Source organism: Rathayibacter tanaceti (genome assembly GCF_009834165.1).
Taxonomy (GTDB): domain Bacteria; phylum Actinomycetota; class Actinomycetes; order Actinomycetales; family Microbacteriaceae; genus Rathayibacter; species Rathayibacter tanaceti.
This window is the reverse complement of the sequence record NZ_CP047186.1, coordinates 732,347-788,149: the sequence shown is the minus strand read 5'-3', so window position 1 is coordinate 788,149 and position 55,803 is coordinate 732,347. Positions and strand designations below refer to the sequence as shown.

Sequence of the window (55,803 nt, the reverse complement as noted above, 5' to 3'; positions counted from 1 at the left end):
GGCCGTCGTCGCCCCGGACGCGACACGGTCGCGGACAGTGCGGGCGCGCATCGCGTCGATCCCCACATCACGGCCGGTCGCCAGCGCCGCCACCACCGCTCCGTCGCAGTGGGCGATGCTGATCCGCATCCGCTCGAGCGCCGGGTGCTCGCCCCCGAGCACGGGCCGACCGTGCGGCCCGGCGCACCGCTCACAGCGCGCGTCCACCGAGATCTCGAGCGGGTCGAGGCCCAGCGTCTCGGCCGCGAGCTCGCGCACCAGGACCCGGCCCAGGAGGAAACTGTCGCGCGCCTCGCGCCGCCCGGTGGCCTCGTAGCGGAGGCGCTCGGTGAGGGTCAGCAGGCGGAGCATCCGGTGCCGAGAGGAGTCGAGCACCTCGGGCCGCGCCCAGCGCAGCTGCACGACGTCGGTGGCGAGAAGAGGGAGTCCGGTCATGCCCCGGACGCTACGGCGCGCAGGCGACATCGGCGTGACGAGAGGGTGGCCGGAGGACGACGGGGAGCGCTCGACGGGACGGGACGCAGACCGCACCTCCCCTCCGCGGTTCAGCGACGAGAAGGTCCGCCGCCGGACGCTCGTGAGCCCGCCCTTCCTCCGTGCCGCCGGGGAGACGGAGGCCATCACGATCGCGGCCACCACCAGGTTGGCGGGCGGGATGCCGGTGACGGTGAGGACACCGAGCGCGGACGAGAGCCGGCCTGTCGGCGGAGCCGATACGACGGTCGAGCGGAGGCAGCGGAGGCTCCGGACGGGCCCACGTCGGGACGTTCCGGACGCCGGTCGTCGGCGGTCGCCTCGCTCGAGCCCGGGTCCGCAGGAGGGCTATCCCTGCCGACACCTGAGGAGAACCGCGATGATCGGAGGGCCATCAGGTGCCTTTCAGGACCCTGGCCGGGCCTTCGCCTTCAGGGGGACTCGGGTTAGTCTGTCGACGTTGACCTGGCGCAGAATGCGCGCAGGGCGGCGGCTCCGGCCGTCGCAGCGTCCCGGGGGAATCCCGAAGGAGAAGGTTTGGCGTCCGACAGAAGGACCACCGGTGGCGTGGTCAAGGCGATCGTGGGCTTCCTGGGCATGAGCGTCGTGGCCGGGCTCCTCGTGACCGCCACCGTGACCCCCGCAGTGGCCCTCGCGGGCGTCGCCGCGAACCAGTCCATCGGCGTATTCGATGGGCTCCCCGAGTACCTCGAGGTGGACAAGCTGTCCGAGAAGAGCAACATCTTCGCGACCGGCTCCGACGGATCACCGCAGCTGCTCGCCTCCTTCTACGTCGAGAACCGCGTCGAGGTGCCGCTCGACCAGATCGCGCAATCGGCCAAGGACGCTGCCGTCTCGGGTGAGGACCCGCGCTTCTACGACCACGGCGGAGTCGACCTCCCCGGCACGCTCCGCGCCGTCGCGCAGACCTACGTGCTCGGCAACGACGTGCAGGGCGGCTCCTCGATCACGCAGCAGTACGTCAAGAACGTGCTGGTCGAGAAGGCCGTGCGCAACATCTCGGACGAGAACGAGCGGGCCGCCGCCATCGAAGCGGCCACCCGCACCTCCCCCGAGCGCAAGCTCCGCGAGATGAAGTTCGCGATCGGCATCGAGAAGGAGTACACGAAAGACCAGATCCTCCAGGGCTACCTGAACATCGCGTTCTTCGGAGGCACCACCTACGGCATCGAGACCGCCGCGAACTACTACTACGGCACCAGCGCGGCGAACCTCACCATCGCCCAGGCGGCGAGCCTCGTGGCGATCGTCAACAACCCGTCCGCTCTGCGCATCGACCAGCCGGACGACCCCGACAACGGTGCCGCGAACGGCTACGCCCGCAACAAGGAGCGCCGCGACTACATCATCGGCAAGATGCTCGAGGAGGGGAAGATCTCGCAGGAGGACCACGACGCCTCTGTCGCGACTCCGATCGAGCCGCGGATCACCCAGCCCAGCACCGGCTGCTCGACCGCGGGCAACGCCGGCTTCTTCTGCGACTACGTCACCAACGTGCTCAAGAACAACGAGATCTTCGGCGCCGACGAGGACACCCGCTGGAGCAGCTTCCGCCGGGGCGGCCTCGACGTGTACACGACTCTCGACGTCGGCCTGCAGAACGCGGCGCAGAAGAACCTCGACGCGCAGGTGCCGCGCACCATGGCGAACTTCGACGTCGGAGGCGTCGTCGTCAGCGTCCAGCCCGGCTCCGGACGCGTGCTGTCGATGGCCCAGAACAAGACGTACTCGCAGGACCCGGACGTGCAGAAGTCCGACCCGACGGCGACGGGCATCAACTACAACACCGACCTGGACTACGGCGGCTCGTCCGGCTTCCAACCCGGATCGACGTACAAGATCTTCACCCTGATGGAGTGGCTCAAGGAGGGGCACAGCCTCAACGAGACCGTGGACGCGAGGGTCCGCTCCGACTGGGGCACCTTCAAGGACAGCTGCACCGCGGGCGGAACCTGGTCGCAGGCCGGCTGGTCGCCGAAGAACGACGAGGGCGGGAACGGTGGGAGCTGGACCGCGGCGTACAGCACCAAGCAGTCCGAGAACACCGGATTCGTTGCGATGGCGAAGAAGCTCGACCTCTGCGAGATCAAGGGCACGGCGGAGTCGTTCGGCGTGCACCGCGCGAACGGCGCGGAGCTCGGCGAGAACGGCTCGGCGGTCCTCGGGACCGAGGAGATCGCTCCGCTCAGCATGGCGACGGCCTTCGCCGGCATCGCCGCGGGCGGCACCGTCTGCGATCCGATCGCGATCGACAAGATCGTGGACTCCAGCGACGCATCACTGCCCGTCCCCGGAGCGGACTGCCGGCAGGCCATCGACCGCAACGTCGCCGCGACGGCAGCGGTCGCCCTCCAGTCGACGTTCGACGGCGGCACCACCTCGAAGAGCGCCACCGGCGACGGCACCCCGCTGATCGGCAAGACCGGCACGACCGATGACGCGATCGCTACGTGGATGAGCGGCGCCAGCACCAAGGTCGCGACCGTGGTCGGCATCGTCAACGTGAAGGGACACGTCAACCAGCGGCAGGTCTCGTTCCCGTCCGGCGACGTCGCGACCGCTCGGCACCGCATCTGGAAGCCCTACATGCAGGTGGCGAACGCGAAGTACGGCGGGGAGGCATTCCCCCAGGCCGACGATTCGCTGCAGGTCGTGCCCAAGACGACCATTCCGGACCTGAGGGGTCTCAGCATCGCGGACGCCAAGGGGAAGCTGGACGCGGCGGGGTTCGGCTTCGCACAGGGCGGCGCCGAGGCGGGAGACTCTCCGGCCGGCACCGTCACCCGCGTCGAGCCGTCCGGCTCCGCTGCGCCCGGTACAACGATCACCGTGTTCACCAGCTCCGGCAACCAGAAGACCGTCCCGACGGTGACCGGTCAGGGTCTCGACGCCGCGAAGAACGCCCTCGGTTCGGCGGGCTTCACGAAGATCGCGCTCTCGTGCGCGGAGGACCCGCGGGCTCCCGACGCCGGACAGGTGACGGCCCAGGAGCCGGCTGGCGGCTCCTCCGTCGCTCCCGATGCCACGCTCAGGGTGTCGATCGCCGCCAAGAAGTGCCCCTGATCCTCGGATCGCGAGAACGCGTCCGGCTCGTTCGAGCCGGACGCGTTCCTGGGCGGTCCGGTCTGGTGCGCCTGCCCCGCGTGCCGGAGCCGGCCTCGTGGCTCTCGACTACTGGCCCCTGCCGCGGATGGCCCCGACGATCGCGACCGTCGCGAAGTAGACGATGAGTGCGAGGACCCCGAACGAGGCGAGCGCCCCGCTCGCCTCGGCGTAGGGTCGGCGCTCGTCGGTCATGGTGCCGGGCATCACGATGTCCAGAGCGAACATCCCGACGGCCAACCCGAAGCAGACGAGACTCAGCACGAGCAGCGCCCGCACCGCCTTGCCCACCGGGTCGTAGTAGCGCGGGTTCGACATCGGGCCTCCGGTTCTCGTGCCTCGTGTCTATCCCGCCCGGGTCGCGGTGGCAACCCGCCCGCACGCCGAAACCCCCGGCTCCCCTCAGCGAGAGGCCGCTTCGACGCACTCCGGGGAGGAGCGTCGTCGGCGGGATCGCGCAGGGAGGGGAGCCGGGAGCCGGAGGGGGCTACGCCGCGAGCGGGAGCGGGGCGGCCGACGTCACCAGCAGTTCGCCGCCGACGGCGTCGACCCGCACGGCTCCTCCGTCGGCGACCTCGCCGCTGACGACGAGGTCGGCGATCCGGTCGTCGATCGAGCGCTGCACGAGCCGGCGGAGCGGCCGGGCACCGTACTGCGGCTCGTAGCCGTTCTCGGCGAGCCAGTCGACGGCCGCCTCCGTGACGTCGAGGGTGACCTCGCGGGGGGCGAGGCGGGTACGCGTGGCGTCGAGGACGATGCCGACGATCTCGCGCAGCTGCTCGCGACCGAGGCGACGGAACAGCACGATCTCGTCGATCCGGTTGAGGAACTCCGGACGCATCGCCTCACGGAGCCGGCCCATCACGCGATCGCGCAGGTCCTTCTCCGAGGCGAAGCCCTCGGCCGACGCGTCGCTCTGGGCGACGAAGCCGAGCGCACCCGACCGCGAGGCCAGGAACTCCGAGCCCAGATTCGAGGTCATGATGACGACCGTGTTGCGGAAGTCGACCGTGCGGCCCTGGCCGTCGGTGAGGCGGCCGTCGTCGAGCACCTGGAGCAGCAGAGTGAACACGTCCGGGTGCGCCTTCTCGATCTCGTCGAAGAGGATCACCGAGTAGGGGTTCCGGCGCACGCGCTCGGTCAGCTGCCCGGCCTCGTCGTAGCCGACGTACCCGGGAGGGGCGCCGACCAGACGCGAGACGGTGTGCCGCTCGCCGAACTCGCTCATGTCGAAGCGGATCATCGCCTGCTCGTCGGCGAAGAGCGAGCCTGCGAGAGTGCGCGCGAGTTCGGTCTTGCCCACACCGGTGGGGCCGAGGAACAGGAATGAGCCGACGGGCCGGGAGGCGTCGCCGAGGCCGGTGCGGCTGCGGCGGACGGCGCGAGCGACGGCGGTGACGGCATCCTCCTGGCCGATGACCCGCTGGTGCAGTTCCGACTCGAGGTGCGCGAGGCGCTCTCGCTCCCCCTCCGTCAGCCGCGACACCGGGATGCCGGTGGCCCTGGCGACGACGGCCGCGATCTCGGTCTCGCCGACGACCGCCTCCGCGGGGGCACTGCTGCCGGTCGCCGCCTCGAGCTCGGTCTGCACGAGGGAGATCTCGTCGCGGATGCGCGAGGCCTCCTCGTAGTGCTCGGCCGAGACAGCCGCGTTCTTGTCGGCCTCCAGCGTCGCGAGGCGTTCGAGCAGCGCTCCGGCGTCGACGCCCGCACCCAGCTTCAGCCGCAGGCGCGCGCCCGCCTGGTCGATCAGGTCGATCGCCTTGTCCGGCAGCACGCGGTCGGTGAGGTACCGGGCCGAGAGCTCGACGGAGGCACGCAGGGCCGCGTCCGTGAAGTGCACGCGGTGGTGCTCCTCGTAGGCGGGGCGGAGGCCGTGCAGGATCGCGACCGCGTCCTCGATGCCGGGCTCGCCGACGCGCACCGGCTGGAAGCGGCGTTCGAGGGCCGGGTCCTTCTCGATGGTCCGGTACTCCTTGAGCGTGGTCGCGCCGACGAGGTGCAGCTCGCCGCGGGCCAGCCGGGGCTTGAGGATGTTGCCCGCATCCATGCCGCCCTCGCCGCCTCCGCCCGCACCGACGACGGTGTGGACCTCGTCGATGAAGACGATCAGCTCGCCGGCGTGCGCCGCGATCTCGTCCATGGTGCCGGTCAGGCGCTCCTCGAAGTCGCCGCGGTAGCGGGTGCCGGCCAGCATGCCGGGCAGGTCGAGCGAGACCACGCGCTTGCCGCGCAGCTGCTCGGGGACCTCCTCCGCCACGATCGCGCGGGCCAGGCCTTCGACGATCGCGGTCTTGCCGACTCCGGCCTCGCCGACCAGCACGGGGTTGTTCTTGGTGCGACGGCTGAGGATCTCGACGGTCTGCTCGATCTCGTCGGCGCGCCCGATCACCGGGTCGAGCCGGCCCTCGCGCGCGAGCGCGGTGAGATCGGTGCCGAACCTGTCGAGCATCGGGGTCTCGGAGGCGGGCTGTCCCGCCTCCTGCTGCTGCGGGGCCTCGGCCTCGCGGATGCCCTGGGTGAGGGCTTCGGCGGTGACACCGGCGCGGGCGAGGACCTGCCCGGCGGGGGCGTCCTGGCCGAGCACGAGCGCGAAGAAGAGGTGCTCGGGGTCGATGTAGGTCGAGCCGCTGGAACGGGCGACCTGGTAGGCGTGGAACAGCGCGCGCTGAGCGCTGGGGGTGATGGTCGCCGCATTCGGCGAGGCGTGCGTCTCGGCGGCCTGCGGGAGGCGCGCCTCCGTGGCGGTCGCGATGGCGCCCGGGTCGACGCCGATGCGGTGCACGGCCTGCGAGACGGCCTCGTCGTCGACGAGGACCCGCAACACATGCAGGGCGTCGAGTTCGGTCTGACCGCGCTCGAGGGCGAAACGCCCTGCGGACTGCAGGATGCTCTGGGTACGGGCGGTGAGGAAACGGCTGAGGTCGATCGACCGCGCCGCGCGGGCGCGCTCACCGTCGAGGTAGCGGGCGAGGAAGTCGTCGAACGAGCTCGCTCCGGCCTCGTTGAAATTGTCGGGCACCAGTCCTCCTGAGGAAGTTGAGTCGGTTACGCTCAAGTTCAACGCCGGGGTGCGTCTCCTATTCCCGCCCCTCCCCCGCGAGATGCCACTTGGGTACGCGACACGCCGCCGCGGGTGTACCGAAGTGGCATCTCGCGAGAAAGGGAAGAGGCACGGACCCGGGGTCCGTGCCTCTCTGCGCCGACGCGCATTCCTCCGGGGTGGGAGCTTCTAGGGGACGAGGTAGCCGGCCGCGCGGAACAGCTCATACCACTCCGGCCGGGTCAGCGGCAGGTCGGAGCCGAGGGCCGCGTCGCGCACGCGCTGCTCGTTCGTGGTGCCGAGCACGACCTGCATACCCGCCGGGTGGCGGGTGATCCAGGCGGTGGCCACGGCGATCGCGGGGACGTCGTACTGCACTGCGAGCCGGTCGATCACAGCGTTCAACCCGGGGTAGGCCGGGTTGCCGAGGAAGACGCCGGTGAAGAAGCCGGCCTGGAACGGCGACCACGCCTGCACGGTGATGTCGTTCAGGCGGCAGTAGTCGAGGATGCCGGCGTCGCGCATCACCGACTGGTCCTCGCCGACCATGTTGGACGCGACTCCCTGCGCGATCAGCGGCGCGTGCGTAATCGAGAGCTGCAGCTGGTTGGCCACGATCGGCTGGTTCAGCGACTTCTTCAACAGCTCGATCTGGTACGGCGTCTGGTTCGAGACTCCGAAGTGCTTCACCTTGCCGGCCGCGTGCAGCTCGTCGAAGGCGCGGGCGACCTCGTCCGGCTCGACGAGGGCGTCGGGCCGGTGCAGGAGGAGCACGTCGATGTAGTCGGTGCGCAGTGCCGTCAGCGAGCCCTCGACCGACGCGATCAGGTGCTCGTACGAGAAGTCGAAGTAGGGGCCGTCGGGGACGATGCCCGCCTTGGTCTGCAGGACGACCTGCTCGCGCTCGGACGAGGTGAGCGCCATCGCCTCGGCGAAGCGCTCCTCGCAGCGGTGCAGTTCGCCACCGTAGACATCGGCGTGGTCGAAGAAGTCGATGCCGGAGTCGCGCGCGGCGCCGACGAGGCTGCGGATCGCCTCGTCGCTCATCTCGGGGATGCGCATGAGGCCGAGGACGACGTTCGGGGCGTGGACACCGGAGGTGCCGAGAGTGACGTGCTTCACAGGAGTGCTCCTTCGTTGGATACCTCGTCCACGGTAGGCGGGGCGCCTGTGCCCCGTCCACCAGCGGGTGCGGGTGCGATTCATGCGGCGGAGTGGTCACTCGGGCGGTGTCGTCGACCAGCGACGGCGGTCACCGCCACACAGTCCTCATAACGAAGGCTGAGAGATGAGATCCGGCGAATTCCGAGGCTTCACTCCCTCTCAGCCTTGGTTGTGAGGACCTTGCCGCGCAGACAGGTCGGTGGAAGGCTGCCCGCATGACGATCGAGGTGCGGCCCGCCACCGACTTCGACGACCTGGCGACGATGAACGGCCCGAAGCGCCCCGACGCCAACTCGTGCTGGTGCCTCAGCTACCGCCTGCTCTCGTCGACCGAGAACAACGCACTCCGGGGGCCGGCCCGCGGCGAGCGGATGCGTGAACTCGTCACCGAGGACCCGCCTCCCGGCGTGCTCGCCTACGACGGTGACGACGTGGCCGGCTGGGCGGCCGTGCACCCCCGGGCCGACACGAGCTACGCGAAGAACCGGCGGATCCCGCACGTCGATGACCTGGACGTCTGGAGCGTCTGGTGCATCCGCGTCCGGCCCGGCTTCCGTAGGCGCGGTATCTCGCACGCCCTGCTCGCCGGCGCCGTCGACGTCGCGCGCGCCCACGGCGCCCCGGCGATCGAGGGCTACCCGGTCGACAACGGAGGCGCGAAGGTCGAGCAGACGATGGCCTACGTCGGCACCCGCGGGCTGTTCGAGCGGGCCGGTTTCTCGTGGGCGGCCGACACGACGTCCGTGCTGGCCGGGTTCCCGCGCGTCGTCATGCGGCTGCCGCTCGACTGACCTCCAGTGATATCACCTTGATATCATCGGCGCGTGCAGACCGACTCCCTCAACCCCGCAGCAGTGGTTCGTCGCGCTCGCGAGGACATCGGACTGTCGCAGGGAGCCCTGGCCCGGGCAGCGGGCCTTCAACAGTCCAACCTCGCCGCGATCGAGACCGGCGCGCGTCGAGCGGGTCCCGACCTGCTCGACCGCATCCTGCGGGCGGCGCGCCTACGGCCGTCTGTGGCTCTGGAGCTCCTCGCCGATCACGTGCGCGAACTCGCCCGCGAGTACGGGCTGCACGATGTCCGAGTGTTCGGTTCGACGGTCCGTGGTACCGATCACGAGCGCAGCGACGTCGATCTGCTCGTGACAGCCGACGTCGCGGTCGACTACTTCGGCCTCGCGGCGTTCCGCGGGCGGGCCGAGGAACTACTCGGCTTCCCGGTTGACGTCGTCGTCGACGACTCCGATGACGAGATCATCCGTGCGATCCGTCGGGAGGCGGTACCGCTGTGAACGGCTTCTCCGCCCGTCCGAGACGCAGCGACGACGACGGCGAGAAGACGCGACGCCTCATCGCCGAGGTCGATCGCCTCGCTTCCCGCTTGGCGCGAGCCGTCCGCGACGGCCGGGAGGCGTTCCTCACCGCGGAGTCGGACAGCCGCGACGTCGCCGCCCTCGCGCTGATCAACCTCGCCGACCTCGTGCATCGCGACCTGCCGCACGAGGTCGTGGCGACGCTTCCCTCGTCCGACGTGGCAGGCCTCCGCGCGACCAGGAACATCGCCGCACACAACTACGGCGCCCTCGACAGCGACCGCCTCTGGGCCACCGTTACCGGGCACGCCCCGCGGCTGCTCGCGACGATCAGGTCGGCACTCATGCGCGAGTGATCGCCCTACAGTTGCGAAAGGCCCCTCGCACCCGGGGTGGAGGGGCCTTTCGAAGCGGTTGAGATCCTAGAAGTCCCAGTCCTCGTCCTCGGTGTTCACGGCCTTGCCGATCACGTAGGAGGAGCCGGAGCCCGAGAAGAAGTCGTGGTTCTCGTCGGCGTTGGGCGAGAGGGCCGACAGGATCGCGGGGTTCACGTCGGTGACCTGCTTGGGGAACATCGGCTCGTAGCCGAGGTTCATCAGCGCCTTGTTGGCGTTGTAGTGCAGGAACTTCTTGACGTCCTCGGTCAGGCCGAGCTGGTCGTAAAGGTCCTGCGTGTACTGGGCCTCGTTGTCGTAGAGCTCGTAGAGCAGCGAGAACGTGTAGTCCTTGATCTCGTCGCGCTTGGCCTGGTCGACGCGCTCGAGCCCCTTCTGGAACTTGTAGCCGATGTAGTAGCCGTGCACGGCCTCGTCGCGGATGATGAGGCGCACCAGATCCGCGGTGTTGGTGAGCTTGGCCCGGGAGGACCAGTACATCGGCAGGTAGAAGCCCGAGTAGAAGAGGAACGACTCCAGCAGCGTGGAGGCGACCTTCCGCTTCAGGGGGTCGTCGCCGCGGTAGTAGTCCATCACGATGGACGCCTTCTTCTGCAGGTTCGGGTTCTCGACGGACCAGCGGAAGGCCTCGTCGATGTCCTGCGTGTTCGAGAGCGTCGAGAACACCGAGGAGTACGACTTGGCGTGCACCGACTCCATGAACGCGATGTTCGTGTAGACGGCCTCCTCGTGCGGAGTGATGGCGTCCGGGATGAGCGAGACCGCGCCGACCGTGCCCTGCACGGTGTCGAGCAGGGTGAGCCCCGTGAACACGCGCATGGTGAGCTGCTGCTCCTCGTGGGTCAGCGTGTTCCACGACTGGATGTCGTTGGAGAGCGGGACCTTCTCGGGCAGCCAGAAGTTGCTCGTGAGGCGGTTCCACACCTCGACGTCCTTGTCGTCCTGGATCCGGTTCCAGTTGATGGCCTGGACGGAGTCGACGAGCTTGAGCTTCTCGGGGGGAGTCATGATTCCTTCTCGCTGCTGCGGATGGGTCGAGCGGGTGGGTGACGTTGCGGGCTCTACAGCATGCACGAGACGCACTGGTCGAGCTCGGTGCCCTCGAGTGCCATCTGGCGGATGCGGATGTAGTAGATCGTCTTGATGCCCTTGCGCCAGGCGTAGATCTGCGCGCGGTTGATGTCGCGCGTGGTCGCGGTGTCCTTGAAGAACAGCGTCAGCGAGAGTCCCTGGTCGACGTGCTGCGTCGCCGCGGCGTAGGTGTCGATGATCTTCTCGTAGCCGATCTCGTACGCGTCCTGGTAGTACTCCAGGTTGTCGTTCGTCATGAACGGCGCCGGGTAGTAGACGCGGCCGAGCTTGCCCTCCTTGCGGATCTCGATCTTCGACGCGATCGGGTGGATCGACGACGTCGAGTTGTTGATGTACGAGATCGAGCCGGTCGGCGGGACGGCCTGCAGGTTCTGGTTGTAGATGCCGTGCTCCATGACCGAGGCCTTGAGCGCGCGCCAGTCGTCCTGGCTGGGGACGGCGATGCCGGCGCCCTCGAAGAGGCGGGCGACGCGCTCGGTGGCGGGAGCCCACTCCTTCTCGGTGTAGGTGTCGAAGAACTCGCCCGAGGCGTACTTCGAGTCGGCGAAGCCCTCGAAGGTGGTGCCGCGCTCGATCGAGAGGTTGTTGGAGGCGCGCAGGGCGTGGAACAGCACCGAGTAGAAGTAGATGTTGGTGAAGTCGATGCCCTCCTCGGATCCGTAGTGGATGCGCTCGCGGGCGAGGTAGCCGTGCAGGTTCATCTGGCCGAGGCCGATGGCGTGCGACTTGTCGTTGCCGTCCTCGATCGAGCGGACCGAGGTGATGTGCGACTGGTCGGACACCGAGGTGAGGCCGCGGATCGCGGTCTCGATGGTGCGACCGAAGTCGGGTGAGTCCATCGTCAGCGCGATGTTCAGCGAGCCGAGGTTGCAGGAGATGTCCTTGCCGATCTGCGCGTAGGAGAGGTCCTCGTTGTAGGTCGTCGGAGTGTTGACCTGGAGGATCTCGGAGCAGAGGTTGGACATGTTGATCCGACCCTTGATCGGGTTCGCCTGGTTCACCGTGTCTTCGAACACGATGTAGGGGTAGCCGGACTCGAACTGGATCTCGGCGATGGTCTGGAAGAACTCGCGTGCCGAGATCTTGGTCTTCTTGATGCGCGGGTCGTCGACCATCTCGCGGTACTTCTCCGAGATCGACAGGTCGCCGAAGGGGATGCCGTAGACGCGCTCGACGTCGTAGGGCGAGAAGAGGTACATGTCCTCGTTGTTCTTCGCGAGCTCGAACGTGATGTCGGGCACGACGACGCCGAGGGAGAGCGTCTTGATGCGGATCTTCTCGTCGGCGTTCTCGCGCTTGGTGTCGAGGAAGCGGAGGATGTCGGGGTGGTGCGCCGAGAGGTACACCGCTCCCGCTCCCTGGCGCGCACCGAGCTGGTTGGCGTAGCTGAAGCTGTCCTCGAGGAGCTTCATCACGGGGATGATGCCCGAGGACTGGTTCTCGATCTGCTTGATCGGGGCGCCGGCCTCGCGGATGTTGGAGAGCGAGAGGGCGACTCCCCCGCCGCGCTTGGAGAGCTGGAGGGCGGAGTTGATGCCGCGGGCGATCGACTCCATGTTGTCCTCGATGCGCAGCAGGAAGCACGAGACGAGCTCTCCGCGCTGGGCCTTGCCGGTGTTGAGGAAGGTGGGGGTCGCGGGCTGGAACCGGCCCGCGACGATCTCCTCCACCAGAGCGGTGGCGAGCTTCTCGTCGCCCTGGGCCAGGCCGAGGGCGGTCATCACGACGCGGTCCTCGAAGCGCTCGAGGTAGCGCTTCCCGTCGAACGTCTTCAGCGTGTATGAGGTGTAGTACTTGAAGGCGCCGAGGAAGGTCGCGAAGCGGAACTTCTTCGAGTAGGCGAGGTCGTTGAGCTGCTGGATGAACTCGAACGAGTACTGGTCGAGCACGGCCTGCTCGTAGTACTCCTTCTCGACGAGGTAGTCGAGGCGCTCCCTGAGCGTGTGGAAGAACACGGTGTTCTGGTTGACGTGCTGCAGGAAGAACTCGCGAGCGGCCTCGCGGTCCTTGTCGAACTGGATCTCTCCGTTCGGGCCGTAGAGGTTCAGCATCGCGTTGAGCGAGTGGTAGTCCATCTGAGCGGCGTCGCGGGGAGCGTCGATCACTGCTGCGTCCAAAACGTGTCCAATCCTTGGTCGACGGCGGTGACGTCGTCGGGTGTTCCGAATACTTCGAAGCGGTAGAGGTGCGGCACGGCGCACTTCGTCGCGATGATGTCGCCGGCGAGACAATAGGCCTCGCCGAAGTTCGTGTTGCCAGCGCCGATGACGCCGCGGAGCAGGGAGCGGTTGCGGGGCTGGTTGAGGAACCGGATGACCTGCTTGGGGACCGCTCCCCCGTCGTTGCCACCGCCGTAGGTGGGGAGCACGAGAACGTAGGGCTCATCGACGTGGAGGGTGTCGAGCGCTGCTCCGTCGCGCCGGGCATGGAGCGGGATGCGCTGCGCCGGCCGACCGAGCTTCTCGATGAACCGGTGCGTGTTCCCCGAACTGCTAGAGAAGTACACGAGCTCGCTCATCCCACCACCCCTCTCCTCCGCCGTCTGCCTGCTCCCGGCCACCTCTGGGGCGTCTGCGTGGCGAGCTGCAAGGCGGAGGAAGAAGCCGTAGCGGCGCTACGGCGCCTGACGACAACGCCGCAGATCGCCGCGCAGACGCCTCAGAGGGTCGCGATCTTGTCGGGGCGGAAGCCCGACCAGTGATCGTCGTCCGTGATGACGACCGGGGCCTGGAGGTAGCCGAGGGCCTTCACGGCCTCGAGGGCCTTCTCGTCGACCGAGAGGTCGAAGACCTCGTAGTCGATGCCCTTGCCGTCGAGGGCACGATAGGTCGCGGTGCACTGGACGCAGGAGGGCTTGGTGTAGACCGTCACGGCCATGGAATGTCGCCTTTCGGAAGGAGGTGTCCCGGGGCCGCTCCCGGCGTCGGCCCGACGTGCGGGCGGGGCGGGGGAGGCGGTCGTGGGGAGTTCGGGAGTGCCGGTGGGCCTCGCGGCTCGACCTGCTCAGCAATACTACATATAGGGGGGCACCTGGCATCAGCCCACTAGAGGTAGTAGTTACATCCGTGTAGTTATCCACCGGTTCCTCCCCCGTTCATCCACAGGCCGGAGCCCGCGGAGCCGCGGAAGGACGCGGATCCGGACGATCCATCCACAGCTGTGGAAAGCCGCGACCGGTTCCCTGGGTACAACGCGCCTCGGCGTGTCGGCATGCCCGACCGGTGGGGTCGGACGGGCGCACGGACCACGACATCGTGGCTTCGACGGTCGGCAGGGCGCATATGCGCACGGTATGCCCGACCACCGACATCGCGGTCGCGCCTCGGGCTGCCTGCTCAGCCGATGTCACGCTGACCAGAGCGCCAGCTCGCTCGCGACCGCGCGCAGATGCGTCAGCGGGTCGGCGAGGGCCGCGGAGGCGGAGCCCGCCGCCTCCGTCAGAGACACAGACCCGGCGAACGCCGTGGTCGGCGCCTGGATCGACCCCGCGACGAGCAGCGTCCGCGCGCCGGCCGCCTCCGCGAGCCGGAGGACGGCGGCCGGCACCTTTCCCGCGTCCGTCTGCGCGTCGAACCGCCCCTCCCCCGTGATGACGATGTCGGCTCCAGCCACGAGCACCGGCAGCCCGAGCGCCTCGCCGACCACCGCCGCACCGGGGACCAGCCGAGCGCCCCAGGCGAGCAGCCCGAAGCCCGTTCCGCCCGCCGCCCCGGCGCCCGCGGCCTCCGGATCGGCGTCGAGGCGACCGGCCAGGTGGCGGAGACCGGCGTCCAAGCGCACGACCTCCTCGGGCCGGGCACCTTTCTGCGGGCCGAACACCCGGGCGGCGCCGGCGTCTCCGAGCAGGGGGTTCGTGACGTCGCAGAGGACCTGCACGCCGCCGGCGGGGACCGGCCGGAGTGCACGCCGCTCGACGACCGCGAGATCGAGCAGTGACCCACCGCCGTCTCCCACCTCGTGGCCGGAGAGGGTGAGGAAGCGGGCGCCCAGCTCGCGCAGGGCGCCGACGCCGCCGTCGGTCGAGGCGCTGCCGCCGATCGCGAGGAGAAGGGACCGTGCCCCGGCGTCGAGGGCGGCGGCGATGACTCGGCCGAAGCCGCGGGTGTGCGCGGTCAGCGGGCGCAGCGGGCCCAGCGTCATTCCGCTCGCCGAGGCGAGCTCGACCACCGCGGTCCCGTCGGGCAGGAGCAGCCACTCGGCCACGATCGGCCGGCCGGCCGGGCCGGGGACGGCGACCGCGTTCCGCCGCGCGTCCGGGACGGCGGCCGCGAACACCGCGACCGTGCCCTCGCCTCCGTCGGCCATCGGAGCGAGGACCACCTCGTCGCCCGGGCGGGCCGCCCGCCAGCCCGCGGCGAGCGCCTGCGCGACCTCGACCGCCGTCGCCGATCCCTTGAACGAATCCGGTGCGACGACGACCCTCAGCGCGCTCATGGAGCCAGTCTGACGGCCACGCCGCCGACACCGTGGTCACCGCGATCGACCTCGCGCCGGCGCTGGGCACCGTCGGTCGGAGCAGCCCGGGCGACGCCCCCGCACCGGGCTGTCTCAGCGGGAGGGATCACGGCGACCGGACGGCGTCCGCGGCCGGTCGCAGAAGGAGCTCCGCGCGGATCCGACACCCCTCCCTCGCCCACTCGCGCGCCGGAACACGTCGTGGGCGGCGGGCCGGCATCAGCGGTCGAGGGCCTCCGCGACGCGGCGCGTCACCGCGCGCAGCTCCAGCTCGGCCCCACGGAGGCGCTCGTCGAGCTCGGCGGCTCGCTCGTCGACCGCGACGAATCGGCCGGGTGCCGCCTCCGCCTCCTGCTGCACGGTGTCGCGCAGCGCCGCCAGCGACCCGCCCAGCTCGTCCAGTCGAGCGCGCAGGCCCGCCGTCTCGGCCCGCAACGTTGCGCACTCGTCGCGCACGGTGCCCAGCTCGCCCCGGAGCTCGGCGCGCAGCCCCGCGATCTCGCCGCGCAGCTCCTCCGTCTCGGCGCGCACCTCCTCCGTGCGCAGCCTCGCCTGCTCGAACCAGGGCGAGACCAGCTTGTGCACGGCCTCGCGCAGGGCGGTGCCGCCCCGCCCGAAGCGGGAAGGAGCTGAGGAGGGGTCCTGGAGGAAGTCGTGGTCAGTGCTCATCGTCGTGATCCCGTCCGGAGAGGCTGCGGTGGAGCACGTCCATCGCCCGCTCGTCCTTGTCCATGATGTCGGCCTCGACCGTGGTGTCGGCGAGGCGCTCGGCGAGGCTCCCCGGCCTGCCACGCCGCTCGAGGGAGGCCTCGATCAGCTCGACCGAGCGCTCGAACGAGAGCGGACCGCGTGCGGCGGCGCGACCCCGGCGGCCGAGAGCCTCGAGGTCGGTGGCGCCACTCACCACGTCGCGCATGGCCGCGAGCAGGGCGGGTGCGGAGCGGGTGATCTTGACGCAGTCCACGCCGTCGATCAGGAACTCCGCGACTCCGCTCGCCGCGGTCACGATGGGCACGCATCCGGCCGCCGCCGCCTCGACGGGAGCCACGCCGAACGGCTCCCCCGCCCATGTCGGGAACAGGAAGGCGTCAGCCCGCTCGTGCGCCGAGAGCACCTCGTCGCGCGGAGTCGCACCGTGGAACTCGACCAGGCCGTCGAGCCCCGCCTCCGCCGCCCGTGCCCGCCAGCCGTCGACATCACCGTCTCCGTAGAGGTCGACGCGGAACGCGCGGGTCTCGGCGGCGAGGACGGCCGCCGCCTCCAGCACGAGCCCGACACCCTTGTGCTCGCCCAGCGAGGCGGCGAACGTGAAGCGGGTGACGCCTCCCTCGCGGTAGCGGCGGGGTTCGTCCGAATCGGGCGGCACGGTCACCCCGCGGCCGATCACCTCGACCTCGCCGAGGCTCAGCCCGCCGGCCTCGATCGTCTCGACGAGTGAGCGGCTCACGGCCACGATCTCGCCGCGGTCGAAGTGGTCGGGAGTCTGAGCCCCGTAGACGGCGAGCACGCGCTCGGGCAGACCATCGACCAAAGCGTTCGGGGTGCGGTCGCCGAGGTTCCACAGCCAGGGCGCGTCGACGGAGCGCAGCAGGTCGATCAGCGCGAGACCGCCGATGCCGAGCAGATTGAACGCGACCACGTGGGTCGGCGCGAAGTCGCGCAGCTCCTCCAGCAGGATGCGGGTGTTCTCGAAGCGCGACACCGCGCTCTCGTGGTGCATCAGCCGGGCGACCTCGGTGCCGGTCTGCGGCAGCGGAAAATAGGTGCGCAGGCTCAGCGTGCGGTGCACCTCGACGTCCGGTGACGCCGTCGGCTCGGGAGGGAGGTACGTCGGCGTGGTCAGCACCCGGACGGTGTGGCCGCGCGCGGCCATCGCCTCGGCGACGCGGGCGCAGGTCATCTCGTAGCCGCCGAGCACCTGGGGCGGGTAGAGGTTGCTCAGGAACAGCAGGCGCATCAGCCGACCGCCTCCCGCTCGGCCGCCGCCGCGGCGATCCGCGCCGCGACCTCGGGGATGTAGGCGGCGCGGGCCTGGCGGTCGTTCCCGCCGTCCCAGTAGTTGACGAGGTAGAGCCCGGTCTGCTGCGTCCGCGGCACGAAGGGGAAGAGCTGCGCGCGCGGCTCGATCTGCGCGACCCGATAGCCCGCGTCGACGGCGCGCACGTGCAGCCAGATGTCGTCGGCGTCGGGCGCGATGTCGCGGAAGGCCTCTCCGTGCGCGGCGATCTCCTTGAGCAGCGCGCTCGGGAGCAGCTGCCCCGAGACGGAGGTTCCGAAGACGTCCGCGGCGGCGCGGGTGTCGGCGACCGGCGTCCAGCTCGTGTACGGAGCGACCGCTCCGTCGGTCACCCCGACGCGGTGGGCGCGGTAGCAGAGCACCGTCTCGCGCGGGTAGCGGGAGCGCGCATCGAGGAGCCCGCGGAGCCAGGTGCTCGGGTAGACGATGTCGTCGTCGGAGGTGACGAGGTCGCGCTCGCCCGCACGCCCCGACAGCAGGTGCGGGTAGTACTTGGTGTGCACCCGGTAGCCGTCGACGAGGCGGACCTCGACTCCGCGGCGGCGGAGGCGGCGCAGCGGGGCGGGGAGGTCGGCGTGCAGCGCCGGATCGTCCAGCCAGAGCACGAGCCGGGCGGGGCGGGCCTCGCCCCGGGCGATCGACTCGAGGGCGACGTGCACCCGCTGGAGCCGCTCGCCGTGCGTGGTCATCGTGACGACGACGTCGCCGTCGGGGTCGACCGCGCTGCGGCGGGAGAAGCGGTTCGCGAGGGCGAGCACGAACAGTTCACGTCGGAACGCGAGCGAGGCCGGGTGGTCGATCGGCCGCGCGGCGACGGCGGCGGCACGCCACTCGCCCACCCGGCGCCCCGCGGTACGGAGGGCGCCGACTGCCTGGAGGATCCGCGTCCGGGGGCGGACGCGACGGCCCAGAGCGGCGAGGCGCGTGCGGGGCCGGACGCGCCGACCGAGGGCGGCGAGAGCGGGATGCATCACTCCAGGGTAGTCGGACGCTCCTGAACGCCCGGTGGTCGTCAGCGGCCGTCGACGACCGCGAAGGCCCGAACGGGGAAGGTCCCGAAGCCGCTCACCTTCGGCGGCACGGCGGTGAACCGGGCGCCCGCAGCGGGCAGCTCCGCCAGACCGGTGAGGTGCTCGACCACGTGCACACCCGCGGCGAGGAGGAGGGTGTGCGCGGGCCGGGCGCCACCGGACTCGGTGTCGTCGATGTTGAGGGAGTCGATGCCGACCAGCACCGCGCCGCCCGCGATGAGCGCCTCCGCGCCGTCCTCCGTCAGGAACGGCGCACCGGAGGCGTACTCCGGCGTGGCGAAGTGCGCGTCCCAGCCCGTGCGCAGCAGCACGGCGGCGCCGCGGACGTCGAGGCCGGCCACCGCCTCCGCGGCGATGCCCCGCCCGTCACCGCCTCGCTCGGAGGCGCCGCTCGCGTCGACGACGACGGCAGGCAGGTCGACCAGCGTCTCGAGATCCAGCCCCGCGAGGTCGGCCCCGTCCTCGTAGCGGTGGAACGGACTGTCGAGGTAGGTGCCGGTGTTGCCGATCATCTCGATCACGTCCATCGCGAATTCGGTGCCGGGCGCGTAGGAGCGGCGGGACGCCTCCCTGGTGAGGTGCGGGCGGATGCGCGGCGCGGGGAGGCCGGGGTAGGTGACGAGTCCGTGGGAGACGGTGTGACTGAGGTCGACGATGCGGCGCGGAGTGGACATGCGTCCACCCTGCCAGTGCCCGCCTCTCCGAGTGAGCATGCTCGACCTGGCCGTCGACGAAGTCGAGACCATGGATGCGCCGGACAGCGAGTTCGTCGCCGGCTTCGTGACCGCAGTCGCCATCGGCGGGTTGATTGTCGCGATCACCTAGTCGCCTGACGAAGGAGAGCCGGCATGCAGCGCATGCCGGCCCTTCGTCCGCGTCAGCCGCCGCTCACGACTCCCATCGACGCACCATCCCCCGGACAGTGGTGAGGAGCCCGGCGACCCCGGCGGCGAGCAGGAGCCAACCGAGGGCAGTCCCGCCGACGAGGAGGGCGACGCCGCACCCGACGACGAGTCCGAGGACAAGCTGGATGATGTGCATGTTCGCTCCATTCGTTAGAACTAGCTTCCGGGGTCCGTCAGGCACTCTTGCCGGAGAGCGCCTCGCCGAGGCGGACGCGCGATCCGGTGCGCAGCAGGGAGTTGCCGTAAACCCGGGCGCCCAGTGAGACAACCACGGCTGTGCTCACGATGATCACGGCCAGGGACAGGAAGGGCTCCCACCACAAGGCGGATCCCGTGAAGATCCGCACGGCCATGCCGATCGGCGCCGAGAACGGGACGTACGACATGATCCGGAGGACGCTCTCGTCGTCGTTGTAGAAGATGATGAGGAAGTAGGGGATGATCAGCAGAAACATCACCGGAGCGGTGACGCTCCCGACGTCCTCCTGGCGCGACACCAGCGCCGCAGCTGCCGCGTAGAGGGCCGCGATGAGCACGAACCCCACGGCGAAGAACAGCACGAACCAGCCGATGGATCCCCCGAGCTGGCCGAGCAGGTCGACCTGTCCGGTCACGCGCAGCCCGACCGCCGCCACGACGGCTATGCAGCAGGTACACGAGCTGCTCAAGGACCCTCATCTTGGGATAGAGCCCGCGTTCCTCCGGCATGTAGCCGAATCGTCGACGGTCCTCCGTATTCATAGGAACGCCATCCATCCGCACGTCGCCGGTATCCGGCCTGAGGACACCGAGCATGATCCGCATCGTCGTCGTCTTCCCCGCGCCGGTCGCCCCGACGAACCCGGTGAGGCGTCCTCCGATGACGTCGAATGACACGTCATCCACAACGGTCCGCGAGCCGTACGACTTGCTCACTCCGTCTACAGTGAGGCTTATGCAAAAATCGATTGACCCAGTATAAATTAGTGCGTGTCGGTCACGAAAAACACCGGCTGATCCGCTTTGCTTGAAGAGCAACTTCCAACAGAAACTCTTCGCAAAGGAACCAGCCGGCGCACAAGCAGACTACTACAGGGATGACGACCGAGCAATATGCGATTCTCGCCGAACGGATCGAAAACGAATTCCTGTGGCAGCGGCGGCGAGGACGGCCACGCAGACTGTCGCTCGCCGGGGCACTACAGGTCACTCTTCTCTACTATCGCCACAACGTCACCGAACAGTTGATCGCCGATGTGGTCGGTGTCAGTCAGTCGACCGTGTCGCGAACAATCGCGCTAGTGGAAGCGATGCTCACTGTCGTGACCGACGACGAGCAGCCGGACGTCGAGGCTGCGGTCGGCGAGACGACGGCCGTCATCGACGGGACCCTCCTCCCGTGCTGGTCCTGAGCAGACGCGCCCGAGCTGTACTCCGGCAAACACAAGACCACGGGGCACACCTGCCAGGTCCTCGCCGATCTCTCCGGTCGGCTGATCCACATTTCGGATCCGATTCCGGGCAAACACCATGATGCTCACGCATTCCGAGAATCACACTTGGCCGACATCATCAACCTCTCGAATACTTTGGCCGACAAAGGCTACCAAGGCGCCGGAATGATCACACCAATAAAAAGGAGACCCGGCGAAGAACATTTGCCAGAGCACGCGAAACAGCACAACCGTTTCGTGAACACTCACCGCTACGTGATCGAGAGAACAATCGCTAACATCAAAACCTGGCGAATCTTCCACACCGACTACAGACGACCACTGCGCACTTTCCCAGACGCCTTCAACGCCGTCCGCGGACTAATCTTCTTCACCCAGAACGAAACCAATTTTGCATAAGCCTCATTATTTCCCATGGGAACTGGGACATGCCGACAATCCTTTCGGTCAACGCCGCAATCTTACCAATTCCGTGGTGCTCCAGAAAGAATAGGGCACCTCAGGGGCACCTCACGCCATCGTCGGCCGCAACCGCCGCACCGCATGTAAGCGCCTCGGCCTCTCCCAAGAAGACCTGGCCCACCAGGTCGGCAAGTCCCTGACCTACGTCGGCCAGGTCGAGCGCGGCAGCCGTAATCTCTCACTTGCCAGCGTCGAGCAAATCACCGGGTGGATCGGGATCGAGCCCCCGGAGTTGTTCTTGCTCGATGCAGAGGGCCAGCGCGCCGAGCAACTCAACTGGGAGTTCGGTTCGTCAACGCGACCTCTCGGAACCGCGAACTCGGAGGTGGCGTTCGTTGTCGGTGGTTCCGCGTAGTCTCCTGCAGGTACGGATGCGAAGGGACACAGAGCATGGCTGATCCGATATCGATGGGCACCGGCGTGCTGCTCGGGGCGTTCAACGACCGGTTGAAGAAGGTCGTGAAGCGTCTGTCTTCCTCGGCCGTGAGTATCGGTCTTGCGCTGCTGCTCGGGGCGACGATCCAGCTCAACTGGGGTCACGTCGACCAGCTCCGCGATATCACGGCGGACCCGGTTGTTGCGGCATACCAGGTTGCGCACGTCTTCGGCGTCACCGACGTGTCCTGGATCGACGCAGTTGCGAATTGGCTCGCTCGTCCAGCGATCGCGCCCGCCGCGTGGATAGCCTCCGTGGCCGCGGGGCTCTATCCTTTGCGTTGGCGCGTCCACGGCGCCGAGGTCGCCTGGCTCCTCCTGCTGCCAGCCTCGGTGGTGTTGGGCGTCGCCGCCTACCGGACGGCGCTCATCTCGTTGACGATAGCGCTGAGCCTGATCGCGGCCCGCGGCGCCGTTGCTCTAAGGCCCAGCCACGATTGGTATGACCGTCGTCACTGGTACCACCCCGCGCATGCACCGGTCCGCTTCTCTGAGACGATACTGAACTTCGTCTTAGCCCCTGTCATGCCAGCAATCCGAATGTGCATTGGGATCGCGGACAATTTCACCTTCGAGCCCAAGCCGCGGGAACCTGCCTCCGGGGCGAGAATCATTGGCCTAGACAGCATCCGTCCCGAGAGCAATGAGGTCGCGTAGCTGTCCGCCCGACGAGGTAGATGTGGCGGAAAATAGTGGCGATCATGTCAGGTAGAGCCACCGCTATCCAGTCGGTGTGAACGGACCAGGAGCCGCGCAAGGACGAAGGGATGAATTATGGACAGTCAATTTGAGCCGTCGAATTCCGGCGCGCAGATCGATCCTCTGGATATGACCGATGGCGATTTCGCGCTCACTATTGTGCGAATGATAACTTCTGTGGCCGGTGAACTTGGCGGGCTCGCGAATGAGCTGCTGCCCTCAGCCACCGAACGGCAGCATCGCCGGGCCATCGAAAGTTTGCGACGTCTGGTGGCGGAGCTGAAGGACCAGGTCGATGAGCTTGCTTGGCGACAGGCGCTCATGCACGAGGAGTTTGACGCGGCCATCACGCGTGCCTACCGTGCCGCGATCGAGACATCGGCCGAAGAAAAGCGCGAGTTCATCTGGATCGGTCTTATCAACGGGTTCGTGCGCACAGGTGGCGACCCTGCGCGTGATCGGCTTCAACGCCTCGTCGCCAAGTACGACCTAGAACATTTCCAGATCTTGCGGGAGATGCAGCGGCACATGAGCGGTGAGTCGAACATGCTTGCCTTCGAGACTTCTTCGGCTGGCAAGACGCTTGTTGGTCTCCTCGAGCGTGATCGCGAGGAACTCCTAGCTTATCTTCAGGAATTCCACTCCGATGGGTTGCTCATGGTGTTTGAGCAGCCGTTCCTTCGTGAGGCCAGCAACGGAGGCTACGTCACGACGCAAAAGACGGTACTCTGGCGGCCCGACGCGGATCGCCTCCTCACATTCATCGAAGATCCGAGGAGTGCTACGAGTGCCGAGTCGCAAGCTGTCCGAGGAGAGTAGCTGGACTTCACGAAATCGCGCTGGTCGACGAGGGAGGATCTCGTCGCGGCCGGTCAGCTCGTCCGGATCTCCTACCTCTACCGCACCGTTACCCCGCAAAACGGGCACCTGCTCTACTTCGATCACCGTGCAGAGAGCCGCAGACCTGGACGGCAGCCTCCTCGCCGCGTCAGACCCCATCGCCGGTGCCCGCCACGATCGTGCCGCTCTTGCACTCTGCGGTGGGGAACCGATCCTCGATGACGCGGATTGGATCGCCGATCCCGGCTGTATCGGCACGACCGCGACCACTCCCCGTAGACGATCCCGCGGCAGCACTCTCGATGAAAATACCAAGAAATCGAACGGGGAAATCTCCAGAACCCGATCCGCGGTCGAGAGATGCATCTCCCACTTCAAGAACTGGAAAATCATCGCCACCGGCTACCGCGGACGCCTCACCGAAATCCCCGCCATCACAAAACTCAAACTTTACCGACTCGGCTGGTAAAAACCTTGTGAATAACGCTCTTTGTGAAGAGTTCCTGTTACAAGTTGCTCTTCAAGCAGAGCGGATCAGCCGGTGTTATTCGTGACCGACACGCACGATTTCACCTCGATCAAGCAGATTTCGCATAAGCCTTATAGGCTCCTACAGCTCGGGAACCCCGGCAGTCCACCCCGAGTCCATCGAATCGGGTGCGGTCCACTACAACCACCACCGGCCCCACACCGCCACCGGGAACACGGTTGACCAACCTCCCCGGGCAGTACGCCTAGCGCTTCGGGAGCGCCGCCGCCAGATCGGCGATCAGGTCGCCCGGATCCTCGATGCCCACCGAGAGTCGCACGAGCGACTCCGACACCTCCAGCGGCGTGCCCTTGACCGACGCGTGCGTCATCTCGCTCGGGTAGCCGATCAGCGACTCGACCCCTCCCAGCGACTCCGCCAGCTGGAACAGCTCGGTCGACTCCGCGAACTTCCGGGCCGCGCGAGGGGTCGCCAGCTCCAGCGAGAGCATCCCGCCGAACCGCGACATCTGGCGCTTCGCGAGCTCGTGGCCGGGGTGGCTCGGCAGGCCCGGGTAGTGCACCGCCGTCACCGCGGGGTGCTCGACGAGGAACTCCGCGACCGCCTGCGCATTCGTCGAATGCCGCTCCATCCGCACCCCGAGGGTCTTGATGCCGCGGACCGTCAGCCACGCATCCATCGGGCCCGAGATCGCTCCGACGGCGAACTGCAGGAATGCGATCTTCTCGGCCAGAGGCCCCGAGCGCAGCGCCAGCGCACCGCCGACGACATCGGAGTGCCCGCCGAGGTACTTCGTGGTCGAGTGCACCACCACATCGGCGCCGAGCGCCAGCGGCTGCTGCAGCGCGGAGGAGGCGAAGGTGTTGTCGACGACGACGATCAGGTCGTGCGCGTGGGCCAGGTCGGCCAGTTCGGCGATGTCGCTGATCGTCATGAGCGGGTTGGAGGGCGTCTCGACCCAGAGCATCTTCGTCTCGCCGGGGACGATCGCCCGCTGCACCTCGCGCAGATTCGACATGTCGACGGGGGTGTTCCGTACGCCCCAGGCGCCGTGCACGCGGTCGATCAGGCGGTGGCTGCCGCCGTAGGCGTCGTTGCCGAGCACCACGTGGTCGCCGGGCGCGAGCGCGGCACGCAGCAGCGTGTCCTCAGCGGCGAGGCCCGAGGAGAAGGAGTACGCGACGTCCGCGCCCTCGATCGACGCGATCAGCTCCTGGAGGGAGTCGCGGGTCGGATTCGCCGAGCGGGCGTACTCGTAGCCGCCGCGGAACCCGCCGATGCCGTCCTGGACGAACGTCGAGGTCAGGTAGACCGGCGGGACGACCGCGCCGGTGGTCGGGTCGAACTCCTGACCGGCGTGGATGGCGCGGGTGTCGAAATGCTGCTTCTTGGGCATGGTGCGGGCTCCCTGGGTCGGAGGTGCGGGGGCCGACGGCGGTCAGGCCGTGGCGTAGGTGAGGAGGTCCTGCCGTGTGATCACGGCGACGGGCTTGCCCTCGTCGGTGACGAGGAGGGCGCTGCGGTCGGTGAGGGCAGCGCGGGCGGCGGCGATGCTCTCGCCGAGCCCGATCAGGGGGAGGGAGTCGCTCACACAGTCGCCGAGAGGGTCGTTCATCGAGGCGGTTCCGGTGAAGACCCGGTCGAGCAGCTCGCGCTCGTCGACCGCGCCGACCACCTCGCCCATCACCACCGGCGGCTCGGCACTCAGCACCGGCAGCTGCGAGACCCCGTACTCGGTCATGATGCCGATGGCGTCGCGGACGGTGTCGGTGGGATGCGCGTGCACGAGGGCCGGCAGCTCGCCGGTCTGCGGGCTGGCCGCGCGGGCGCGGAGCACGTCGCGGACGGAGCCCTCGTCGCGCAGTTCGAGGAAGCCGTAGGAGCGCATCCAGCGATCGTTGAAGATCTTGCCGAGGTAGCCGCGCCCGCCGTCCGGGAGCAGCACGACCACCACGTCGTCGGGGCCGAGCTCGGCGGCCGCCTTCAGCGCCACCGAGACGGCGAGTCCGCTCGAGCCGCCCACCAGCAGGCCCTCCTCACGCGCGAGACGGCGGGTCATCGCGAACGACTCCGCATCGCTGGAGGCGATGATCCGGTCGACCACGCTCGGGTCGTAGGCGCTCGGCCAGAAGTCCTCGCCGACCCCCTCCGTGAGGTAGGGCCTGCCCCCGCCACCGGAGTAGACCGAGCCTTCGGGATCGGCGCCGACGATCTGCACCCGGCCCTCGGAGACCTCCTTGAGGTAACGGCCGACTCCGCTGATCGTGCCGCCCGTGCCGACACCGGCGACGAAGTGGGTGAGCCGGCCGGCGGTGTCGCGCCAGATCTCGGGTCCGGTGGTCTCGTAGTGGCTGAGCGGGCCGTTGAGGTTCGCGTACTGGTTGGGTTTGAAGGCGCCGGGGATCTCGCGGGCGAGCCGGTCCGAGACCGAGTAGTAGGAGGCGGGGTCCTCCGGAGCGACGGCGGTCGGCGTGACCACGATCTCGGCACCGTACGCAGTGAGCACGTTCCGCTTGTCCTCGCCCACCTTGTCGGGCAGCACGAACACGCAGCGGTAGCCGCGCTGCTGGGCGACGAGGGCGAGGCCGATGCCGGTGTTGCCGCTCGTCGGCTCGACGATCGTGCCGCCCGGCTTGAGCAGGCCGTCGCGCTCGGCGGCGTCGATGATGCGGGTCGCGATGCGGTCCTTCGAGGAGCCTCCCGGGTTGAGGTACTCGACCTTCACCAGGACGGTCGCCCGCACCTCGGCAGCGACCGGGCCGAGCTTCACCAGTGGGGTGTCGCCGATGAGATCGAGCACCGATTCGGCGTACGCCATCCCGGTTTCCGGGCGTGCGGGCAGGGCTCGATCCAGGGTCATCCCGCCAGCGTAGCAACCGCTCCGGGGCGCGTGACGGGAGGCGGTGAGACGGCCAGGAGGCGCATCCGGGCCGCACCGCGGAGATGCTGTCGCCGCGCCGCGAGGTGCCCTATCGTGGGGGTCCGCGAGCGCCCACGACGACCCCGGAACGGACCACGCATGAGCTCTCCGATCGCCGCTCCGCCGCGGCGCCCGGCCGACACCCGCCTCTTCCTGCTGCTCGGCCCGGCGATGGTCGCCGGAGTCGCCTACCTCGACCCGGGCAACGTCGCCAGCAATATGACGGCGGGCGCCCGCTTCGGCTATCTCCTGGTCTGGGTCGTGGTGCTGGGCAACCTGATGGCGTGGCTGATCCAGTACCTCTCGGCCAAGCTCGGCCTGATGACCGGCCGCAGCCTGCCGGAGCTGCTCGGCGACCGCATCCGTGGGCGCTGGGGGCGCCGGGCCTACTGGCTCCAGGCAGAGACGGTGGCGATGGCGACCGACCTGGCCGAGGTGATCGGCGGAGCGATCGCGCTGAACCTGCTCTTCGGGCTGCCGCTGCTGGCCGGCGGTCTGCTGACCGGAGCCGTCTCCCTGGTGCTGCTCCTGGTGCAGACACGCGGCGGAGCGCAGCCGTTCGAGCGCGTGATCACGGGGCTGATGGTCCTGATCGCCGTCGGCTTCACCGTCGGAGTGGTCGTCGATCCGCCCGATGCCGGCGAGGCCATCGCCGGTCTCGTGCCCCGGTTCGAGGGCGCGGAATCGGTGTTGCTCGCGGCCTCCATCCTCGGCGCGACGGTGATGCCGCACGCGATCTACGCGCACTCCGCTCTCGCCCGCGATCGCTTCGGGCACGTACAGGGCGTCGGCGCCCGGCGGAGGATCCTCGTCGCGACCCGGATCGACGTCACCGTCGCGCTCGCCATCGCCGGCACCGTGAATCTGGCGATCCTCCTCCTCGCCGCGCACTCTCTGGCGGGGGTCGCCGGCACGGACAGCCTCGAGGGCGCGCACGCGGCGATCGGCGCGGCCCTCGGGCCGGTCGTGGCGACGCTGTTCGCGGTCGGCCTGCTCGCCTCCGGTCTCGCCTCGACCTCGGTCGGCGCCTACGCCGGAGCAGAGATCATGCACGGCCTCCTGCACGTCCGGGTGCCGATGGTCGCCCGTCGGATGGTGACGCTGATCCCGGCGCTGCTGGTGCTCGCGATCGGTTTCGACCCGACGCGGGCTCTGGTGCTCAGCCAGGTGGTCCTCTCGTTCGGCATCCCGTTCGCCCTGGTGCCGCTGGTGGTCCTCACCCGGGACCGCCGGCTGATGGGCGATCAGGTCAACCGCTGGTTCACCACGGTCGCCGCCGCGCTGGCGGCGCTGTTCCTGATCGTGCTCAACGGCCTGCTGCTCTGGCTGACCTTCGCGGGCTGACCTGCCGGTCGAGCGCCAGCGCCCCGGCCGCCGCGGGCGTTGATCCGATCCGAAGGCTGTCTCGTTATCCTCTGAGAGCGCCTCTCAGGCGCCCGCCCCCGCCCGCCGGGTGCCTACCGCCACCAGAACGAGAGACGCCGCCGTGCCCAGAGACACGATGTCCGCCAAGAACCGTGCCCGCCAGGCGAAGCTCGAGGCCTACAAGCGCGAGCAGGAGCGCCGCAAGCGCGGCTCCCGCATCTGGATCTGGTCGCTCTCGGCTCTCGCGGTCCTCGCGGTCGGGGGCATCGTCGCCGTCACCGTGTTCGGCAACCAGCAGATCGTCGAGGCCCGCCAGATCGACGGGCTGCAGACCTTCGAGAACGACGCGACGCACGTCGCTGGAACCGTCGACTACCCGCAGAGCCCTCCGGCCGGCGGCCCGCACAACGCCGTCTGGATGAACTGCGGCGTCTACGACCAGCCCGTGCCCGAGGAGAACGCCGTGCACGACCTCGAGCACGGCGCCGTCTGGGCCACCTACGACCCGGCGCTCCCGCAGAGCGAGGTCGACGCGCTGATCGAGGCGATGCCCGACACCTACTCCGTCGTCTCGCCCTACGAGGGCCTCGAGTCGCCGATCGTGCTCAGCGCGTGGGACGCGCAGGTCTCGATCGACTCCCCCGACGACCCCCGCCTCGACGCGTTCGTCGAGCGCTTCTGGCAGTCCTCGAGCGCTCCCGAGCCCGGCGCCCCCTGCACAGGGGGGATCGATGCGCCCGGCAAGCAGTAGGGGCCGCGTCCTCGTCGCCGCGGTTGCGGTCGTCGCGCTGCTCCTCGGCGCGGCCGGCGGCTACCTGTTCGGCGCCCTCGCTCCCTTCGCCTCCTCCGCCACTCCGTCGAGCAGCAGTGCGGAGGCGGGTTTCGCGCGCGACATGCAGGTCCACCACCTGCAGGGCGCCGAGCTGGCGATGATCGCCCGCGAGCGCAGTACCGACGCCGAGGTGTTGACCGTCTCGAAGGACATCCTGCTCACCCAGCAGCAGCAGGCCGGACAGCTCTTCGGCTGGCTCACCTCGTGGGGTCTTCCGCAGGCCGCCCCCGAGCCGTCGATGACGTGGATGGGCCGGCCGACGCTGGCCGGAGCCGCCGACGAGCACTCGGCGATGGGCATGGGGACCGAGGACGGAGTGGTGCCCTCGAGCATGCCGGGGTTGGCGACACCCGCGCAGATCACCGAGCTGGGCAACACCTCGGGCCGCGCCTTCGACCGGATGTTCCTCGAGCTGATGACCGCCCACCACCGCGGCGCCATCGACATGGCGGAGGCGCTGCTCGCCCGGAGCCGCGTCACGGTCGCGACCGACTTCGCCACGTCGGTCGTGAAGGCCCAGGAGGCCGAGATCTCGCTGATGGAGCAGATGCTCGCCGACCGTCCCGCGGAGTGACTCCGCGCCCGGTCGGCACCGCGGCGAGGGGCGGTCGGCTCGGGGAGAGCGCACCGCCGCGTGGAATTGCCGTGCCCCAGCCGACAGACGGCGGTTCGATGCTCCGGACGCCCCGACCGCGGGCGCAGGCCCGCCGCCGAGGAGCACATCATGACCGATCCCACCCGTCCGCTGCCGTGCCCGCACAGGCTGCTCCGGCTCAGGTCGTCCCGGCGGCGCCCTCCAGCGGCAGCGGCTCCGTCTCCTACGCCAACTGCACCGCCGTGAAGGCGGCGGGCGCCGCTCCGATCCGCACCGGAGACGCGGGCTACAGCCGCTCGCTCGACCGCGACGGTGACGGAGTCGCCTGCGAGTAGTCGTCGTCAGGCAGGCAGTGCCGGCTCCGACTGCTGCGCGTACAGCGAGGCGTAAAGCCCGCCGCGGCTGAGCAGCTCCCGGTGCGTGCCCGACTCGACGATCCGTCCGCTCTCGACCACGTGGATCACGTCGGCCGAGACGACCGTCGAGAGCCGGTGGGCGATCGCGATCGTGGTCCGTCCCCGGGCGGCGTCGTCGAGCGCCGTCTGCACCGCGCGCTCCGAGACGGTGTCGAGGGCGCTGGTCGCCTCGTCGAGGATGAGGACAGCCGGGTCCTTGAGCAGCACCCGCGCTATGGCGAGCCGCTGCTTCTCGCCTCCCGAGAGGCGGTAGCCGCGCTCGCCGACCAGCGTGTCGTAGCCGTCGGGGAACGACGTGATCGTCGCGTGGATGTTCGCCGCGCGGGCGGCTGCCTCGAGCTCCTCCTGCGTCGCGTCGGGTCGCGCGTAGCGGAGGTTGTCGGCGATGCTCGCGTGGAACAGGTACGTCTCCTGACTGACGATCCCGATGTGGGCGACGAGCGACTCCTGGCGCAGCTCGCGCACGTCGGTGCCGGCGAAGCGCACGGCGCCTGCGGTGACGTCGTGGAGTCGCGGGATGAGATACGAGACCGTCGTCTTGCCCGCTCCGGAGGGGCCGACGAAGGCGACGAACTGGCCGGGCTCGATCGAGACGGAGACGTGGTCGAGAGTCGGTCGGGCGTCCTCCGGCTGATCCGGGTAGCGGAAGACGACGTCGTCCAGCTGCACGCGGCCGAGCTCGCCGGCGACCTCGCGCGCCGCGGCACTGTCGCTGATCGCCGGGCGCAGGTCGAGGTACTCGAAGATGCGGGCGAACAGGGCGCCGGCCGTCTGGAGGTCGAGGGCGACGCGCATCAAGCCGAGCAGCGGCCACATCAGCCGGGCCTGCACCGTTGTGAACGCGACGACAGTGCCCGCGGTGACCGTGGTTCCGCCGAGGATGAGCCAGGCCGCCACGAGGTAGACGATCACGGGGATGACCGAGAGGAAGATCTGCACCGTCGCGAAGAACCACTGGCCGGACATCTGCTGGCGCACCTGGAGGTCGATCTGCCGACCGTTCTCGTCCGCGTAGCGGGCGACCTCCGACTCCTGCCTGCCGAAGCTCTTGGCCAGCAGGATCCCTGAGACGCTCAGCGCCTCCTGCGTGATGGCCGTCATCTCCGAGAGCGACTCCTGCGTCTTCGTCGCGATGCGGGCGCGCACCTGTCCGACGCGACGCTGCGCGATCACGAGCACCGGCATCAGCACCAGGGCGACGATCGTCATCTGCCACGAGAGGAGGAGCATCGCGACGACGGCCGCGATGACGGTCACGGTGTTGCCGAGGACGCTCGAGACGGTGTTGGTGAGCACACTGGCCACACCACCGACGTCGTTGGCGAGACGTGACTGGATCACTCCGGTGCGGGTGCGCGTGAAGAAGCCGAGCTCCATCGCCTGGAGATGACGGAACAGGCGGATGCGCAGCTGGCCCATCACGGTGTTGCCGACAGTGGCCGTGAGGTAGGTCTGCCAGACGCCGAGGACGGCCGAGAGCGCCCAGACGAGCACCATCACGCCGACCAGTTCGAGCAGGACGGGAAGGTCGGGCCGTCCGTCGGGCGGGAACAACCCGTGGTCGAACGCGAGCTGCGTGAGCAGTGGAGGCACCACGGTCAGCGCCGCGCCGACCAGTACGAGGACGACGGTGAGGGTCAGCCGAGGCCGATGGTCCCGGAACAGCTGGGCGATCCGCTTCAGCAGATCGTCCACCCTGGGCGCGGCCTCGTTGAGGGCCCGCTGCCCCTCGGCATCACTGCGCGAGACTCTTCCTCCGCGCGCGCCCCCGCGCATCCCGCCCCCTGCGGCGACGTCACCCATCCTGCTCACCGCTCGACCCTAACCCCGCCCTTTCGCCGACTCTCCCCCTTCCGCCCCCAGCGAAGTCGTGCATCCCTGCCGCTCTTCCTCCCCCTGCCCCCGGCCGCCGAAGGCGCCGCCCCCTCCCGCCCCTCACACGGCCACCCACGACGAAGGCCCGGGTCCTGCCACGCAGGACCCGGGCCTTCGTTCGTGCGCCCCGTGCCCCCCTCTGTTCCGTGCCCTGACGGTCCGCGGGGGTGTCGTGGGCAAGGCGGAGGAGGAGAGCTGTAGCGGAGCTACTGCCGACGACGACAACGCCGCCCACGGCACCCCCGCGGGCCGTCAGCCCTTGGTGGCGCCGGCGAGGAGGCCGCGGACGAAGAACCTCTGCAGACTGAAGAACACGATGAGCGGCACGATGATCGAGATGAACGCGCCGGCTGTGAGCAGCTCCCACGATTGGCCGTAGGAGCCGGACAGGTCCTGCAGCGCCTTCGTGATCGGCAGCCCTGCTCCCGAGGTGAACACCGTCGCGACCAGGAGGTCGTTCCACACCCAGAGGAACTGGAAGATGCCGAAGGAGGCGATCGCCGGTACCGAGAGGGGGAGCACGATGCGGAAGAAGATCTGGCCGTGGCCTGCTCCGTCCACGCGGGCCGCTTCGATGACCTCTCCTGGGATCTCCGAGACGAAGTTGTGCAGCATGAAGATCGCGAGGGGAAGCGCGAAGATCGTGTGCGCGATCCACACCTTCGCGTAGGAGCCGTCCAACCCGTTCACCCCGAGCCCGGGGAGGACGTAGAGCCCCCCGATGCGCAGGCCGTCCGAGAACAGCTGGAGCAGGGGCACGAGCGCCATCTGGATCGGCACGATCTGGAGGGAGAACACGAGCACGAACAGCGTGTTGCGCCCCTTGAAGTCGATCCAGGCGAAGGCGTAGGCGGCGAGGCTCGCGATGGTGATCGGGATGAGCGCCGCCGGCAGCGTGATGACCAGCGAGTTCACGAACGCCTTGCCCAGGGTCAGGCTGTCGCCCGAGTTGAGCGCGTTCGTGTAGTTGTCGAGGGTGAAGCCGGGGTTGGCGAAGATCGTCCACCAGCCGGTCGTCTTGATGTCGTTCGCGGGACGGAACGACGAGATGAACAGGCCGAGGGTCGGGATGGTCCAGATGACCGCGATGATCAGCGCGGCGAGTGTGGCGCCACGCGAGGTGGTGGCCTTCTTGACCTTGCCGCTGGCGGCTTCGATCTTCGACTCCCCGCGGGCGAGGCGCCGTTGGGTGGCGCTGTCGACCGGTACCTGGATCGGAGTGGGCGTGGCGCTCATCGGATCTCCCTCTGCTTGGCGAGCTGGCGGGCGTTGTAGACGACGATCGGGAGAACGAGCAGGAACAGGATGACCGCGAGGGCCGCGCTGTAGCCGCTGCGGGCTCCGAGCTGGAACTGGCGCACCATCTCGAAGGCCAGGACTGTCGTGTCGGAGCGGCCGCCGGTCATCGCCGAGACGATGTCGAAGACCTTGAGGGAGGCGATCGAGATGGTCGTGAGGACCACCACGATCGAGGAGCGGATGCCGGGGACCTGGACGCTCCAGAACGACTGCCACGCGTTGGTGCCGTCGAGGGACGCCGCTTCGAGCTGCTCGGTGGGGACGCCCTTGAGGGCCGCGGACAGCACCGTCATCGCGAAGCCGGCTTGGGTCCAGATCAGCACGATCACGAGGAACAGCGTGTTCCACGGCTCGAGGCCCAGCCAGTCGACGGGCGTGCCGCCGAACGCCGTCAGGATGCCGTTGAGCACGCCGATCTGCTCGCCCTGGCGGACGTCGTAGAAGAACTTGAAGATGATCGACGCGCCGACGAACGAGATCGCCATGGGCATGAAGACCAGCAGCTTGAAGAACTTCTCGCCGCGGCTCTTGTCGATGAACACCGCGTAGGCGAGGCCGATGGCGGTGGCGGTGATCGGGGCGAGCAGCACCCAGACCACCGTGTTGAGGAAGGCGGTGATGCCGTCGGGGCTTGTGAAGACCCAGACGAAGTTGTCGATCCCGGCGAAGCCGGAGCCGTCGTTCTTCATGAACGCGTTGAACGCGGTCGTGATCGTCGGGTAGATCAGACCGATGAGGATGAAGAACGCGGCCGGTGCCATGAACGCGACCAACTGGAGACCGTAACCCGCACCTTTGCGGGATCGGAAGTCGAGCAGGAACAGCGCGCCGCCCAGGACGGCGGCGACGACTGCGACCCAGATGACGGAGTTGTAGAGGCCGAACACCAGGAGCAGGACGACCGGGAGCACCACCGCGACCGCGAGGCGCAGCACGGTGTACGGGGTGCCGCGCCGGGGGGCGACCTCCACGAAGAAGAGGATGAGCGCGACCACGGCCGCGAAGACCAGGAGGATGATCGGGATCTGCGCGAGGGGGGGGATCCCCGCCAGCCATTGGAAGAACCCCGAGATGGTGATGGGAGACATGGACGCCCTTTCGAGTGCGACTCTGAACTCAGCTGAAGCCCCGACCGGGCGGGCCCGCTGCTGCGGACCCGCCGGGGCGGAGCGTGGTCGGAGGGCCGGGCTCCGTGGAGCCGCGGCCCTCCTGCCTGACCGCTAGGAGGTGTAGCCCGCCTGGATCTCCTCGAGAACCTGGTCGGTGCTGGTGCCGTCGACCCAGTCGACGACGCCCTTCCAGAAGCTGTCGGCACCCACGGACTTCGGCATGAGGTCCGATCCGTCGAAGCGGAAGGTGGTGTCGGCGTCCTGGAGGATGCCGATCGAGTCCTTCAGGATGTCGCTGCCGGCGTTCTCGGGGTCGAGGCCCTTGTTCGCCGAGATGACGCCACCGAGCTTGACGCGGCTGTTGGCCCAGTCGGCGCTGGCCAGGTACTCCTGGACCTTCGCGGTGTCGGCGTCGTTCGAGAAGGCGGCGACCATCTCGCCACCACCCGTGACGGCCTGGGCGTCATCGGCCTTGGCCGGCGGGGTGAGGAAGGCCCACACGTCGCCGTCCTCGGCCACCTTGGCACCGGCCGAGATCAGGAAGCCCTCGAAGAACGAGGCCTGGTGGGTCAGCGCGCAGCTGCCGTTCGCCACGTTCTGCGCGACGTCGCCGAAGGCAGTGGAGTTGATCGACTTGACGTCGCCGTAGCCCGCGTTGACGAGGGTGGGGTCGAGGAGGATCGAGCCGACGGAGTCGAACGCCGCCTTGATCTTCGGGTCGGTGAACTCGGTGTCGCCCGCGACCCACGAGTCGTAGGTGTCGGCGCCGGCCTCGCGGAGGACGGCGTCCTCGATCCAGTCGGTGCCCGGCCAGCCTGAGGCCTCACCGGAGTTGAAGCCCGCGCACCACGAGGGGCCGCCGGTCTTCTCGGCGATCGTCTTGCCGAGCGCCTCCATCTCGTCCCAGGTCTTGGGAACCGAAACGCCCCACTCGGCGAACTTCTTCGGGGAGTACCAGATGTAGCCCTTGACGGACGCCATCAGCGGCGCGCCGTACTGGGTGCCGTCGACCTGGCCGTACTTCTGCCAGTCCTCCGACCAGTTCTCCTTGACGTTGGCGAGAGCGCCGTCCGGGAGCGGCTGCACCTTGCCCGAGGCGACGGTGTCGGCGAGGAGGCCCGGCTGCGGGAAGATCGCGAGGTCGGGGGTGTCGCCACCCTGGACCTTGATGCCGATCTGCTTCTCGAACTCCTTGTCGCCGGTGTACTTGATGTCGATGTTGTTCTCCTTCTCCCAGTCCGCCCAGGACTGCTCGAGAAGGGTTGCCTCATCGCCGTTGATGGTGCCGTAGACGTTGACGACGCCGTCGGCGGTGCCGACCGAGCCGGCCGAGCCGCCGCCTCCGGCGTTCGGGTCGTTGGGGTCACTGCTGCCGGAGCAGCCCGCGAGTGCGATGCCGGCTGCTGCCAGGACGGCGACCGGGACGGTGATACGGCGGTGCAGGGATGACCGCATGCTTCCTCCTCATTGAGTGGTGAACCAGCCGAGTGAGCCGCTCCCCGCCGACCGGGGTCGGGGGGCTGTGGCGGCTCGAAGCGCGTGTCGCGACGACTCGGATGCTCGTGGTGGCGACGATCGGAGGAACTCCGAGCGGATCACCGGATTGATGTGGGTGGGCTTCCCACGGAGGGAAACCTTTCCACAAGAACGATAAAAGCACAACGTCGACGATAGAGCGCTCTCTCCGATAACGATTCGGCGTCAAACCGCCGATCCGGCGCTCTCAGTCCGCCTCCGAGCCGATCTCGGGGCGACGATCGGCCGACCGGCGGGGTATAACTTCCTGGAACCGTTTCCAGCATCGACGCCGGACGGATCGGGAGGAACGCCGTGCCAGGCATCGAAGAGGTGGCCGAGCTCGCAGGAGTGTCGAAGGCGACGGTCTCGCGCGCCCTCAGCGGCCGGGGGTACGTCTCGGCGGGAACGAAGCAGCGGGTCGAGCTCGCCGCGACGAGCCTGGGCTACGTCGTCTCGGCCAACGCCTCCAGCCTCGTGACCGGACGCAGCAACAACATCGCGGTCATCATCCCGGTCATCAACCAGTGGTTCTTCGCGGGAATCATCGACGGGATCGAGCGCGCGCTGCTCGCCGCCGGCTACGACCTCCTGCTCTACAACATCGACAAGCACCTCGACGCTCGCCGCAGCGTCTTCGAGTACTACCTGGTGCGCAAGCGCGTCGACGCGATCGTCGCCGTCACCCTCGAGATCTCGCCGCACGAGACCGAGGCGCTCCTCGCCCTCGGCAAACCGATCGTCGGCATCGGCGGCCAGCTCCCCGGCATCCCCACCTTCAGCATCGACGATGTGGCCGCCGCCCGGCTCGCCACCGAGCACCTGCTCTCACTCGGCCACGAGCGCGTCGTGCACATCGGCGGCCTCGCCGAAGAAGAGATGGACTTCCACGTGCACACCAAGCGCCGCGAGGGGTTCCGTCAGGCACTGAGAGCCGCGGGCCTCGAGCCCGGCCCCCACGACGTCGTGCCCACGCGGTTCGACATCCCGGGCGGCCATCGCGCCGGGAGGCAGGTCCTCGGCGATCCGAGGACGCGTCCGACGGCGATCTTCGCGGCCTCCGACGAGATCGCCATCGGCATCATCCTCGCCGCGCGCGAGCTCGGCCTCTCTGTGCCGGAGGACGTCTCGATCATCGGCATCGACGACCACCCGCTCGCCGAGCTGTTCGGGCTGAGCTCGATCCGCCAGGACCCGCAGGAGCAGGGCGAGCTCGCCGTCGCGCTCGTCCTCAAGGCGCTGGCCGCCCTCTCGCGGGGCGAGTCCCCTCCCCCGGCCCGGCACACGCTGATCCCGGCCTCTCTGGTGATCCGCACCAGCACGTCGGCGCCGCGGGGCGCAAGAATCGGAGCATGAGCGACTCCGAGAAGCCCACCGTCCGCGACGTGCCCGAGCGATCGCGCTTCGAGATCGAGGTCGGCGGCACCACCGCCGGCTTCGCCGCCTACGAGCGCCGAGGCGACGAGGTCGTGATCACCCACACCGTGATCGACGACGGCTGGGAGGGACACGGACTCGGCAGCGTCCTCGCGCGCGCCGCCGTGCTCACCATCACGGAGGCGGGCGGCACCGTGGTGCCGCGCTGCCCCTTCATCGCGGCGTGGCTGCGCAAGCACCCCGATGTCGACGCCCGGATCCGCTGGCCGGAGGACTGACCTCAGGCGGGCAGAGCCGCCGCGGCCGGGATCTCTTGCAGCGCCCAGGTGTTGCCGTCGGGGTCGGCGAAGAAGGCGTACTTCACGCCGCCGAGGTCCTGCACGGGGCCGACGTCGAGCGAACGGCCGACCAGCTCCTCCCTCGCGGCGGCGATGTCGTCGACGACGAGATGCAGGGAGCGGACGACCCCCTCCTCGGGGCCGGGGCCCATGCCGCTGCCGACGACGATCGAGCAGGCGGAGCCGGGCGGAGTGAGCTGCACGACGCGCACCGACGCCGACGGGCGCACGTCGTGGTCGAGGTGGAAACCGACAACCCCGGTGTAGAACGCGACCGAGCGGTCGACGTCGTCGACGGGGAGGGGGACGAGCTCGAGTCGCATCTGCACGCGACCAGGGTGCCGCGCTGGCGCGCGTCTGACAATGTCTGGCGGTGGGGAGTGCTGAGCCGTGTCGCGGTGTCAGTCGCTGTCGGACGCTCAGCGGGCGTTGATCGAAGAGCTGCTCCCGGCTCGGGCGGGGCGGCCCTTCTCGGCCCAGCGGGGTGCTGGTCGAGGGCACCGTCTCACCGGATGATCTCTGGAGCCGAGCGACCGGGTCGCAGATTCAGAGCGGCCGGACGCGGTCGAAGGTGATGTCCAGACGGCTGGGACCTCGGAGGAGAGGGTTGCGGCGGTAAGGAGGAGGGTCGTCGACGAGGCGCACGTTCTCGAGTCGGGAGAAGAGTTCCGCCAAGGCGATCTGGGTCTCGAGTCGGGCGAGCGGTGCTCCGAAGCATGAGTGGATCCCGGCTCCGAATCCGAGGTGGTCCCTGTTCTCGCGGGTGGGGTCGAACCGGTCAGGATCGGCGAAGTGGCGCGGATCACGGTTCGCCGCCGCCCAGGCGATCCAGACCGGAGACCCCTTGGTGATGGTCGCGTCGCCGACGCGCACATCGTCGAGGGCGACGTACTTCGGTGTGACTTGGGCTGGCGGCTCGAGTCGGAGCAGCTCCTCGAAGACGAGGGGCATGGTGCTCGGATCCGCGCGGAGCCGTGAGAGCGCCTCCGGGTGGCGAAGGAGCGTCAGCGCGCCGTTGGCGATCATGTTGACCGTCGTCTCGTGCCCGCCGATCAGCAGCATGATGGCCGTGCTGATCATCTCGCTGGACGACATCGTCCCGTCGGGGCCGTCGTCGTTGACCAGCCCGGACAACAGGTCTCCCTGCGGCGTTCCGCGACGGACCTCGGCGAGGCGGGTCAGGTAGGCGCCGAGTTCGCAAGTCGCCGCGGACGCCTCCTCCTGGAGAGCATCAGCCTCTTCGGGGGTCGTCGCTTCGGGAGGAGCGATGATCGCCATGCTCCAGGCGTGAAAGCGCGGCTCGTCTTCGTGCGGGACGCCGAGGACGTCGCAGATCATCACGACGGGGAGCGGGTAGGCGAACGCCTCGACGAGATCGAGAGTGCCGGATGCCGGGAACGCGTCGATGAGGGCGGTCGCCGTCCGCGTGATGTCGTCGCGGAGGGAGTCGACGTAGCCGGCGTGATTCGGAGGCCCGAAGTGCCTCATGGTCTGGCGGCGGAGCCGGTCGTGGTCGGGCGGGTCCTGCATCACGAACGCGGAGGTGAGTCCGGGGTCGGCGTCGCCGTCACGACCCGCGAGCAGATTGGAGCTGATGCGGGGGTCGTGGACGACCTGGAGGATCTCGTCGTAGCCGGTGATGAGGAAGGCTCCGTCGTCGAGGCGCTGGACGGGCTCGGCGTCGCGGAGGCGAGCGTACAGCGGGTAAGGATCGGGTCGACTGTCGTGGTCCAGGAAACGGTTCCACGTCGCGGTCGCAGCGGAGGAGCCTCCGGTGACGGGGCAGACCGAGCCGGGTTCGGGAGACGTGTTCACTATTTCGTCCTCTCATCGGAGTTGCTGGAGACGGTGTCAGGGCGGACGGAGCGAGAATGCGGGCGGACCCCTCGGTCGTCGCCAGACGGAGTGTCGATCGTCCGGCCCGTCGGCGGGAATGCCGCCCCGTCGCCGATCTGGCGCCGGTAGTGCTCGAGCCACTTCACGTGGTCGAGGGCCGTGGCACCGACCATCCGGTCGCCGATGCCGTAGACGGCCACGAACGCGCGCTGACCGAGGGACCCTTGCGCGATCACCACGCTGTCCGCCGTCTCAGGCGTCCCCACCGACTTGATCACGTGGCCGAACTGATTCGACCAGAACACGGGGATCTCCTCGTGACGAGCCTGCCCGTCGGTCCTCATGTTGCCGGCAGCGATGGTGGCCTGGCCGACGGCGTTCCCCCAGTGCTCGACGGAGATCCGGCGGCCATCGCCCGAAGGGTGCGGGAAGGCCGCGACGTCGCCGGCGACGAAGACACCGTCGACGATGCTGCCGTCGCTGGCCAGCGCACGGCAGGAGGCGTCGCAGTCGACTCCGAGCGGTCCGACGGACAGCCCCGACCCGCTGAGCCATTCTGCGTTCCGCAGGGCGCCGATGGCGACGACCACGACATCGACGCTCAGCTCTGTCCCATCCGAGAGCACGGCACCAGTGACCGCCCCCTTCGCGTCCGATTGCAGACTCGAGACGGTGACGTGCGACCGCAGGTCGACACCGTGTTCGCGTTGCACGTCGGCGAGGACGTGAGCGACGGTGTCGCCGAGGGCTCGGGCGAGAGGCGCGGAGCCTCGATCGACCAGAGTGACGGGGATGTCGAGGCGTCGGCAGGCCGAGGCGATCTCCGAACCGGTGAATCCTCCGCCGATGACCAGGACACGCCGTGGGCCCGCGGCGAGACGGGCACGCAGACGTGCCGCGTCGTCAGCGGTCCGGAGGGTGTGGACACCATCCATGGCCGCCTCATGGGCCACGGGCCACGGTCGGGCTCGGGTCCCGGTGGCGATGAGCACCCGGTCGTAGGGCACTCGTTCCCCGTCCGCGAGGACGACCTGGCGCGCGCTCACATCGAGGCCGGTCGCGCCCACACCGAGTCGCCACTGGATGTCCAGGCCGGAAGCGCGAGGGAGGCGGGTGCCGGCAGCGGACGCGGTCCCGAGCAGGACCTGCTTCGACAGGGGCGGACGGTCGTAGGGTTCGTCTCTTTCGTCGCCGATGACCGTCAACGGGCCGGTGAACCCTTCGGATCTCAGGGTCTCCGCCGCGGTCAGACCGGCCAAGGACGCTCCCACCACGACCACGTGATCGGTCTCCGTCAGCGCCGAAGGGGTCGACATCTGACGAAGCGGCCTCCGCTGCTCCCCGGTGAGACGGATGGCCTGCACGGGGCACGCTGCTGCGGACTGCTCGATGCGAGACCGGAACTCGTCTGGCGGGTCGGGGTCGTAGACGAGGGCCTCATCGCCCTCGAACCGGAAGACGTCGGGTGCCAGGAACGCGCACTGCGCGTAGCTCTGGCACGTGGTCATATCGACGGCGATGTGCATGTCTTCTCCTTCGTGTGGGATGCGGGTACGGCTGAAGTGTTCAGGCAACGACGACCCCGTCGACGGCGTCGTGCAGTCGAGGCCCGACCGACGCCGAGCGAAGCGCTCATCACGGCAGTTCCGCCGAGCAGCTCGACCGGGAGCTCGTCACGCATAACGCTGATGCCGAGCGGGATGACACCGGCCGCCAGACCCTGCAGGGCGCGGGCCGCGGTCGTCGGCACGAGGCTCCTGGCCACGGCTCCGACGACCGGCCGGGCGCAAGAAACACGATGCGGAGCAGGAGTGTGCGGCGCTTGCCGGAGATGTCGCCGAGCCGACCGACCGGCGGGGACGGGGACCGCGGGCGTGGCGGTGACCGTCCACGTCGCACCGCAGCCGACGCATCCACCAGCTGCGGAACGAGGGCTCTGCCTGAGGGACACGACGATCCCCGCGACGGCGAGACCTACCGCGACCCGTGCGGGCGGGACAGAGGAAGGCGGAACCGTCGACCTCGCGGTCGGTGTGCTGGTGCTGTCTGCGGGAGCGCTCATGCGTGTCCTCCGGTGGGATGCGGACGCGACGCTGCGTAGCAGGAAATATAAGTCAGTTGCTTGACTGAATGCAAGCGCGCTACTTGACTGTCTTCATGCCAAGGCACACATCCCCGACTCGTCGACCATCCACTGTGGACTCCCCTGCCGAGCGGCCTCGTGACGAGGCGACCGGGCGTGCTGCGCAGAGTCGCACTACGCTGCTCGCGACCGCCGAGCGACTCTTCGCCGAGCACGGCATCGTCGCCGTGTCCAACCGTCAGATCAGCGAGGCAGCGGGGCAGGGCAACAACAGTGCCGTCGGATACCACTTCGGCACGAAGCTTGACCTGGTGCAGGCCGTCGCCCGTCGTCATACGGATGACATCGACCACAGGCGCGAAGAGATGGCAGTGCGCGCGGCAGGCTCCACCGACGTCCGCGACTGGGTGGACTGCATGGTCCGCCCGACGACGGACCACCTCGACTCACTCGAGCAGCCCACCTGGTACGGCCGCTTCGTGGCGCAGCTGATAACGGATCCAGCGCTCACCGAGGTGGTTCAGCAGGAGGCACTGGAGACCCGATCGCTGCAACGAGTCCTCGAGGGCCTCGAGCGTTGCCGACCCGATCTGCCAGCGGACGTGCGCATCGAGCGCGACGACATGGCCCGTCAGCTCATAGTGCACACCGTCGCGGACCGCGAGCGAGCTCTGGCCAACGGCCGCCCCACACCCCGAACCACGTGGTCCGCCGCGGCGACCGGCCTGGTGGATGCCATCACCGGGCTCTGGCTCGCACCGTGGACATCCAGCGACGAGAGCTGACACCCGGACAGACGGGCCTGTGCAGCGGACTCCTCGTCCTCACACGTCAGCGCGGCACGGGCGCCGGGCCGCTGCGAGCAGCTCCCGGCGGAGCGATGGACCGCACTCCCGCTCCTCCATCGACGCTCTCTGAGCAGCCGACCACGACTGACGACGCGGCACTCGCCACCGCCAGACGCTGCCGGACGAGCCCTAGCCGCCGGCCGGTCGACCGGATCCCTCGGCGGGGTGCCGGGGCAGCCGGTCGCGGTCGTAGGTGATGGTGCTGTAGCCGTGCGGCACCGGCGACCCGTTCTCGTCGAGGCTGACGAAGACGATCCGGTCGATCGCGAGGATGCTGCGGCGCGAGACCATGTTGCGCACCTCCGCCCGCATCGTGAGCGAGGTGCGGCCGAAGCCCGTGGCCCGCAGGCCCATCTCGATCAGGTCGCCCTGCACGGCCGACGAGACGAAGTCGATCTCGGAGATGAATTTGGTCACCGCTCGCGGGTTGCCGAGCTGGAGGATCGCATAGATCGCCGCCTCCTCATCGATCCAGCGCAGCAGGCTGCCGCCGAAGAGGCTGCCGTTCGCGTTGAGGTCCTCGGGACGCACCCAGCGGCGGGAGCGGAAGGTGATGTCGTGCCCGTCGGCCCCCGCGTGTCGATCCATAGCCGTGGAGCGCGCCGGGTCAGAGGGCCGGCAGCAGGACGTCACGCACGAGCGCGTCGAGCTTCGCGTCGGCGTCGAGGAACTGGCGGAGCGTGCGGCGCACCGCTCCGAAGTCGTCGAACTCCTCGACCGTCATACCGTCTTCGCGGTAGGCGCGGCTGAACTCGGGGACCCGCTCGAGGAGCGTGTCGAGGATCTCGGGAGCGACCGGCACGTCGATGCGGTGCAGATCGACGGGCAGCTCGTTCTCGTTGATGAGCACCTGCCACTCGAACGGCGGCGAGACCACGAGGTCGCCGCCGACGAGCTCGGACCACTGCAGGTGGTTGCGGAATGCCGCCGAGAGGATGCGGGAGCGGTAGCCGCGCTCCTGGAAGATGCGGTACGCCTCCTTCAGCGCCGCCACACCCGCCCACTCGAGCACGCCCGGGTCGACGAGGATGCGGTTCGCGGCGACGCTCGCCTTGAGCCAGTCGTCGAGGCGGCCGCCCATGATGGTGACGACGCTGCCGAACTCACGCTCGGGCTGTCCCTCTGCGGCACGGCGGTCGAGGCCGCGCTCGATCGCCTCGGCCACGGCGACCGCCTGCGCGACCGTGAAGGAGACGGTCGCGTTGATGCTGACTCCGCGGTACGTCGCCTCCTCGATCGCCTGGATGCCCTTCGCCGTCGCGGGGATCTTCACGATGATGTTCTCGGCCAGGCTCGAGAAGTGGACGGCCTGCTCCACCAGCGCATCGACGTCGCGGTGCAGACGCGGATCCGTCTGGACCGACAGGCGACCGTTGCGGCCACCGCTCTCGCGGAAGGCGGGCAGCAGCAGCGAGGCAGCCTGGACCGAGAGCTCCTCGATGGCGAGCCAGCCGAGCTCGCTCTCTCCTGCAGTCGGGTGCTCGAGTGCGAGCTCGGCGATGCGCGGACCCCAGATGTCGAGGTTGCGCTGGATGGTGGTGAAGGCGATCACCGGGTTGCAGGTCGCGCCGACGGCGCCGAAGGTCAGCGACCGGCCGAGTTCGATCGGGTCGGCCGAGTCGTTCCAGAGGCTCGTGGGGCTGCCCTCGGCTGCGGCACGCAGCGGGAGGACGGTGGTGGACGTGGTCGAGGTGTCGCTCAAGGTCTTCTCCGTGCTGTGCGGCGCTGGGCCCGAGTGGGCAGGACTCTTCCACCTTATCGCTTGACGTCAGATTGTCCGAACAAAGTAGCGGTGTGCAGTGGCGGGTCCCTCCCCGAGCCCGCTCGTCGAGAAGGAGTCGCTGCCATGAGCAAACGGGGTACTCTCGCCGCGAGCGGCGGCGCAGCCGGCAGTGACCGCGACGGCCGGGTGACAGCACCGGGATCTACTGTTACGTTGTTCATATGTCAGCACATGAGCTGACGGCACCATCCCGTCGCGAGCAGCGCGACGACGACGACGAGACGCCCGGAGCGATCCCGGGCAGGAAGTTGTACAGAGAAGTATGACCGAGCACAGCGCCGCGTCTCCGACGAGCGCCCCCTTCGACCTGATCACCATTGGCCGCTCCGGTGTCGACATCTACCCGCTCCAGGACGGAGTGGGGCTCGAGGACGTCGAGACCTTCGGCAAGTACCTCGGCGGCAGCGCGGCGAACGTGACCGTGGCCGCCGCGAAGCACGGGCTGAAGGCCGGCATCATCACCCGCACCGGCGACGACCCGTTCGGCCGTTTCGTCTCGCGCGAGCTCGAGCGCCTCGGCGCCTCCGCCCGCTTCGTGAGCACCGTGTCCGGCTTGAACACGCCCGTCACCTTCTGCGAGATCTTCCCGCCAGACGACTTCCCGCTCTACTTCTACCGCGCCCCGAAGGCGCCCGACCTCGTGATCAACGTCAACGAGCTCGACCTCGACTCGATCGCCCGCGCCCGCATCTACTGGTCCACGGTCACCGGCCTCTCGGAGGATCCCAGCCGCACGGCCCACCACACGGCGTGGGAGGCGCGCGGCCGCAGCCCGCTGACGATCCTCGACCTCGACTACCGCCCGATGTTCTGGAAGTCGCCCGAGATCGCCCACCGCGAGGTCTCCCGCGCACTCGAGCGGGTGAGCGTCGCCGTCGGCAATCGCGAGGAGTGCGAGATTGCGGTCGGCGAGACCGACCCGCACCGCGCCGCCGACGCCCTGCTCGACCGCGGGCTCGACCTCGCGATCGTCAAGCAGGGCCCGCGTGGAGTCCTCGCGAAGACGAAGGACGAGACCGTCGAGGTCGCGCCCTACCCCGTCGACGTGGTCAACGGCCTCGGCGCCGGCGACAGCTTCGGCGGCGCCCTCTGCCACGGCCTCCTGCAGGACTGGTCGCTCGAGGAGGTCCTCCGCTTCGCGAACGTCGCCGGAGCGATCGTCGCCGGCCGGCGCGAGTGCTCGACCGCCATGCCCTCGACCGATGAGGTCGCCGAGATCGTGAGGAGCATCGAGAATGTCCCTGCCTGACACCGTCACCGCGCTCGACTTCGAGACGCTGCGCGAGATCCGCACCACCGCTCCCGAGACCGTGCTGCCGCGGGTCCGCGACCGGGCCAGGCGCCCGCTACTCGCCGACGACGGCCGCCTCTTCATCGTCGCCGCCGACCACCCGGCCCGGGGCGCGCTCGGCGTCCGCGACGATCCGACCGCGATGGCCGACCGCTACGAGCTGCTCGCCCGCCTGGTCACCGCTCTCGAGCGACCCGGCGTCGACGGCGTCCTCGGCACTCCCGACATCATCGAGGACCTCGCGCTGCTCGGCGCCCTGGAGGGCAAGGTCGTCGTGGGATCGATGAACCGCGGCGGCCTCAAGGGCGCCCGCTTCGAGATGGACGACCGCTTCACCGGGTACGACGTGCCCAGCATCGTCGCGTCGGGCATCGACTTCGCGAAGCTGCTGATCCGGGTGAACCTCGCCGACGTCGCGACGGCCGCCACCATCGAAGCCTCCGCCCGTGCCGTCGACGCCGCGGCGGCGGCGCGGGTGCCGATCATGCTCGAGCCGTTCCTCAGCCGGTGGTCGAGCGGAGTGGTGCAGAACGACCTCTCGCCCGAGGCGGTCATCACCTCGATCGCCATCGCCGCCGGCCTCGGCAACACCTCCGCGTACTCGTGGCTCAAGCTGCCCGTCGTGCCCGAGATGGAGCGGGTGATGGCGTCGACGACGCTGCCGACCCTCCTGCTCGGAGGCGACCCCTCCGGCAGCCCGGACGAGACCTACGCTTCCTGGGGGTCGGCACTCGCCCTCCCGGCGGTCCGCGGACTCGTCGTGGGCCGCACCCTCCTCTACCCGGCCGACGGCGATGTCGCCGCCGCGGTCGACACCGCTGCCGCGCTCGTGCACGGCTGATCCCTCCCCGTTCGAGAAGAGAAGCAGGAACCATGTCCGAAACCACGGGAACCGCCCCGATCCACCAGCTCCCCGTCGTCCCGCACTGGATCGACGGCCGCGAGTCGCCGTCCTCGTCGGGCCGCACGGCTCCGGTCTTCGACCCGGCTCTGGGAGTCGCCACCAAGGAGGTCGCGCTGGCCGACGACGCCGAGATCGCGGCCGCGATCGCCTCGGCGAAGGCCGCCTTCCCCGCCTGGCGGGACCTGTCGCTTGCCAAGCGCCAGCAGATCCTGTTCCGCTTCCGCGAGCTGCTCGAGGCCAAGAAGGACGATCTCGCCGAGATCATCACCTCGGAGCACGGCAAGGTCGTCTCGGACGCGCTCGGCGAGATCACCCGCGGCCAGGAAGTCGTGGAGTTCGCGACCGGGCTCGCGCACCACCTCAAGGGCGAGTACTCGGAGCAGGTGTCGACGGGTGTCGACGTCTACTCGACCAAGCAGCCGCTCGGTGTGGTGGGCATCATCTCGCCGTTCAACTTCCCCGCGATGGTGCCGATGTGGTTCTTCCCCATCGCGATCGCGGCCGGCAACACCGTGATCCTGAAGCCGTCCGAGAAGGATCCGACGGCGGCGATCTGGCTCGCGAAGCTCTGGAAGGAAGCGGGTCTGCCCGATGGTGTGTTCACGGTCCTCAACGGCGACAAGCAGGCCGTCGACGGCCTCCTGACGCACCCCGACGTCCGCTCGATCTCGTTCGTCGGCTCCACGCCGATCGCGCAGTACGTGTACGAGACCGGCACCAAGCACGGCAAGCGCGTGCAGGCTCTGGGCGGCGCGAAGAACCACATGCTGGTCCTCCCCGACGCCGACCTCGACCTCGTCGCCGACTCCGCGATCAACGCGGGCTTCGGATCGGCCGGCGAGCGATGCATGGCGATCTCGGTCGTCGTCGCCGTCGAGCCCGTCGCGGACGAGCTGATCGCGAAGATCCAGGAGCGCGCCGCGACCCTGCGCATCGGCGACGGCCGCCGCGGCTGCGACATGGGCCCGCTGGTCACCGAAGCCCACCGCGACAAGGTCGCCTCCTACATCGGCATCGCGGAGGAGGACGGCGCTGAGGTCGTCATCGACGGCCGCGGCATCGAGGTCGACGGCGACCCGAACGGGTTCTGGCTCGGCCCCACCCTGCTCGACAAGGTCCCCACCTCCTCCCGCGCCTACACCGAGGAGATCTTCGGCCCGGTGCTCTCCATCGTCCGCGTGCAGTCGTACGAGGAGGGTGTGGCGCTGGTCAACGACGGCGCGTTCGGCAACGGGACCGCGATCTTCACCAACGACGGAGGCGCAGCCCGCCGGTTCCAGAACGAGGTGCAGGTCGGCATGATCGGCATCAACGTCCCCATCCCGGTCCCGGTCGCCACCTTCTCGTTCGGCGGCTGGAAGGCCTCCCTCTTCGGCGACACCAAGGCCCACGGAGCCGAAGGAGTCCGCTTCTTCACCCAGCAGAAGGCGATCACCTCCCGCTGGCTCGACCCGAGCCACGGCGGCATCAACCTGGGCTTCCCGCAGAATTCTTGAGCCTCTCTCCTCCTCCTCCTGCGTCGTCGTCGATCGGCCGCGGTCGGCGGGGGCGGGAGGTGGCGTTCCGCAGAGCGTCCTGCGTCCGCGCACGACGATCCGCTGGCACGCGGATCGCCGGTGGCGCTCGGCCCTGCGGGCGAGCGGGCCCGCGAGGGCGAGCGAGACGGCTCGGCCCTGTGGGCGAACGAGGCCCGGAGGGCGAGCGAGACGGCTCGGCCCTGTAGGCGAACAGCTGGGAGGGCTGTGGGAGGGGCGGAATCGGATCTCCGACCACGCTGGACTTCGGACAATCGACGGAAGGACGCAGATGAGCACGCAGAACGAGTGGGTGTTCCCGAAGGGGACGCTCACGCGCGACGGATGGGAGTCCGTCGTCGACGACGCCGTGCCCGGGTGGCAGCACACGGGGCTGCGGGTCGCCGACCTCGCGCCCGGCGTCGAGCTCGCACTCCCCGCAGCCGGGGTCGAGCGGCTCGTCGTCCCCCTGTCCGGATCGTTCACGGTCCGGCACCAGAGCTCGGGCCCGTCGGAGACCACCCTGCTGGAGGGTCGGGACTCGGTCTTCGACGGCCCGAGCGACGTCCTCTACCTCTCGAGCCTCGCCTCCGCGACACTCGAGGGGCGTGGGCGCGTCGCCGTCGCCGAGGCGCCCACGACAGAAGTGCACCCGAGCCGCCACATCGCGCGCTCCGAGGTGCCCGTCGAGTTGCGCGGAGCCGGCCGCTCCAGCCGGCAGGTGCACAACTTCGGCACCCCGCAGGCCCTGGAGGCGGGCCGTTTCATCGTCTGCGAGGTCGTCACTCCCGCCGAGAACTGGTCGAGCTACCCGCCGCACAAGCACGACGAGCTGATCCCAGGGAAGGAGTCGCGGCTCGAGGAGATCTACTACTTCGAGACCGCGGTCTCGAAGGGCCTCGACGCCCCCGTGCAGGCGGACCCGTTCGGTTTCCTCCGCACCTACTCCTCCCCGGCAGGGGAGATCGACGTCCTCGCCGAGGTCCGCACCGGCGACATCGCCCTGCTCCCCTACGGCTGGCACGGCCCCTGCGTCGCCGCTCCCGGCTACGACCTCTACTACCTCAACGTGATGGCGGGCCCGGACCCGGACCGGGTCTGGAACATCTCGGACGATCCCGCGCACGGCTGGATCCGCGCCACCTGGGAGGGCCAGGACATCGATCCGCGTCTCCCGTACGAGCGCCGCTCCGGCGACCGCTGACTCCCCCACCCTCGACGAAGAAGGACACCCTGCACATGAGCACCACGAGGCGGATGACGGTCGGCCAGGCGCTGATCGAGTTCCTCGCGAACCAGTGGACGGTCGACGGCGACCACCGCGAGCGCACCATCGCCGGCACGTTCGGCATCTTCGGGCACGGCAACGTCGCCGGGATCGGCCAGGCTCTGAAGCAGTACGAGGCCGAGCACCCCGGAGCGATGCCCTACCACCAGGCCCGCAACGAGCAGGCGATGGTGCACCAGTCCGTCGGCTACGCGCGGATGCGCCGGCGCCGCGCCACCTTCGCGAGCACCGCCTCGGTGGGACCGGGGGCAGCGAACATGCTCACCGGAGCGGCCCTCGCCACCACGAACCGCCTCCCCGCTCTGCTGCTGCCCAGCGACACCTTCGCGACCCGCGTCGCGGATCCGGTGCTCCAGCAGATCGAGCTGCCGCACGACACCAGCCTCCAGGTCACCGACGCGTTCCGTCCGCTCTCGCGCTTCTTCGACCGAGTGGACCGCCCCGAGAAGCTGTTCTCGATCGCCCTCGCCGCGATGCGCGTGCTGACCGATCCCGCCGAGACCGGGGCGGTGACCGTCGCCCTCCCCGAGGACGTCCAGGCCGAGGCGCTCGATGTGCCCGAGGAGTTCCTGGCCCCGCGAGAGTGGCACATCCGCCGCCCTCTGCCCGAGGCGGGCCCGCTCGCGCGCGCCGTCGCGGCGATCCGCTCGGCGCAGAACCCGATCGTCGTCGCGGGAGGCGGAGTGGTGTACTCCGGCGCCGAGGACGCTCTCCGCGCCCTCGTCGAGGCCACCGGGATCCCGGTCGGCACATCGCAGGCCGGCGGCGGTTCACTGAACTGGGACCACCCGCAGTACCTCGGCGGCATCGGCGCGACCGGCACCACCGCCGCGAACCGTCTCGCCGCCGACGCCGACGTGGTCATCGGGATCGGCACCCGCTACTCCGACTTCACGACCGCGAGCCGCACCGCCTTCCAGAACCCGGACGTCACCTTCGTGAACGTCAACGTCGCCTCCTTCGACGCCTACAAGCACGGCTCGCAGCTGCCCGTCATCGCCGACGCCCGCGAGACGCTCGAGGCGCTGCTGCCAGCGCTCGACGGCTGGCGGGTGCCTGCAGCCTGGGCGCAGCGGGCCGCAGCGGAGAAGGAGGCGTGGGACGCCGTGGTCGACCGCGCCTTCGAGCCCTCCGGGGCCGACCTGCCCGGCCAGACCGAGATCATCCACGCCGTGCAGTCGGCCTCCGACCCGCGCGACGTCGTGATCCAGGCGGCGGGCTCGCTACCCGGCGACCTGCACAAGCTCTGGAGGGTGCGCGACAGCCTCGGCTACCACGTCGAGTACGCCTTCTCGTGCATGGGCTACGAGATCGCCGGCGGCCTCGGCGTGCGACGTGCCGCTCCGGACCGCGACGCGATCGTGATGGTCGGCGACGGCTCCTACCTGATGCTGCACACCGAGCTGGTGACCGCCGTAGCCGAGGGGCTGAAGATCATCGTGGTGCTCATCCAGAACCACGGCTACGCCTCGATCGGGCACCTCTCCGAGACCGTGGGATCGGAGCGCTTCGGCACCTGGTACCGGTACCAGGACGAGCGCGGACTCTTCCAGGGGAACGACGTCCTGCCCGTGGACCTCGCCGCGAACGCGCGCAGCTACGGAGTGGACACCATCGAGGTGCAGCCAGGACCCGACGCGATCGCGGACCTGCGCGCGGCGGTCACCGCCGCCAAGGCCTCCGAGACCACCACGCTGATCCACATCCACAGCGACCCGCTTCTCTACGCCCCCGACGGCGCAGGCTGGTGGGACGTCCCCGTGTCGGAGGTCGCCACGCTCGACTCGACGACGACGGCCCGCGAGGCCTACGTCGAGCAGCGCCGCCTCCAGCGCCCGCTGCTCGGTTGACCCGACCACCCCTGACCGCTCGGCCCACTCCACTCCACCCCAATCAGAAGGACACCGTCGTTCCATGAGCACCGACTCGACCGCCCCCGGCACCGCGCAGGGCCTGCGCATCGGCACCGCCCCCGACTCGTGGGGCGTGTGGTTCCCGGACGACCCGGGCCAGATCCCGTGGCGCCGCTTCCTCGACGAGGTGGTCGCGGCGGGCTACGAGTGGATCGAGCTCGGTCCGTTCGGCTACCTGCCCACCGATCCGCACCAGCTCGAGGACGAGCTCGGCTCGCGCGGGCTGAAGCTCTCGGCGGGCACCGTGTTCACCGGCTTCCACAAGGGCGAGGACCAGTGGAAGCGCGCGTGGGACCAGGCCCTCGACGTCGCGGGTCTCGCCTCGAAGCTCGGCGCCGAGCACCTCGTCGTGATCCCGGATCTCTGGCGCTCGGACGCGACGACCGAGGTCCTCGAATCGCGCACCCTCGACGACGGGCAGTGGACGAAGCTCGCGAAGGGCCACGACCAGCTCGGCAAGGCGCTGCTCGAGGAGTTCGGGATGAAGCAGCAGTTCCACTCCCACGCCGACAGCCATGTGGGCACCTACCGCGAGGTCGAGCGCTTCCTCGGCGAGACCGACGCGGCCTACACGAACCTCTGCCTCGACACCGGCCACTTCGCCTACTACCTGGGCGACGCCGTGACGCTGATCGAGGCCTACCCGGAGCGGATCGGCTACCTCCATCTCAAGCAGGTCGAGCCCGATATCCTCGCCGCCGCACTCAAGAACGACACTCCGTTCGCCACCGCGGTCGCGCAGGGCGTCATGACGGAGCCGCCCCACGGCGTGCCTGCGTTCGCGCCGATCATCGAGGCGGTCGCCGCGATCGACCCCCAGATCTTCGCGATCGTCGAGCAGGACATGTACGGGGTCGACATCGACCTGCCGGGGCCGATCGCCGAGCGCACGTTCCACCACATCTTCGGCTGCACCGCGATGGCCCGCGTCCGCTGACGCCGACACCCCCGTTTCGAAGGAGAATCACACCATGTCCCCCACCGACAGTTCCTCCCCCGTAGGCGACCTCCGAGTCGCCGTGGTCGGCGCAGGGATGATGGGCGCCGACCACGTCCGCCGCATCACGCAGAAGATCTCGAACGCCACGGTGACTGCGATCGTCGAGCCCTTCGAGGAGCGGGCTCAGGCCGCATCCGCCCTCGCCCCCGGATCCGTCGGCGTCGCCACTCTCGAAGAGGCGATCGATCGCGACCTCATCGACGCCGTCGTCATCGCCACTCCGGGCCCGTACCACGTGCCGGTGCTGCTGCCCGCGCTCGAAGCGAAGCTCGCGATCCTCTGCGAGAAGCCGCTCACGGAGGGCTCGGACGACGCGCTGCGGATCCTCGAGGCCGAGCAGAAGCTCGACCGCCCCTACATCCAGGTCGGTTTCATGCGCCGCTTCGACGACGAGCACATCCAGCTCCGGGAGCTGATCCGCGGCGGCGAGCTCGGCGCGCTGCTCGGCACGCACCACCGCCACCGCAACGCCGCCGTGCCCGAGACGTACACGACCTCGATGCTCATCAGCGACTCGGTCGTGCACGAGATCGACATCGTCAACTTCCTCACGGGCGAGAAGATCGTGGGGATCGAGGTGAAGAACCTCAAGCGCAACTCGCTGAACGCGTCGGGCTTCAACGACCCGATCCTCGCTCTCCTCTCCACGGAGTCGGGGGTCCTCGCCGATGTCGAGATGAACGTCAACGTGCGCTTCGGCTACCAGGTGAGCACCGAGGCGGTCTTCGAGCGGGGCATCGCGAGTATCGGAGCGACGCGCGGGCTCGTCCAACGCGCCGACGGCCGGATCTCGCAGGCGGAGAACCCGTCGTTCAAGGAGCGCTTCGGCGCCGCCTACGACGCCGAGTTCCAGGCCTGGGTCGACGGCGCCCTGGCCGGACGCCTGGGCGGCCCCTCCGCTTGGGAGGGGTACCTGGCCACCGTCGCCGCCGAGGCCGGCGTGCGCGCGATCACCGCAGGCACGCTCGAATCGGTCGAGTACATCGATCGCCCCGATTTCTACGCCTGAGGAGCACAGTCATGGTGAAGATCGCACTCGACCCCACCCCGTTCCACCACTCGCACGAGCTCCTCGAGTTCCCGCGGGTCGTCGCCGACCTCGGCTACGAGTGGATGCAGCTCACACCGCATCCGGACTTCATCCCGTTCCACCGCCGGCCGAAGGCCGATGACGAGCTGGTCCGCGCCCTCAAGAAGGCGGTGGCCGACGCGGGGATCGGCATCTGCGCGCTCCAACCGGTGTTGCGCTGGTCCTCGCCCGACGAGGCGGTGCGCCAGCACGCGGTGAGCCACGCGAAGCGCGTGTTCCAGATCGCGGTCGAGCTCGGCGTTCCGGTGATCAACACCGAGCTCAGCGGGCGGCCTGAGGCGCAGGAGGACTCCGAGAACTCGTTCTACCGCTCGATGGAGGAGCTGGTCCCGATCCTCGAGCGCGAGGGCCTGACCATGAACATCGATCCGCACCCCGACGACTTCGTCGAGGACGGGCGGGAGGCCCTGCGGGTGCTCCGCGGCATCAACTCGTCGAGCATTGGTTTCGTGTATGTCGGCGCGCACAGCTTCCACCTCGGAGACGATGCACCCGGGATCGTGGCCGCGGCGGGTTCCCGGCTCGGTGCCGTGTTCGCCGCCGACTCCTTCGACCACCACCGCTCGCACGGGCTGCGCTACATCTCGAACCCGCCGGGGAACGCGGCCCGCGTGCATCAGCACCTGCGGATCGGGGACGGCGATGTCGACTGGTCCGAACTGTTCACCGCTCTCGCCACCAACGGATTCCTCGAGCGCGAGGACTCGATCATCGTGTCGAACGTCTTCGCCGAGGACGAGACCGCCGACGAGACGTCCCGCTCCCAGCGGGAGAGCATCGAGCAGCTGATCGCCGCAGCAGTCGGCTGACCGCGGCACCGCTCCGCCGAGACGCCCCGGGGTTCCCGCCCCGGGGCGTCTTCTTATGCGCGAGGTACTTGGTTAGAATGTCAGTACATAACCGACAAGGAGACTCCATGCCACTCGTCCGCATCGACATCACCCGGGGCCGTACCCCTGCCGAGGTCCGCGCCCTGGCGGACGCCGTGCACGAGGCCATCGTCGAGACCTACGGCATCCCCCCGCGCGACCGCTTCCAGATCGTGACCCAGCACGACCCCGGCGAGATCATCGCGGAGGACGCGGGCCTCGGCTTCGACAGGACCGATGACGAGGTGGTGATCGTGCACGTCTTCACCCAGCGCGGCCGCGACGACTCGATCAAGCAGCGCCTCTACTCCCGGATCGCCGAGCGCCTAGGCGGGGTCGGAATCGCCGGCAGCGACGTCTTCATCGGCTACGTCGAGAACGGACCGCAGGACTGGTCCTTCGGCTTCGGCAGGGCACAGTACCTGACCGGCGAGCTCGCGGTCCCGCAGTCGGCCTCCTGACGACCGCGCTCACTCGCGCGGGCCGACCACCAGCCGCTCGTGCATGATCTCGACGGCGCGCTCGAGGACGGTCCGGTCCTCCGGCGTGAGATCGGCGAAGATCGGCGTGAGCGCCTCGCCCAGGTCGGACCGCCAGGCGTTCAGCGCCTCGGCTCCGGCGGGGGCGAGGCGGATCTGCCATGCGCGCGCGTCCATCGGGTCGGCGATGCGGTCGAGCCAGCCGGTCTCAACGAGGTTCTTGACGATCTTGGTCATGGTCGGCTGCGAGACGCGGCTCTGCAGGGCGAGCTCCCCCAGTCGCATCGGCCCCATCGAGAGGAGCACCGAGAGGGTGCGCCACACGGCCTGCGACTCCTGGTTCCCGGTCGCCCGGGCTGCGAGCCGCGTGATCCGGTGGGTCACCGAGACGAAGTCGCTCAGCAGCTCGCTGAGCGAGATCTCGCTGGGCGGGACGTCACGGGCGGGGAGCCCGGCGAGCGGATCGGGAGCGGTCATCGTTCGATCCTAGGGCGCGGCGGTAGCGGCGACGCGACGCGGGGCCAGCACCGGCGCAGGTCGGGAGGGCGGCGGCCCGGAACGACGCAGGGCGCCGCCTCCGAGGAGACAGCGCCCTGCGCGTGCACGGACCGCCCGGAGGCGGATCGGCAGCACCCTGACGGGTGGCCGGCCGGAGCCGGCGGGTACTACTTGACGGTGACGGTCGCGCCGGCAGCCTCGAGCTGAGCCTTGGCCTTGTCGGCGGCCTCCTTGTTGACGGCCTCGAGGACGGCCTTGGGGGCACCGTCGACAAGAGCCTTCGCCTCACCGAGGCCGAGGCTGGTGAGCGCGCGCACCTCCTTGATGACCTGGATCTTCTTGTCACCGGCGGCCTCGAGAACGACGTCGAACTCGGTCTTCTCCTCGACCTCCTCGGCGGGGGCGGCGGGGCCACCGGCCGCGGCGACCGCGACGGGGGCGGCAGCGGTGACCTCGAAGACCTCTTCGAACTTCTTGACGAACTCCGAGAGCTCGATGAGCGTGAGCTCCTTGAAGGCCTCGATGAGCTCGTCCTGCGTGAGCTTTGCCATGATTTTTCTCCTTGTTTTTCTTTGTCTACGAACCGCGTGCGCACTGCTTCCCGGATGGGGAAGACGTCAGCTCGCGGACTCCTGCTTCTCGCGCAGCGCCTCGACCGTGCGAACGGCGTTGGACAGCGGTGCGTTGAACAGATATGCGGCACCGAACAGCGAGGCCTTGAAGGCGCCGGCGAGCTTGCCGAGCAGCACTTCACGGGACTCGAGGTCGGCGAGCTTGCCCACCTCTTCCGCGGTCAGCGGGTTACCGTCGAAGTAACCGCCCTTGACCACGAGGAGAGGGTTTGCCTTGGCGAAGGCACGCAGCGACTTCGCGACGGCGACAGGGTCGCCGTGCACGAACGCGATGGCCGAGGGGCCAGCGAGCTCGTCGTCGAAGGACGAGATACCGGCGTTGTTCGCCGCGATCTTGGTCAGCGTGTTCTTCACCACGGCGTAGGTTGCGTGCTCACTGATGTCTTTGCGCAGCGTCTTGAGCTGAGCAACAGTGAGACCGCGGTACTCGGTCAGCAGAACGGCCGTCGAGCTCTGGAACTTCTCCGTGAGTTCGGCAACCGAGGCTTCCTTGTTCGCCATGGCTACTCCTGTGAATTCTCGTGCCGGTAGCCCGAAGGCAGGCAAAGAAAAAAGCTCCGGCGCAAGCGCACGGAGCTTCGGGAGACGCGATGATCGCGGAACTGAACCTCTTGCACCTGCGCGGGCCGTTCGCTTCGCGAATCCTTCGTCCGGCGGCGATCCGCGGGGCCGGGGCCCTGCTCGTGCGCTCACCGGAAACCGGCGGTCTTTGGCTTCGGACAGAGTACGGCGTCGCGGCGCGCGGGCGCAAGTCGAGCCTGAC

56 protein-coding genes and 1 pseudogene (1 of these 57 running past the window's edge) are annotated in these 55,803 nt (G+C 69.1%); 27 read left to right on the top strand and 30 right to left on the bottom strand.

The window, feature by feature from the left end; all coding sequences use genetic code 11:
* Positions 1 to 435, bottom strand: partial view of a 4'-phosphopantetheinyl transferase family protein gene (locus GSU10_RS03790; RefSeq protein WP_068211846.1) — the 5' portion only. Its footprint begins 201 nt before the window's first position; only the first 435 of its 636 coding nucleotides appear in the window; its start codon is at positions 433 to 435; its stop codon lies off the left edge, out of view.
* A 576-nt stretch (positions 436 to 1,011) separates the two neighbouring features.
* Between GSU10_RS03790 and GSU10_RS03785 the strand changes: the two genes are divergently transcribed.
* The gene (locus GSU10_RS03785) at positions 1,012 to 3,558 is read left to right on the top strand and encodes a transglycosylase domain-containing protein (RefSeq protein ID WP_241972889.1); all 2,547 of its coding nucleotides are present in this window, start codon (positions 1,012 to 1,014) and stop codon (positions 3,556 to 3,558) included.
* Between the two features lie 108 nt (positions 3,559 to 3,666).
* On the opposite strand, the gene GSU10_RS03780 is transcribed toward GSU10_RS03785, so the two are convergent.
* From GSU10_RS03780 to GSU10_RS03770, 3 genes are all read right to left on the bottom strand, one after another.
* A complete protein-coding gene (locus GSU10_RS03780) occupies positions 3,667 to 3,915 on the bottom strand; it encodes a hypothetical protein (protein ID WP_068211851.1) in 249 nt (82 codons plus the stop codon).
* A gap of 169 nt (positions 3,916 to 4,084) precedes the next feature.
* A complete protein-coding gene (locus GSU10_RS03775) occupies positions 4,085 to 6,619 on the bottom strand; it encodes an ATP-dependent Clp protease ATP-binding subunit (RefSeq protein ID WP_132504454.1) in 2,535 nt (844 codons plus the stop codon).
* Between the two features lie 210 nt (positions 6,620 to 6,829).
* Complete coding sequence (locus tag GSU10_RS03770) at positions 6,830 to 7,702, bottom strand: aldo/keto reductase (protein WP_425280549.1); 873 nt, start codon at positions 7,700 to 7,702, stop codon at positions 6,830 to 6,832.
* Positions 7,703 to 8,019: 317 nt separating this feature from the next.
* Between GSU10_RS03770 and GSU10_RS03765 the strand changes: the two genes are divergently transcribed.
* From GSU10_RS03765 to GSU10_RS03755, 3 genes are read left to right on the top strand one after another with little or no spacing between them, the layout of a single operon-like run.
* A complete protein-coding gene (locus GSU10_RS03765) occupies positions 8,020 to 8,595 on the top strand; it encodes a GNAT family N-acetyltransferase (RefSeq protein ID WP_068211855.1) in 576 nt (191 codons plus the stop codon).
* Between the two features lie 33 nt (positions 8,596 to 8,628).
* The gene (locus tag GSU10_RS03760) at positions 8,629 to 9,096 is read left to right on the top strand and encodes an XRE family transcriptional regulator (RefSeq protein WP_068211857.1); all 468 of its coding nucleotides are present in this window, start codon (positions 8,629 to 8,631) and stop codon (positions 9,094 to 9,096) included.
* A complete protein-coding gene (locus tag GSU10_RS03755; RefSeq protein ID WP_068211860.1) occupies positions 9,093 to 9,473 on the top strand; it encodes a HepT-like ribonuclease domain-containing protein in 381 nt (126 codons plus the stop codon). The genes GSU10_RS03760 and GSU10_RS03755 overlap by 4 nt, the downstream gene beginning before the upstream one ends.
* Before the next feature lie 66 nt (positions 9,474 to 9,539).
* Here GSU10_RS03755 and nrdF read toward each other — a convergent pair whose 3' ends face one another.
* The 9 genes from nrdF to GSU10_RS03710 all read right to left on the bottom strand — a co-directional run bounded on the left by nrdF (position 9,540) and on the right by GSU10_RS03710 (position 18,781).
* Positions 9,540 to 10,520 carry a class 1b ribonucleoside-diphosphate reductase subunit beta gene (gene nrdF / locus GSU10_RS03750; RefSeq protein ID WP_068211862.1) on the bottom strand — a complete coding sequence of 327 codons (981 nt, stop codon included), beginning with the start codon at positions 10,518 to 10,520 and terminating at the stop codon, positions 9,540 to 9,542.
* Positions 10,521 to 10,573: 53 nt separating this feature from the next.
* Entirely contained in the window at positions 10,574 to 12,679 is a 2,106-nt protein-coding gene (gene nrdE, locus GSU10_RS03745; protein WP_068211866.1) for a class 1b ribonucleoside-diphosphate reductase subunit alpha, read from the bottom strand.
* Between the two features lie 26 nt (positions 12,680 to 12,705).
* On the bottom strand, positions 12,706 to 13,122 hold the full coding sequence (gene nrdI / locus GSU10_RS03740; RefSeq protein WP_068211863.1) for a class Ib ribonucleoside-diphosphate reductase assembly flavoprotein NrdI: 417 nt from the start codon (positions 13,120 to 13,122) through the stop codon (positions 12,706 to 12,708).
* A gap of 140 nt (positions 13,123 to 13,262) precedes the next feature.
* Complete coding sequence (gene nrdH / locus GSU10_RS03735; RefSeq protein WP_068211864.1) at positions 13,263 to 13,481, bottom strand: glutaredoxin-like protein NrdH; 219 nt, start codon at positions 13,479 to 13,481, stop codon at positions 13,263 to 13,265.
* Positions 13,482 to 13,949: 468 nt separating this feature from the next.
* Positions 13,950 to 15,038, bottom strand: coding sequence for a glycerate kinase (locus GSU10_RS03730; protein ID WP_132504452.1), 1,089 nt, complete (start codon positions 15,036 to 15,038; stop codon positions 13,950 to 13,952).
* A 240-nt stretch (positions 15,039 to 15,278) separates the two neighbouring features.
* A complete protein-coding gene (locus GSU10_RS03725) occupies positions 15,279 to 15,728 on the bottom strand; it encodes a hypothetical protein (RefSeq protein ID WP_132504450.1) in 450 nt (149 codons plus the stop codon).
* A complete protein-coding gene (locus tag GSU10_RS03720; RefSeq protein WP_068213595.1) occupies positions 15,718 to 17,016 on the bottom strand; it encodes a glycosyltransferase family 4 protein in 1,299 nt (432 codons plus the stop codon). Before GSU10_RS03720 ends, GSU10_RS03725 begins: the two co-directional genes overlap by 11 nt.
* Positions 17,016 to 18,047 carry a glycosyltransferase gene (locus tag GSU10_RS03715; protein ID WP_132504448.1) on the bottom strand — a complete coding sequence of 344 codons (1,032 nt, stop codon included), beginning with the start codon at positions 18,045 to 18,047 and terminating at the stop codon, positions 17,016 to 17,018. Before GSU10_RS03715 ends, GSU10_RS03720 begins: the two co-directional genes overlap by 1 nt.
* A 41-nt stretch (positions 18,048 to 18,088) precedes the next feature.
* Entirely contained in the window at positions 18,089 to 18,781 is a 693-nt protein-coding gene (locus tag GSU10_RS03710; protein ID WP_132504446.1) for a cyclase family protein, read from the bottom strand.
* Between the two features lie 37 nt (positions 18,782 to 18,818).
* Between GSU10_RS03710 and GSU10_RS15650 the strand changes: the two genes are divergently transcribed.
* A complete protein-coding gene (locus GSU10_RS15650; RefSeq protein ID WP_330220192.1) occupies positions 18,819 to 18,932 on the top strand; it encodes a daptide-type RiPP in 114 nt (37 codons plus the stop codon).
* A 63-nt stretch (positions 18,933 to 18,995) separates the two neighbouring features.
* Here the strand turns inward: GSU10_RS15650 and GSU10_RS03705 are convergent, their stop codons facing one another.
* The 3 genes and pseudogenes from GSU10_RS03705 to GSU10_RS15455 form a co-directional block, all read right to left on the bottom strand.
* Positions 18,996 to 19,148 (bottom strand): hypothetical protein, encoded by a 153-nt coding sequence (locus GSU10_RS03705; protein ID WP_158286071.1) that lies wholly within the window; start codon positions 19,146 to 19,148, stop codon positions 18,996 to 18,998.
* Between the two features lie 37 nt (positions 19,149 to 19,185).
* Entirely contained in the window at positions 19,186 to 19,626 is a 441-nt protein-coding gene (locus GSU10_RS15460; protein ID WP_236713721.1) for an ABC transporter permease, read from the bottom strand.
* Positions 19,625 to 19,948: pseudogene (locus GSU10_RS15455) on the bottom strand (ATP-binding cassette domain-containing protein); the annotation flags it as partial. The gene GSU10_RS15460 and the pseudogene GSU10_RS15455, both read right to left, overlap by 2 nt.
* Positions 19,949 to 20,088: 140 nt before the next feature.
* Here GSU10_RS15455 and GSU10_RS03695 point away from each other — a divergent pair.
* The 6 genes from GSU10_RS03695 (at position 20,089) to GSU10_RS03670 (ending at position 23,350) form a co-directional block, all read left to right on the top strand.
* Complete coding sequence (locus GSU10_RS03695; RefSeq protein ID WP_068213820.1) at positions 20,089 to 20,403, top strand: helix-turn-helix domain-containing protein; 315 nt, start codon at positions 20,089 to 20,091, stop codon at positions 20,401 to 20,403.
* Between the two features lie 15 nt (positions 20,404 to 20,418).
* A complete protein-coding gene (locus GSU10_RS03690) occupies positions 20,419 to 20,844 on the top strand; it encodes a transposase family protein (protein WP_208859925.1) in 426 nt (141 codons plus the stop codon).
* A 118-nt stretch (positions 20,845 to 20,962) separates the two neighbouring features.
* Positions 20,963 to 21,262 carry a helix-turn-helix domain-containing protein gene (locus tag GSU10_RS15705; RefSeq protein WP_082845226.1) on the top strand — a complete coding sequence of 100 codons (300 nt, stop codon included), beginning with the start codon at positions 20,963 to 20,965 and terminating at the stop codon, positions 21,260 to 21,262.
* A gap of 35 nt (positions 21,263 to 21,297) precedes the next feature.
* Complete coding sequence (locus GSU10_RS03680; RefSeq protein WP_068212259.1) at positions 21,298 to 21,999, top strand: hypothetical protein; 702 nt, start codon at positions 21,298 to 21,300, stop codon at positions 21,997 to 21,999.
* 117 nt (positions 22,000 to 22,116) lie between these two features.
* Complete coding sequence (locus GSU10_RS03675; RefSeq protein ID WP_068212261.1) at positions 22,117 to 22,860, top strand: hypothetical protein; 744 nt, start codon at positions 22,117 to 22,119, stop codon at positions 22,858 to 22,860.
* A gap of 127 nt (positions 22,861 to 22,987) precedes the next feature.
* Positions 22,988 to 23,350, top strand: a complete 363-nt coding sequence (locus tag GSU10_RS03670) for a transposase family protein (protein WP_158286088.1) — start codon at positions 22,988 to 22,990, stop codon at positions 23,348 to 23,350.
* Positions 23,351 to 23,615: 265 nt separating this feature from the next.
* On the opposite strand, the gene GSU10_RS03665 is transcribed toward GSU10_RS03670, so the two are convergent.
* Both GSU10_RS03665 and GSU10_RS03660 read right to left on the bottom strand, forming a co-directional pair.
* On the bottom strand, positions 23,616 to 24,767 hold the full coding sequence (locus GSU10_RS03665; RefSeq protein WP_068212263.1) for a cystathionine gamma-synthase: 1,152 nt from the start codon (positions 24,765 to 24,767) through the stop codon (positions 23,616 to 23,618).
* 42 nt (positions 24,768 to 24,809) lie between these two features.
* Positions 24,810 to 26,189 (bottom strand): cystathionine beta-synthase, encoded by a 1,380-nt coding sequence (locus GSU10_RS03660; protein WP_068212265.1) that lies wholly within the window; start codon positions 26,187 to 26,189, stop codon positions 24,810 to 24,812.
* Positions 26,190 to 26,390: 201 nt separating this feature from the next.
* Here GSU10_RS03660 and GSU10_RS03655 point away from each other — a divergent pair, with 201 nt between their 5' ends.
* From GSU10_RS03655 to GSU10_RS03640, 4 genes are all read left to right on the top strand, one after another.
* The gene (locus tag GSU10_RS03655; protein WP_132504724.1) at positions 26,391 to 27,635 is read left to right on the top strand and encodes an Nramp family divalent metal transporter; all 1,245 of its coding nucleotides are present in this window, start codon (positions 26,391 to 26,393) and stop codon (positions 27,633 to 27,635) included.
* A gap of 142 nt (positions 27,636 to 27,777) precedes the next feature.
* Positions 27,778 to 28,407, top strand: coding sequence for a DUF3105 domain-containing protein (locus tag GSU10_RS03650; RefSeq protein WP_236713661.1), 630 nt, complete (start codon positions 27,778 to 27,780; stop codon positions 28,405 to 28,407).
* Complete coding sequence (locus GSU10_RS03645) at positions 28,388 to 29,062, top strand: DUF305 domain-containing protein (protein WP_068212268.1); 675 nt, start codon at positions 28,388 to 28,390, stop codon at positions 29,060 to 29,062. Before GSU10_RS03650 ends, GSU10_RS03645 begins: the two co-directional genes overlap by 20 nt.
* A 176-nt stretch (positions 29,063 to 29,238) precedes the next feature.
* Positions 29,239 to 29,418: an excalibur calcium-binding domain-containing protein gene (locus GSU10_RS03640; RefSeq protein ID WP_068212269.1), complete on the top strand. Its 180-nt coding sequence runs from the start codon at positions 29,239 to 29,241 to the stop codon at positions 29,416 to 29,418.
* Between the two features lie 6 nt (positions 29,419 to 29,424).
* Here the strand turns inward: GSU10_RS03640 and GSU10_RS03635 are convergent, their stop codons facing one another.
* From GSU10_RS03635 to GSU10_RS03620, 4 genes are all read right to left on the bottom strand, one after another.
* Positions 29,425 to 31,302 carry an ABC transporter ATP-binding protein gene (locus GSU10_RS03635; RefSeq protein WP_132504832.1) on the bottom strand — a complete coding sequence of 626 codons (1,878 nt, stop codon included), beginning with the start codon at positions 31,300 to 31,302 and terminating at the stop codon, positions 29,425 to 29,427.
* Between the two features lie 324 nt (positions 31,303 to 31,626).
* The gene (locus GSU10_RS03630) at positions 31,627 to 32,610 is read right to left on the bottom strand and encodes a carbohydrate ABC transporter permease (RefSeq protein ID WP_068209603.1); all 984 of its coding nucleotides are present in this window, start codon (positions 32,608 to 32,610) and stop codon (positions 31,627 to 31,629) included.
* The gene (locus GSU10_RS03625; protein WP_241972900.1) at positions 32,607 to 33,761 is read right to left on the bottom strand and encodes a carbohydrate ABC transporter permease; all 1,155 of its coding nucleotides are present in this window, start codon (positions 33,759 to 33,761) and stop codon (positions 32,607 to 32,609) included. The genes GSU10_RS03630 and GSU10_RS03625 overlap by 4 nt, the downstream gene beginning before the upstream one ends.
* Positions 33,762 to 33,893: 132 nt before the next feature.
* Positions 33,894 to 35,237, bottom strand: coding sequence for an ABC transporter substrate-binding protein (locus GSU10_RS03620; protein WP_132504726.1), 1,344 nt, complete (start codon positions 35,235 to 35,237; stop codon positions 33,894 to 33,896).
* Between the two features lie 375 nt (positions 35,238 to 35,612).
* Between GSU10_RS03620 and GSU10_RS03615 the strand changes: the two genes are divergently transcribed.
* Positions 35,613 to 36,653, top strand: coding sequence for a LacI family DNA-binding transcriptional regulator (locus tag GSU10_RS03615; protein WP_068209606.1), 1,041 nt, complete (start codon positions 35,613 to 35,615; stop codon positions 36,651 to 36,653).
* Entirely contained in the window at positions 36,650 to 36,952 is a 303-nt protein-coding gene (locus tag GSU10_RS03610; protein ID WP_068209609.1) for a GNAT family N-acetyltransferase, read from the top strand. Before GSU10_RS03615 ends, GSU10_RS03610 begins: the two co-directional genes overlap by 4 nt.
* Positions 36,953 to 36,954: 2 nt before the next feature.
* Here GSU10_RS03610 and GSU10_RS03605 read toward each other — a convergent pair whose 3' ends face one another.
* The 3 genes from GSU10_RS03605 to GSU10_RS03595 all read right to left on the bottom strand — a co-directional run bounded on the left by GSU10_RS03605 (position 36,955) and on the right by GSU10_RS03595 (position 40,374).
* The gene (locus tag GSU10_RS03605) at positions 36,955 to 37,341 is read right to left on the bottom strand and encodes a VOC family protein (protein WP_068209612.1); all 387 of its coding nucleotides are present in this window, start codon (positions 37,339 to 37,341) and stop codon (positions 36,955 to 36,957) included.
* Between the two features lie 217 nt (positions 37,342 to 37,558).
* Positions 37,559 to 38,827, bottom strand: coding sequence for a cytochrome P450 (locus tag GSU10_RS03600; protein WP_199220842.1), 1,269 nt, complete (start codon positions 38,825 to 38,827; stop codon positions 37,559 to 37,561).
* Positions 38,827 to 40,374 carry an FAD-dependent oxidoreductase gene (locus tag GSU10_RS03595; RefSeq protein WP_068209615.1) on the bottom strand — a complete coding sequence of 516 codons (1,548 nt, stop codon included), beginning with the start codon at positions 40,372 to 40,374 and terminating at the stop codon, positions 38,827 to 38,829. Before GSU10_RS03595 ends, GSU10_RS03600 begins: the two co-directional genes overlap by 1 nt.
* A gap of 670 nt (positions 40,375 to 41,044) precedes the next feature.
* Here GSU10_RS03595 and GSU10_RS03590 point away from each other — a divergent pair.
* Entirely contained in the window at positions 41,045 to 41,716 is a 672-nt protein-coding gene (locus tag GSU10_RS03590) for a TetR/AcrR family transcriptional regulator (RefSeq protein WP_068209618.1), read from the top strand.
* A gap of 192 nt (positions 41,717 to 41,908) precedes the next feature.
* On the opposite strand, the gene GSU10_RS03585 is transcribed toward GSU10_RS03590, so the two are convergent.
* Complete coding sequence (locus GSU10_RS03585) at positions 41,909 to 42,367, bottom strand: acyl-CoA thioesterase (RefSeq protein WP_082845048.1); 459 nt, start codon at positions 42,365 to 42,367, stop codon at positions 41,909 to 41,911.
* Between the two features lie 19 nt (positions 42,368 to 42,386).
* Positions 42,387 to 43,481 (bottom strand): transaldolase family protein, encoded by a 1,095-nt coding sequence (locus GSU10_RS03580; protein WP_132504728.1) that lies wholly within the window; start codon positions 43,479 to 43,481, stop codon positions 42,387 to 42,389.
* 343 nt (positions 43,482 to 43,824) lie between these two features.
* On the opposite strand from GSU10_RS03580, the gene iolC reads away from it, so the two are divergent.
* From iolC to GSU10_RS03535, 9 genes are all read left to right on the top strand, one after another.
* Positions 43,825 to 44,811, top strand: a complete 987-nt coding sequence (iolC, locus tag GSU10_RS03575; RefSeq protein ID WP_068209621.1) for a 5-dehydro-2-deoxygluconokinase — start codon at positions 43,825 to 43,827, stop codon at positions 44,809 to 44,811.
* On the top strand, positions 44,798 to 45,694 hold the full coding sequence (locus GSU10_RS03570) for a Cgl0159 family (beta/alpha)8-fold protein (protein WP_068209624.1): 897 nt from the start codon (positions 44,798 to 44,800) through the stop codon (positions 45,692 to 45,694). Before iolC ends, GSU10_RS03570 begins: the two co-directional genes overlap by 14 nt.
* Positions 45,695 to 45,726: 32 nt before the next feature.
* The gene (locus GSU10_RS03565; protein ID WP_068209627.1) at positions 45,727 to 47,253 is read left to right on the top strand and encodes a CoA-acylating methylmalonate-semialdehyde dehydrogenase; all 1,527 of its coding nucleotides are present in this window, start codon (positions 45,727 to 45,729) and stop codon (positions 47,251 to 47,253) included.
* A 310-nt stretch (positions 47,254 to 47,563) separates the two neighbouring features.
* Positions 47,564 to 48,475, top strand: coding sequence for a 5-deoxy-glucuronate isomerase (gene iolB, locus GSU10_RS03560; RefSeq protein WP_068209630.1), 912 nt, complete (start codon positions 47,564 to 47,566; stop codon positions 48,473 to 48,475).
* Between the two features lie 35 nt (positions 48,476 to 48,510).
* Positions 48,511 to 50,409, top strand: a complete 1,899-nt coding sequence (gene iolD / locus GSU10_RS03555) for a 3D-(3,5/4)-trihydroxycyclohexane-1,2-dione acylhydrolase (decyclizing) (RefSeq protein ID WP_068209633.1) — start codon at positions 48,511 to 48,513, stop codon at positions 50,407 to 50,409.
* Positions 50,410 to 50,473: 64 nt separating this feature from the next.
* Positions 50,474 to 51,409 (top strand): sugar phosphate isomerase/epimerase family protein, encoded by a 936-nt coding sequence (locus tag GSU10_RS03550; RefSeq protein WP_068209636.1) that lies wholly within the window; start codon positions 50,474 to 50,476, stop codon positions 51,407 to 51,409.
* 34 nt (positions 51,410 to 51,443) lie between these two features.
* Complete coding sequence (locus GSU10_RS03545) at positions 51,444 to 52,481, top strand: Gfo/Idh/MocA family protein (RefSeq protein WP_132504730.1); 1,038 nt, start codon at positions 51,444 to 51,446, stop codon at positions 52,479 to 52,481.
* Positions 52,482 to 52,495: 14 nt separating this feature from the next.
* Positions 52,496 to 53,371 (top strand): sugar phosphate isomerase/epimerase family protein, encoded by an 876-nt coding sequence (locus GSU10_RS03540; protein ID WP_199220848.1) that lies wholly within the window; start codon positions 52,496 to 52,498, stop codon positions 53,369 to 53,371.
* A gap of 107 nt (positions 53,372 to 53,478) precedes the next feature.
* Positions 53,479 to 53,892 carry a tautomerase family protein gene (locus GSU10_RS03535; RefSeq protein WP_068209643.1) on the top strand — a complete coding sequence of 138 codons (414 nt, stop codon included), beginning with the start codon at positions 53,479 to 53,481 and terminating at the stop codon, positions 53,890 to 53,892.
* Between the two features lie 9 nt (positions 53,893 to 53,901).
* On the opposite strand, the gene GSU10_RS03530 is transcribed toward GSU10_RS03535, so the two are convergent.
* The 3 genes from GSU10_RS03530 to rplJ all read right to left on the bottom strand — a co-directional run bounded on the left by GSU10_RS03530 (position 53,902) and on the right by rplJ (position 55,541).
* Positions 53,902 to 54,387, bottom strand: coding sequence for a MarR family winged helix-turn-helix transcriptional regulator (locus GSU10_RS03530; protein WP_082845049.1), 486 nt, complete (start codon positions 54,385 to 54,387; stop codon positions 53,902 to 53,904).
* A gap of 188 nt (positions 54,388 to 54,575) precedes the next feature.
* A complete protein-coding gene (gene rplL / locus GSU10_RS03525) occupies positions 54,576 to 54,959 on the bottom strand; it encodes a 50S ribosomal protein L7/L12 (RefSeq protein WP_068209646.1) in 384 nt (127 codons plus the stop codon).
* 66 nt (positions 54,960 to 55,025) lie between these two features.
* Positions 55,026 to 55,541: a 50S ribosomal protein L10 gene (rplJ, locus tag GSU10_RS03520; RefSeq protein WP_068209649.1), complete on the bottom strand. Its 516-nt coding sequence runs from the start codon at positions 55,539 to 55,541 to the stop codon at positions 55,026 to 55,028.
* Positions 55,542 to 55,803: the final 262 nt, after the last annotated feature.

Bases quoted from the DNA above. Each gene is read 5' to 3' on its own strand.
- GSU10_RS03780 (WP_068211851.1), bottom strand. From the start codon at position 3,915: ATGTCGAACCCGCGCTACTACGACCCGGTGGGCAAGGCGGTGCGGGCG.
- GSU10_RS03770 (WP_425280549.1), bottom strand. From the start codon at position 7,702: ATGCGCATCCCCGAGATGAGCGACGAGGCGATCCGCAGCCTCGTCGGC.
- GSU10_RS03765 (WP_068211855.1), top strand. From the start codon at position 8,020: ATGACGATCGAGGTGCGGCCCGCCACCGACTTCGACGACCTGGCGACG.
- nrdF (WP_068211862.1), bottom strand. From the start codon at position 10,520: ATGACTCCCCCCGAGAAGCTCAAGCTCGTCGACTCCGTCCAGGCCATC.
- nrdE (WP_068211866.1), bottom strand. From the start codon at position 12,679: ATGGACTACCACTCGCTCAACGCGATGCTGAACCTCTACGGCCCGAAC.
- nrdI (WP_068211863.1), bottom strand. From the start codon at position 13,122: ATGAGCGAGCTCGTGTACTTCTCTAGCAGTTCGGGGAACACGCACCGG.
- nrdH (WP_068211864.1), bottom strand. From the start codon at position 13,481: ATGGCCGTGACGGTCTACACCAAGCCCTCCTGCGTCCAGTGCACCGCG.
- GSU10_RS03730 (WP_132504452.1), bottom strand. From the start codon at position 15,038: ATGAGCGCGCTGAGGGTCGTCGTCGCACCGGATTCGTTCAAGGGATCG.
- GSU10_RS03725 (WP_132504450.1), bottom strand. From the start codon at position 15,728: ATGAGCACTGACCACGACTTCCTCCAGGACCCCTCCTCAGCTCCTTCC.
- GSU10_RS03720 (WP_068213595.1), bottom strand. From the start codon at position 17,016: ATGCGCCTGCTGTTCCTGAGCAACCTCTACCCGCCCCAGGTGCTCGGC.
- GSU10_RS03715 (WP_132504448.1), bottom strand. From the start codon at position 18,047: ATGCATCCCGCTCTCGCCGCCCTCGGTCGGCGCGTCCGGCCCCGCACG.
- GSU10_RS03710 (WP_132504446.1), bottom strand. From the start codon at position 18,781: ATGTCCACTCCGCGCCGCATCGTCGACCTCAGTCACACCGTCTCCCAC.
- GSU10_RS15650 (WP_330220192.1), top strand. From the start codon at position 18,819: ATGCTCGACCTGGCCGTCGACGAAGTCGAGACCATGGATGCGCCGGAC.
- GSU10_RS03705 (WP_158286071.1), bottom strand. From the start codon at position 19,148: ATGCACATCATCCAGCTTGTCCTCGGACTCGTCGTCGGGTGCGGCGTC.
- GSU10_RS03695 (WP_068213820.1), top strand. From the start codon at position 20,089: ATGACGACCGAGCAATATGCGATTCTCGCCGAACGGATCGAAAACGAA.
- GSU10_RS03680 (WP_068212259.1), top strand. From the start codon at position 21,298: ATGGCTGATCCGATATCGATGGGCACCGGCGTGCTGCTCGGGGCGTTC.
- GSU10_RS03675 (WP_068212261.1), top strand. From the start codon at position 22,117: ATGGACAGTCAATTTGAGCCGTCGAATTCCGGCGCGCAGATCGATCCT.
- GSU10_RS03665 (WP_068212263.1), bottom strand. From the start codon at position 24,767: ATGCCCAAGAAGCAGCATTTCGACACCCGCGCCATCCACGCCGGTCAG.
- GSU10_RS03660 (WP_068212265.1), bottom strand. From the start codon at position 26,189: ATGGCGTACGCCGAATCGGTGCTCGATCTCATCGGCGACACCCCACTG.
- GSU10_RS03655 (WP_132504724.1), top strand. From the start codon at position 26,391: ATGAGCTCTCCGATCGCCGCTCCGCCGCGGCGCCCGGCCGACACCCGC.
- GSU10_RS03645 (WP_068212268.1), top strand. From the start codon at position 28,388: ATGCGCCCGGCAAGCAGTAGGGGCCGCGTCCTCGTCGCCGCGGTTGCG.
- GSU10_RS03635 (WP_132504832.1), bottom strand. From the start codon at position 31,302: ATGGGTGACGTCGCCGCAGGGGGCGGGATGCGCGGGGGCGCGCGCGGA.
- GSU10_RS03630 (WP_068209603.1), bottom strand. From the start codon at position 32,610: ATGAGCGCCACGCCCACTCCGATCCAGGTACCGGTCGACAGCGCCACC.
- GSU10_RS03625 (WP_241972900.1), bottom strand. From the start codon at position 33,761: ATGTCTCCCATCACCATCTCGGGGTTCTTCCAATGGCTGGCGGGGATC.
- GSU10_RS03620 (WP_132504726.1), bottom strand. From the start codon at position 35,237: ATGCGGTCATCCCTGCACCGCCGTATCACCGTCCCGGTCGCCGTCCTG.
- GSU10_RS03610 (WP_068209609.1), top strand. From the start codon at position 36,650: ATGAGCGACTCCGAGAAGCCCACCGTCCGCGACGTGCCCGAGCGATCG.
- GSU10_RS03595 (WP_068209615.1), bottom strand. From the start codon at position 40,374: ATGCACATCGCCGTCGATATGACCACGTGCCAGAGCTACGCGCAGTGC.
- GSU10_RS03585 (WP_082845048.1), bottom strand. From the start codon at position 42,367: ATGGATCGACACGCGGGGGCCGACGGGCACGACATCACCTTCCGCTCC.
- iolC (WP_068209621.1), top strand. From the start codon at position 43,825: ATGACCGAGCACAGCGCCGCGTCTCCGACGAGCGCCCCCTTCGACCTG.
- GSU10_RS03570 (WP_068209624.1), top strand. From the start codon at position 44,798: ATGTCCCTGCCTGACACCGTCACCGCGCTCGACTTCGAGACGCTGCGC.
- GSU10_RS03565 (WP_068209627.1), top strand. From the start codon at position 45,727: ATGTCCGAAACCACGGGAACCGCCCCGATCCACCAGCTCCCCGTCGTC.
- iolB (WP_068209630.1), top strand. From the start codon at position 47,564: ATGAGCACGCAGAACGAGTGGGTGTTCCCGAAGGGGACGCTCACGCGC.
- iolD (WP_068209633.1), top strand. From the start codon at position 48,511: ATGAGCACCACGAGGCGGATGACGGTCGGCCAGGCGCTGATCGAGTTC.
- GSU10_RS03550 (WP_068209636.1), top strand. From the start codon at position 50,474: ATGAGCACCGACTCGACCGCCCCCGGCACCGCGCAGGGCCTGCGCATC.
- GSU10_RS03545 (WP_132504730.1), top strand. From the start codon at position 51,444: ATGTCCCCCACCGACAGTTCCTCCCCCGTAGGCGACCTCCGAGTCGCC.
- GSU10_RS03535 (WP_068209643.1), top strand. From the start codon at position 53,479: ATGCCACTCGTCCGCATCGACATCACCCGGGGCCGTACCCCTGCCGAG.
- GSU10_RS03530 (WP_082845049.1), bottom strand. From the start codon at position 54,387: ATGACCGCTCCCGATCCGCTCGCCGGGCTCCCCGCCCGTGACGTCCCG.
- rplL (WP_068209646.1), bottom strand. From the start codon at position 54,959: ATGGCAAAGCTCACGCAGGACGAGCTCATCGAGGCCTTCAAGGAGCTC.
- rplJ (WP_068209649.1), bottom strand. From the start codon at position 55,541: ATGGCGAACAAGGAAGCCTCGGTTGCCGAACTCACGGAGAAGTTCCAG.